Source organism: Sphingomonas corticis (assembly GCF_012035195.1).
In the GTDB taxonomy this organism is placed as follows: Bacteria; Pseudomonadota; Alphaproteobacteria; order Sphingomonadales; family Sphingomonadaceae; genus Sphingomonas; species Sphingomonas corticis.
In genome coordinates, this window is the sequence record NZ_JAAVJH010000001.1 from 109,765 (window position 1) to 166,171 (window position 56,407).

55 protein-coding genes (2 of these 55 running past the window's edge) are annotated in these 56,407 nt (G+C 71.3%); 21 read left to right on the top strand and 34 right to left on the bottom strand.

Going from position 1 to position 56,407, the window contains the following annotated elements:
• The 15 genes from HBH26_RS00595 to HBH26_RS00665 all read right to left on the bottom strand — a co-directional run.
• On the bottom strand, positions 1–331 hold the 5' end (the start) of the coding sequence (locus HBH26_RS00595; protein WP_168132621.1) for a helix-turn-helix domain-containing protein. Its footprint begins 530 nt before the window's first position; 331 of the gene's 861 nt are visible here — the first part of the coding sequence; it begins with the start codon at positions 329–331; its stop codon lies beyond the left edge, outside the window.
• A gap of 47 nt (positions 332–378) precedes the next feature.
• A complete protein-coding gene (locus HBH26_RS00600; protein WP_168132622.1) occupies positions 379–1,011 on the bottom strand; it encodes a response regulator transcription factor in 633 nt (210 codons plus the stop codon).
• Positions 998–2,533, bottom strand: a complete 1,536-nt coding sequence (locus HBH26_RS00605) for a PAS domain S-box protein (protein WP_168132623.1) — start codon at positions 2,531–2,533, stop codon at positions 998–1,000. Before HBH26_RS00605 ends, HBH26_RS00600 begins: the two co-directional genes overlap by 14 nt.
• Before the next feature lie 5 nt (positions 2,534–2,538).
• Positions 2,539–4,242 carry a glycogen debranching enzyme gene (locus tag HBH26_RS00610; protein ID WP_168132624.1) on the bottom strand — a complete coding sequence of 568 codons (1,704 nt, stop codon included), beginning with the start codon at positions 4,240–4,242 and terminating at the stop codon, positions 2,539–2,541.
• A complete protein-coding gene (locus HBH26_RS00615) occupies positions 4,239–5,858 on the bottom strand; it encodes an alpha-D-glucose phosphate-specific phosphoglucomutase (protein WP_168132625.1) in 1,620 nt (539 codons plus the stop codon). The genes HBH26_RS00610 and HBH26_RS00615 overlap by 4 nt, the downstream gene beginning before the upstream one ends.
• Complete coding sequence (glgA, locus tag HBH26_RS00620) at positions 5,855–7,291, bottom strand: glycogen synthase GlgA (protein ID WP_338057196.1); 1,437 nt, start codon at positions 7,289–7,291, stop codon at positions 5,855–5,857. Before glgA ends, HBH26_RS00615 begins: the two co-directional genes overlap by 4 nt.
• Positions 7,292–7,293: 2 nt before the next feature.
• A complete protein-coding gene (gene glgC / locus HBH26_RS00625; protein ID WP_168132626.1) occupies positions 7,294–8,577 on the bottom strand; it encodes a glucose-1-phosphate adenylyltransferase in 1,284 nt (427 codons plus the stop codon).
• Positions 8,578–8,760: 183 nt separating this feature from the next.
• Complete coding sequence (gene glgB, locus HBH26_RS00630; RefSeq protein WP_168132627.1) at positions 8,761–10,926, bottom strand: 1,4-alpha-glucan branching protein GlgB; 2,166 nt, start codon at positions 10,924–10,926, stop codon at positions 8,761–8,763.
• The gene (locus tag HBH26_RS00635; RefSeq protein ID WP_338057216.1) at positions 10,923–13,337 is read right to left on the bottom strand and encodes a glycogen/starch/alpha-glucan phosphorylase; all 2,415 of its coding nucleotides are present in this window, start codon (positions 13,335–13,337) and stop codon (positions 10,923–10,925) included. The genes glgB and HBH26_RS00635 overlap by 4 nt, the downstream gene beginning before the upstream one ends.
• Positions 13,338–13,486: 149 nt before the next feature.
• Entirely contained in the window at positions 13,487–15,280 is a 1,794-nt protein-coding gene (locus tag HBH26_RS00640; RefSeq protein ID WP_168132629.1) for an acyl-CoA dehydrogenase C-terminal domain-containing protein, read from the bottom strand.
• A 1-nt stretch (position 15,281) separates the two neighbouring features.
• Positions 15,282–15,746 (bottom strand): MerR family transcriptional regulator, encoded by a 465-nt coding sequence (locus tag HBH26_RS00645; RefSeq protein ID WP_168132630.1) that lies wholly within the window; start codon positions 15,744–15,746, stop codon positions 15,282–15,284.
• A gap of 30 nt (positions 15,747–15,776) precedes the next feature.
• Entirely contained in the window at positions 15,777–16,262 is a 486-nt protein-coding gene (locus HBH26_RS00650; RefSeq protein WP_168132631.1) for a hypothetical protein, read from the bottom strand.
• A complete protein-coding gene (gene hisI, locus HBH26_RS00655) occupies positions 16,259–16,618 on the bottom strand; it encodes a phosphoribosyl-AMP cyclohydrolase (protein WP_168132632.1) in 360 nt (119 codons plus the stop codon). Before hisI ends, HBH26_RS00650 begins: the two co-directional genes overlap by 4 nt.
• Positions 16,619–16,659: 41 nt before the next feature.
• Positions 16,660–17,364, bottom strand: coding sequence for a hypothetical protein (locus tag HBH26_RS00660; RefSeq protein ID WP_168132633.1), 705 nt, complete (start codon positions 17,362–17,364; stop codon positions 16,660–16,662).
• Positions 17,365–17,383: 19 nt separating this feature from the next.
• Entirely contained in the window at positions 17,384–17,635 is a 252-nt protein-coding gene (locus HBH26_RS00665) for a DUF7218 family protein (RefSeq protein ID WP_168132634.1), read from the bottom strand.
• A 111-nt stretch (positions 17,636–17,746) separates the two neighbouring features.
• Between HBH26_RS00665 and purF the strand changes: the two genes are divergently transcribed.
• Together purF and HBH26_RS00675 are read left to right on the top strand one after the other, a co-directional pair.
• Positions 17,747–19,213, top strand: coding sequence for an amidophosphoribosyltransferase (gene purF, locus HBH26_RS00670; protein ID WP_168132635.1), 1,467 nt, complete (start codon positions 17,747–17,749; stop codon positions 19,211–19,213).
• Positions 19,214–19,221: 8 nt separating this feature from the next.
• Positions 19,222–19,941, top strand: a complete 720-nt coding sequence (locus HBH26_RS00675; protein ID WP_168132636.1) for an SDR family NAD(P)-dependent oxidoreductase — start codon at positions 19,222–19,224, stop codon at positions 19,939–19,941.
• Between the two features lie 15 nt (positions 19,942–19,956).
• On the opposite strand, the gene HBH26_RS00680 is transcribed toward HBH26_RS00675, so the two are convergent.
• The 4 genes from HBH26_RS00680 to HBH26_RS00695 form a co-directional block, all read right to left on the bottom strand.
• On the bottom strand, positions 19,957–20,472 hold the full coding sequence (locus HBH26_RS00680; RefSeq protein WP_168132637.1) for a GNAT family N-acetyltransferase: 516 nt from the start codon (positions 20,470–20,472) through the stop codon (positions 19,957–19,959).
• Position 20,473: 1 nt separating this feature from the next.
• Positions 20,474–20,896 (bottom strand): nucleoside-diphosphate kinase, encoded by a 423-nt coding sequence (gene ndk, locus HBH26_RS00685; protein WP_168132638.1) that lies wholly within the window; start codon positions 20,894–20,896, stop codon positions 20,474–20,476.
• Positions 20,897–20,990: 94 nt separating this feature from the next.
• Positions 20,991–21,431: a DNA polymerase III subunit chi gene (locus HBH26_RS00690; RefSeq protein WP_168133033.1), complete on the bottom strand. Its 441-nt coding sequence runs from the start codon at positions 21,429–21,431 to the stop codon at positions 20,991–20,993.
• Between the two features lie 97 nt (positions 21,432–21,528).
• A complete protein-coding gene (locus HBH26_RS00695; protein ID WP_168132639.1) occupies positions 21,529–22,965 on the bottom strand; it encodes a leucyl aminopeptidase in 1,437 nt (478 codons plus the stop codon).
• 148 nt (positions 22,966–23,113) lie between these two features.
• On the opposite strand from HBH26_RS00695, the gene HBH26_RS00700 reads away from it, so the two are divergent.
• The 4 genes from HBH26_RS00700 to rsmA all read left to right on the top strand — a co-directional run bounded on the left by HBH26_RS00700 (position 23,114) and on the right by rsmA (position 28,654).
• Positions 23,114–25,336, top strand: a complete 2,223-nt coding sequence (locus HBH26_RS00700) for an LPS-assembly protein LptD (protein ID WP_338057197.1) — start codon at positions 23,114–23,116, stop codon at positions 25,334–25,336.
• A 117-nt stretch (positions 25,337–25,453) separates the two neighbouring features.
• Complete coding sequence (locus HBH26_RS00705; RefSeq protein ID WP_168132640.1) at positions 25,454–26,812, top strand: peptidylprolyl isomerase; 1,359 nt, start codon at positions 25,454–25,456, stop codon at positions 26,810–26,812.
• A 7-nt stretch (positions 26,813–26,819) separates the two neighbouring features.
• Positions 26,820–27,818, top strand: a complete 999-nt coding sequence (gene pdxA, locus HBH26_RS00710) for a 4-hydroxythreonine-4-phosphate dehydrogenase PdxA (protein ID WP_168132641.1) — start codon at positions 26,820–26,822, stop codon at positions 27,816–27,818.
• Positions 27,815–28,654, top strand: coding sequence for a 16S rRNA (adenine(1518)-N(6)/adenine(1519)-N(6))-dimethyltransferase RsmA (gene rsmA / locus HBH26_RS00715; protein WP_168132642.1), 840 nt, complete (start codon positions 27,815–27,817; stop codon positions 28,652–28,654). The genes pdxA and rsmA overlap by 4 nt, the downstream gene beginning before the upstream one ends.
• Here the strand turns inward: rsmA and HBH26_RS00720 are convergent.
• Positions 28,651–29,154 carry a tetratricopeptide repeat protein gene (locus tag HBH26_RS00720; RefSeq protein WP_168132643.1) on the bottom strand — a complete coding sequence of 168 codons (504 nt, stop codon included), beginning with the start codon at positions 29,152–29,154 and terminating at the stop codon, positions 28,651–28,653. The two genes, rsmA and HBH26_RS00720, sit on opposite strands and share 4 nt — an antisense overlap.
• Positions 29,155–29,187: 33 nt before the next feature.
• Positions 29,188–30,342, bottom strand: a complete 1,155-nt coding sequence (locus HBH26_RS00725) for an RsmB/NOP family class I SAM-dependent RNA methyltransferase (protein WP_168132644.1) — start codon at positions 30,340–30,342, stop codon at positions 29,188–29,190.
• A 111-nt stretch (positions 30,343–30,453) separates the two neighbouring features.
• Here HBH26_RS00725 and HBH26_RS00730 point away from each other — a divergent pair, with 111 nt between their 5' ends.
• Complete coding sequence (locus HBH26_RS00730; RefSeq protein ID WP_239024490.1) at positions 30,454–31,026, top strand: hemerythrin domain-containing protein; 573 nt, start codon at positions 30,454–30,456, stop codon at positions 31,024–31,026.
• A 55-nt stretch (positions 31,027–31,081) separates the two neighbouring features.
• Here HBH26_RS00730 and guaB read toward each other — a convergent pair whose 3' ends face one another.
• Positions 31,082–32,539 (bottom strand): IMP dehydrogenase, encoded by a 1,458-nt coding sequence (guaB, locus tag HBH26_RS00735; protein ID WP_168132646.1) that lies wholly within the window; start codon positions 32,537–32,539, stop codon positions 31,082–31,084.
• Between the two features lie 253 nt (positions 32,540–32,792).
• Between guaB and HBH26_RS00740 the strand changes: the two genes are divergently transcribed.
• From HBH26_RS00740 to HBH26_RS00765, 6 genes are all read left to right on the top strand, one after another.
• The gene (locus tag HBH26_RS00740; protein WP_168132647.1) at positions 32,793–33,425 is read left to right on the top strand and encodes a phosphoribosylanthranilate isomerase; all 633 of its coding nucleotides are present in this window, start codon (positions 32,793–32,795) and stop codon (positions 33,423–33,425) included.
• Positions 33,422–34,630 (top strand): tryptophan synthase subunit beta, encoded by a 1,209-nt coding sequence (gene trpB, locus HBH26_RS00745; RefSeq protein WP_168132648.1) that lies wholly within the window; start codon positions 33,422–33,424, stop codon positions 34,628–34,630. The genes HBH26_RS00740 and trpB overlap by 4 nt, the downstream gene beginning before the upstream one ends.
• Positions 34,627–35,415 (top strand): tryptophan synthase subunit alpha, encoded by a 789-nt coding sequence (trpA, locus tag HBH26_RS00750; RefSeq protein ID WP_168132649.1) that lies wholly within the window; start codon positions 34,627–34,629, stop codon positions 35,413–35,415. Before trpB ends, trpA begins: the two co-directional genes overlap by 4 nt.
• Complete coding sequence (gene accD, locus HBH26_RS00755) at positions 35,412–36,272, top strand: acetyl-CoA carboxylase, carboxyltransferase subunit beta (protein ID WP_168132650.1); 861 nt, start codon at positions 35,412–35,414, stop codon at positions 36,270–36,272. The genes trpA and accD overlap by 4 nt, the downstream gene beginning before the upstream one ends.
• A gap of 41 nt (positions 36,273–36,313) precedes the next feature.
• Positions 36,314–37,648 carry a bifunctional folylpolyglutamate synthase/dihydrofolate synthase gene (locus HBH26_RS00760; protein WP_168132651.1) on the top strand — a complete coding sequence of 445 codons (1,335 nt, stop codon included), beginning with the start codon at positions 36,314–36,316 and terminating at the stop codon, positions 37,646–37,648.
• Positions 37,649–37,715: 67 nt separating this feature from the next.
• A complete protein-coding gene (locus HBH26_RS00765; RefSeq protein WP_168132652.1) occupies positions 37,716–38,147 on the top strand; it encodes a DUF6628 family protein in 432 nt (143 codons plus the stop codon).
• Here the strand turns inward: HBH26_RS00765 and HBH26_RS00770 are convergent.
• A complete protein-coding gene (locus HBH26_RS00770; protein WP_239024491.1) occupies positions 38,144–39,478 on the bottom strand; it encodes an AmpG family muropeptide MFS transporter in 1,335 nt (444 codons plus the stop codon). The genes HBH26_RS00765 and HBH26_RS00770 overlap by 4 nt on opposite strands.
• Before the next feature lie 63 nt (positions 39,479–39,541).
• On the opposite strand from HBH26_RS00770, the gene HBH26_RS00775 reads away from it, so the two are divergent.
• Positions 39,542–40,681: an aromatic ring-hydroxylating oxygenase subunit alpha gene (locus HBH26_RS00775; protein WP_168132654.1), complete on the top strand. Its 1,140-nt coding sequence runs from the start codon at positions 39,542–39,544 to the stop codon at positions 40,679–40,681.
• Positions 40,682–40,695: 14 nt separating this feature from the next.
• Here the strand turns inward: HBH26_RS00775 and HBH26_RS00780 are convergent, their stop codons facing one another.
• Positions 40,696–41,133, bottom strand: coding sequence for a response regulator (locus tag HBH26_RS00780; protein WP_168132655.1), 438 nt, complete (start codon positions 41,131–41,133; stop codon positions 40,696–40,698).
• Positions 41,134–41,229: 96 nt separating this feature from the next.
• Here HBH26_RS00780 and HBH26_RS00785 point away from each other — a divergent pair, with 96 nt between their 5' ends.
• Both HBH26_RS00785 and rsmD read left to right on the top strand, forming a co-directional pair.
• Complete coding sequence (locus tag HBH26_RS00785) at positions 41,230–42,309, top strand: pseudouridine synthase (RefSeq protein WP_168132656.1); 1,080 nt, start codon at positions 41,230–41,232, stop codon at positions 42,307–42,309.
• Positions 42,306–42,845: a 16S rRNA (guanine(966)-N(2))-methyltransferase RsmD gene (gene rsmD / locus HBH26_RS00790; RefSeq protein ID WP_168132657.1), complete on the top strand. Its 540-nt coding sequence runs from the start codon at positions 42,306–42,308 to the stop codon at positions 42,843–42,845. Before HBH26_RS00785 ends, rsmD begins: the two co-directional genes overlap by 4 nt.
• A gap of 4 nt (positions 42,846–42,849) precedes the next feature.
• Here rsmD and HBH26_RS00795 read toward each other — a convergent pair whose 3' ends face one another.
• Positions 42,850–44,145, bottom strand: a complete 1,296-nt coding sequence (locus tag HBH26_RS00795; RefSeq protein ID WP_168132658.1) for an MFS transporter — start codon at positions 44,143–44,145, stop codon at positions 42,850–42,852.
• A gap of 261 nt (positions 44,146–44,406) precedes the next feature.
• Here HBH26_RS00795 and HBH26_RS00800 point away from each other — a divergent pair, with 261 nt between their 5' ends.
• A complete protein-coding gene (locus HBH26_RS00800) occupies positions 44,407–44,991 on the top strand; it encodes a hypothetical protein (RefSeq protein WP_168132659.1) in 585 nt (194 codons plus the stop codon).
• Here HBH26_RS00800 and HBH26_RS00805 read toward each other — a convergent pair.
• On the bottom strand, positions 44,988–45,377 hold the full coding sequence (locus HBH26_RS00805; RefSeq protein ID WP_168132660.1) for a nuclear transport factor 2 family protein: 390 nt from the start codon (positions 45,375–45,377) through the stop codon (positions 44,988–44,990). The genes HBH26_RS00800 and HBH26_RS00805 overlap by 4 nt on opposite strands.
• Entirely contained in the window at positions 45,374–45,778 is a 405-nt protein-coding gene (locus HBH26_RS00810) for a GFA family protein (protein ID WP_168132661.1), read from the bottom strand. The genes HBH26_RS00805 and HBH26_RS00810 overlap by 4 nt, the downstream gene beginning before the upstream one ends.
• A gap of 80 nt (positions 45,779–45,858) precedes the next feature.
• On the opposite strand from HBH26_RS00810, the gene HBH26_RS00815 reads away from it, so the two are divergent.
• Both HBH26_RS00815 and HBH26_RS00820 read left to right on the top strand, forming a co-directional pair.
• Positions 45,859–48,165 (top strand): UvrD-helicase domain-containing protein, encoded by a 2,307-nt coding sequence (locus HBH26_RS00815; RefSeq protein WP_168132662.1) that lies wholly within the window; start codon positions 45,859–45,861, stop codon positions 48,163–48,165.
• Positions 48,166–48,223: 58 nt separating this feature from the next.
• The gene (locus HBH26_RS00820) at positions 48,224–48,718 is read left to right on the top strand and encodes a DUF5872 domain-containing protein (protein ID WP_168132663.1); all 495 of its coding nucleotides are present in this window, start codon (positions 48,224–48,226) and stop codon (positions 48,716–48,718) included.
• A 4-nt stretch (positions 48,719–48,722) separates the two neighbouring features.
• Here the strand turns inward: HBH26_RS00820 and HBH26_RS00825 are convergent, their stop codons facing one another.
• From HBH26_RS00825 to HBH26_RS00835, 3 genes are all read right to left on the bottom strand, one after another.
• Entirely contained in the window at positions 48,723–49,097 is a 375-nt protein-coding gene (locus tag HBH26_RS00825; protein ID WP_239024492.1) for a DoxX family protein, read from the bottom strand.
• 35 nt (positions 49,098–49,132) lie between these two features.
• Positions 49,133–49,465, bottom strand: a complete 333-nt coding sequence (locus HBH26_RS00830) for a WYL domain-containing protein (RefSeq protein ID WP_168132664.1) — start codon at positions 49,463–49,465, stop codon at positions 49,133–49,135.
• Positions 49,466–49,558: 93 nt separating this feature from the next.
• Positions 49,559–51,652 carry a prolyl oligopeptidase family serine peptidase gene (locus tag HBH26_RS00835; RefSeq protein ID WP_168132665.1) on the bottom strand — a complete coding sequence of 698 codons (2,094 nt, stop codon included), beginning with the start codon at positions 51,650–51,652 and terminating at the stop codon, positions 49,559–49,561.
• Between the two features lie 45 nt (positions 51,653–51,697).
• On the opposite strand from HBH26_RS00835, the gene HBH26_RS00840 reads away from it, so the two are divergent.
• Positions 51,698–53,119 (top strand): MFS transporter, encoded by a 1,422-nt coding sequence (locus HBH26_RS00840; RefSeq protein ID WP_168132666.1) that lies wholly within the window; start codon positions 51,698–51,700, stop codon positions 53,117–53,119.
• 10 nt (positions 53,120–53,129) lie between these two features.
• Here the strand turns inward: HBH26_RS00840 and HBH26_RS00845 are convergent, their stop codons facing one another.
• From HBH26_RS00845 to HBH26_RS00860, 4 genes are read right to left on the bottom strand one after another with little or no spacing between them, the layout of a single operon-like run.
• Complete coding sequence (locus HBH26_RS00845; RefSeq protein ID WP_168132667.1) at positions 53,130–53,462, bottom strand: DUF423 domain-containing protein; 333 nt, start codon at positions 53,460–53,462, stop codon at positions 53,130–53,132.
• A complete protein-coding gene (locus HBH26_RS00850) occupies positions 53,459–55,210 on the bottom strand; it encodes a cation:proton antiporter domain-containing protein (RefSeq protein WP_168132668.1) in 1,752 nt (583 codons plus the stop codon). The genes HBH26_RS00845 and HBH26_RS00850 overlap by 4 nt, the downstream gene beginning before the upstream one ends.
• Before the next feature lie 13 nt (positions 55,211–55,223).
• A complete protein-coding gene (locus HBH26_RS00855) occupies positions 55,224–55,676 on the bottom strand; it encodes an iron-sulfur cluster assembly scaffold protein (protein ID WP_168132669.1) in 453 nt (150 codons plus the stop codon).
• Positions 55,673–56,227 (bottom strand): CvpA family protein, encoded by a 555-nt coding sequence (locus HBH26_RS00860; protein WP_168132670.1) that lies wholly within the window; start codon positions 56,225–56,227, stop codon positions 55,673–55,675. The genes HBH26_RS00855 and HBH26_RS00860 overlap by 4 nt, the downstream gene beginning before the upstream one ends.
• A 123-nt stretch (positions 56,228–56,350) precedes the next feature.
• Between HBH26_RS00860 and HBH26_RS00865 the strand changes: the two genes are divergently transcribed.
• On the top strand, positions 56,351–56,407 hold the start of the coding sequence (locus HBH26_RS00865; protein ID WP_168132671.1) for a LysM peptidoglycan-binding domain-containing protein. 1,659 nt of this gene lie beyond the right edge of the window; only the first 57 of its 1,716 coding nucleotides appear in the window; its start codon is at positions 56,351–56,353; its stop codon lies off the right edge, out of view.

Here is a 56,407-nt window from a genome sequence, read left to right on the forward strand (position 1 = left end):
GCGAGGTGACGGCGTTCACGTTCCGCCCGTCGATCGGCGGGACGACGACGCGGCGATCGAGGGGCAGCATCCGCGCGGTCCAGCCGGTCGCGCCGGCGAGGGTGACGGAGGAAGCGAAATCAACCAGCGCCAGATCGTCCGCGCGCATCGTCGCGATGTGATCGCCATGGGTGACGCGGAGCTCGGCGAGCGGCCACAGGAGAGCGATGCCGCGGTCCGCCGCGGGCACCGCGTCCGACGCCAGCGTCCGCTCCCGCCAGCGCGCCAGCTCCGGGCGCTCGCCGGGCGAGGCGCCCGCCGTCCCTCTCCTTACGCCATCGCAACGATCCATTCACCCGGCATAGAACATGGCCGTACCGGCACTATCCGTAGAAACCCCTAGTCTGTCGGCTCCATCCCGCCCAACCCCGCGACGAAGGCGATGCGCAGCGCATGGGACAGACTCTGCACCTCCAGCCGCGCCATCACGTTGGCGCGGTGGATCTCGACCGTGCGCGGCGAGATGCCGAGCCGCTGCGCGATGCTCTTGTTCGACAGGCCGTCGGCCAGGCCGGTCAGCACCTCGCGTTCCCGCGCGGTCAGCATCGCCACCGCCGAGCGCGCGCGCTGTGCGGCGGCGGAACGGTCGCGGGCGCCGGCAAGCTTGTCCAGCGCATCGGAGAGCGCGGCGAGCAGCACCGCCTTCTCGGCCGGTTTCTCGAGGAAATCGACGGCGCCCGCCTTCATCGCGCGGATCGCGGCGGCCATGTCGCCATGGCCCGTCATCATCACCGCCGGCATCCCCACTCCGGCGCGGGCCAGCCGGTCGAGCACGGCCATGCCGTCCATCTCCGGCATCCGCAGGTCAAGCAGGATGCAGCCGGGCTGCATCCCGTCCAGCGCCTCGACGAAAGCGAGTCCGGAAGCCCACTGGTCGGTCGTGAAGCCATTGAGGCGCAGCAGCACGGCGGTCGACCGGCGCACCGCGCCGTCGTCGTCCACGATGTGGACGTGGCGGCTAGGCGCGGTCATGCGCCGGGTGCGCGATCGGGAGGGTGAAGCCGACACGCGTTTTTCCGTCCCGGCGGGTTGCCGCGATCGCGCCGCCGTGCACCTCCACGATCGTGCGGCAGATCGACAGCCCGATGCCCATGCCGTCCGCCTTCCCGGTGGTGAAGGGGAGGAACAGGGTGTCGGCGACGTCCGCGGCGATGCCCGGGCCGGTATCCTCAACGCGCACCTCCACCATCGCGCCCTGCCGGCGGGTGGCGATCGACAGGACGCGCGGCTCGGCGTCGGCCATCGCTTCCACGGCGTTGCGCATCAGGTTGACGAGGACCTGATGGATCTGGATCCGCTCGATCAGCACCGCCTCCCCGCCGTGGCCCAGGTCGAGCCGCAGCGTCACGCCGCGCTGTTCCAGCATGTCGGCCAGCATCCGGCAGGATTCGCCGACGACAGCGGCGAGGTCGCAGGGCAGGCGGTCCAGTTCCCCACGGGCGACGAAGTTGCGCAGCTGGCGCACGATGCCGCCGGCGCGCAGCGTCTCCTGCACCACGCCTGCGAGCGCCTCGTCGATAGGCCCGGCGCCGGCCTGTCGCGCGAGCAGGTCGCGCGACGCCTCGGCGTAGTTGATCGCCGCCGCGATCGGCTGGTTCAGCTCGTGCGCCAGCGCCGATCCCATCACGCCCAGCACGCTGGCGCGTGCCGCCTGCGCGAGCTTCGAGCGCAGGTCGTCGAGTTCGCCGAGGGTCCGCTCGCGCTCGGTCAGGTCGCGCATGAAGATGATGAAGCTGCTCGCCCCGCCCGTCCCCATCCGATCGATGGCAAGTTCGCAGGCGAAGGTCGCGCCGTCGCTGCGCCGCCCCAGCACGCGCCGCCCCACCAGCGGCGGCGTGGCCGCCTCGAACAAGTCCGTGCCGGCTTCGGGTTGCAGCAGCACGCCGACGTGTCGCCCGACGACATCGCCCTCCGCATGGCCGAACAGCCGCTCCGCCGTGCGGCTGAAGGAAGCGATCCGCCATGCGGCGTCGACGAGGATCATGGCGTCCGGCACGGTGGCGAGCACGGCGGCGAGCTGGCTCTCGCGCTGCTCGATCGCGGCCTGCGCCACCCGTTGCTCGGTGATGTCGCGCACCACCTTGCCGAACCCGCGCAGCTCGCCGCCCGGTCCGCGCAGCGCGGTGATGGTGACGTTGGCGAGGAAGCTGGACCCGTCCTTGCGCATCCGCCAGGTCTCTTCCTCGAACCTGCCCAGCGCGGTCGCGCGCGCGAGGTCGCGCGCGGGCTTTCCCGCGGCAACATCCTGCGGCAGGTAGAACAGGTCGCTCGAGCGGCCGACGATCTCGCGCTCGCACCAGCCCTTGATCCGCTGCGCCCCGCGGTTCCAGATCGCCACCCGGCCCGCGGGATCGAGCATGTAGATGGCGTAGTTCATCGCGCCGTCGATCAGCAGCGTCAGCGCCTCGTCCGTCGGCAATTCGGCGCCGGTCGGCGCGGGCGCGCGATCGGCCTGCGGCAGCGGCGATCGCACCCGTTGGAGCAGGCGTCGCAACGGCGTCACTCCGGCGCCGCGGCGCGGGGCATCGCCTCATCGCTGTCAATCGCGACGGAGCGCGCCGCGCGATCGATGCGGACGCGCGTGCCGGGCAGGCGCATCTCGAAGCCGTCGGTGCCCGCCCAATCCTCGTCGCGCATCGGCTGCCCGTCCAGCCGGAACCAGCGCGCGTCGTGGCGGATCGCCGGGTCTGCGAGGGTCGCCGTGCGCCGGCGCGCGAGATCGGCGACGAACGCCTCCAGCGCGCGGTCGCGCCCGTCCCAGTCGAGCCAGGTCGTCGCGTTCTGCTGCGCATAGGCGTTGTTGTTGCCGCCCTGCGTGCGGCCGAACTCGTCCCCGGCAGTCAGCATGATCGTGCCGCGGGTGGCGTAGAGCGTCGCCAGCAGCGCGCGCGCGTCCGCCGGATCCCCCTGCCCCTCGGTGCCGGCATTCCACGACACCTCGCCGTGGTGGCCGTCGCGGTTGTCCTCGCCGTTGGCGTGGTTGTGCCGACCGGCGTAGGCGGTGACGTCGGCGAGCGTGAAGCCGTCGTGCGCGGCGACGAAGCTGACCGAGCGCGTCCGTTCCGCGCCGAAGAGGTCGCTCGACCCAGCCAGCCGCGTGGCGAGGGCGCCCGCGGAGCCGTCGCCGCGCCAGAAGCGGCGCACGTCGTCGCGGTAGCGGTCGTTCCACTCCAGCCAGGCCGGCGGAAAGGCGCCGAGGAAATAGCCGGCGCAGTCCCACGGCTCGGCGATCATCACCCGCCGCGACAGCAGCGGGTCCGCCGCGACCGCCGCCAGGAACGGGCCGTGCGGCGAGAAGTCCGGTCCGCGCGCCAGCACGGGGGCAAGATCGAAGCGGAAGCCGTCCACCCCCGCCTGCGCGACGAAGTGCCGCAGCGTGTCGAGCGCGAGGTCGCGCACCGCGGCCTGGCCGAAATCGAGCGTGTTGCCGGTGCCGGCCACGTTCGCGAGCGAGCCGTCGGCGTGGGTTGCGTAGGCGGCGGGATCGAGCCCGCGCAACGACAGCGTCGGACCGTCGAGATCGCTCTCGCCGGTGTGGTTGAGCACCAGGTCGAGGATCACGCCGATCCCCTCGCGCCGCAGCGCCGCCACGGTCCCGCGCAGTTCGGCGATGCCGCCGGGGGCGAGGCGCGGATCGAGCGCCATCGGCACGACGGGATTGTAGCCCCAGGCATTGGCAAGGCCGAGCGGCGGCAGGTGGCGCTCGTCGATCCAGGCGGTGATCGGCATCAGCTCCACCGCCGCCACGCCGATCCGCCTCAGGTGCGCGACGACGGCGGGATGCGCCAGCGCGGCGACCGTGCCGCGCTGCGCGGCGGGCACGTCCGGATGCCGCTGCGTGAAGCCGCGGACGTTCACCTCGTAGATGAGGCCGCCGGGGCGGAAGACGACGGGCTCATCGAGCGGCGGCAGCGGGGCGGAGACGATCGCGCGCGGCACGAGGTCCGCGGTGTCCGCGCCCGCGTCGGACAGGCGCGGGTCGTAGCGGAACGGCCGGTCCAGCCGCGTCGCGCGCGGGTCGACCAGAAGCTTGCCGGGCGCGAGATCGGTGCGCAGGCCGTAGCGGGCACCCTCCGGCGCCGGCACCTCCACGACCCAAACCTCCCCGGCGCGCGCCATCGGCACGCGGGTCTCCGCGCCATCGTCGAACAGGCACAGCCACACCGCCCCCGCGGTGGGGGCGCGCACGGTGAAGCGTGTCACGTGATGACGTCGGGCCGATCGCGCCCGGTGTGGCGACGGATGCCGGCAAGCTCCTCCGCGGCGGCGACGATGTCCGCCAGCCGCTCGGTGGTGTCGCCGTCGAGGTCGCCGCCGGCCGGCTCGTAGCGTTCAAGGTAGACGCGCAGCGTGGCCCCGCTGGTGCCGGTGCCCGACAGGCGGAAGACGACGCGGCTGCCGCCCGCGAACAGGATGCGGATGCCCTGCCGCTCGCTGACCGAGCCGTCGGTCGGGTCGTGATAGGCGAAATCGTCCGCGGTCTCGACGGTCAGCCCCGCCACCGTCGTGCCCGGCAGCTGCGCCAGCCGTGCGCGCAGCCCGGCGACCAGGGCATCCGCGCCCTCCTGCGCCACGCCCTCATAATCGTGGCGCGCGTAATAGTTGCGGCCGAAGCGCGCCCAATGGTCGCGCGCGATCGCGTCCACGCTCTTGCCCGTGGCGGCGAGGATGTTGAGCCACAGCAGCACCGCCCACAGCCCGTCCTTCTCGCGCACGTGGTCGCTGCCGGTGCCGGCGCTCTCCTCTCCGCAGATCGTCGCCATGCCGGCGTCGAGGAGGTTGCCGAAGAACTTCCACCCGGTCGGCGTCTCGTAGGCGGCGATGCCGAGCGCGTCTGCCACCCGGTCCGCCGCCGCGCTGGTGGGCATGGAGCGCGCGATCCCCTTCAGCCCGGCGGCATAGCCCGGCGCGAGATGCGCGTTGGCCGCCAGCATCGCCAGGCTGTCCGACGGCGTCACGAAGCGACCCCGGCCGATGATGAGGTTGCGGTCGCCGTCCCCGTCCGACGCGGCGCCGAAATCGGGCGCGTCGGGCGCCATCATCGCGTCGTAGAGCGCGCGGGCGTGGACCAGGTTGGGATCGGGATGATGCCCGCCGAAATCCTCCAGCGGCTCCCCGTTCATGATCGAGTCCGCGGCGAAGCCGAGGCGGTTGACGAGGATCTCGCGCGCGTAGGGGCCCGTCACCGCGCTCATCGCGTCAAAGCGGATCGAGAGGCCCGCGGCGCGGATCGCCGCGAAGTCGAACAGCCGCTCCATCAGGTCGGCATAGGCGGCGACGGGATCGACCACCTCCACGGGCATCCCGCCCACCATGGTCTCGCCGACCGCGTCGAGATCGACGTCGGCATCGTCGGTCGTCAGGTAGCGGTCGATCGTCCGCGTGCGCGCGTGGATCGCCTCCGTCACCTTCTCCGGCGCGGGGCCGCCGTTGGCGATGTTGTACTTGATGCCGAAATCCTCGTCCGGCCCGCCGGGATTGTGGCTGGCCGACAGCACCAGGCCGCCGATGGCGCCGCGGGTCCGGATCAGGTTCGAGGCGGCCGGGGTGGACAGGATGCCGCCCTGCCCCACCAGCACCCGGCCGAAGCCGTTCGCCGCGGCCATGCGGATCGCGCGCTGGATCACCGAGCGGTTGAGGTAGCGCCCGTCCCCGCCGATCACCAGCGTGGCGCCCGCCTTCCCGTCCACCGCGTCGAACACCGCCTGGACGAAGTTCTCCGCGTAGTTCGGCTGCTCGAACACGCGCACCTTCTTGCGCAGCCCGGAGGTGCCGGGCTTCTGGTCGTCGTAGGGCGTCGTCTCGACGGTCCGTGTCACATTAATCCCCCGTAGAGCCGGGCGTAAGCGAGGCCGCTCGCCGCCCAGGAAAAGTCCATCCTCATGCCACGCCGCTGGATCGCGGCCCAGCGTTCCGGCTGGCGATACAGTGCCACGGCACGCTGGATCGCCCCCGTCAGGCACGGCGCCGAGACAGGAGCGAACATGACGCCCGTCGCCACTTCCGCGGCCAGCGCCGCGACATTGGCGTCGATGATCGTGTCCGCCAACCCGCCGGTCCGCGCCACCACCGGCACGCAGCCATAGGCCAGGCCATAGAGCTGTGTCAGCCCGCACGGTTCGAAGCGCGACGGGATCAGGATCGCGTCGCTGCCGCCCTGCAACAGGTGCGAGAGCGGCTCGTCGTAGCCGATGCGCACGCCGACGCGGCCGGGGTGCCGCTCCCCGGCGAGATAGAAGGCCTGCTCCAGCCCGAGATCGCCCGAGCCGAGCACCGCCAGTCGCCCGCCCATGCCGACCAGCGCATCGATGCACTCGGCCAGCACGTCCATGCCCTTCTGCCACGTCAGGCGGCTGATGACGCAAAAGACGGGTCCGTCGCCCGGGTCGAGCGCGAAGGCCGCCTCCACCGCGCGCTTGTTGGCCGTGCGGCGGGCGAGCGTGCGGACCGAGTAGCGTTGCGCCAGCGCGCCGTCCGCTTCCGGACTCCACACCGCGGGATCGATGCCGTTGACGATGCCGCTGACGCGGTCGGCGCGTGCCGCGATCAGGCCTTCCAGCCCCATGCCGAACTCCGCCGAGCGGATCTCCTGCGCGTAGCTGGGGCTGACCGTGGTGATCGCGTCGGCGCTCTCCAGCCCGCCCTTCAGGAAGCCGACCCCGCCGTAATATTCGACCCCGTCGATCGCGAAGGCGGCGTCGGGCAGGCCCAGGTGCGGGAAGACGCCGGCGTCGAAGCGGCCCTGGAAGGCGATGTTGTGCACCGTCACCACGCTCCTGGCGACCGCGTCGGTGGCGGGGGCGTAGCGCAGGTAGGCGGGGGCGAGGCCGGCCTGCCAGTCGTGCGCGTGGAGCACGTCGTACGACCGGCCGGACACCCCACCCGAGGCGAGGTCCGCCGCCGCCCGCGCCAGGGCGGCGAAGCGGCGCCAATTGTCGTCGAAGTCGCGGCCCGACGGCGCGGCATACGGTCCACCGTCGCGAGTGAACAGCTCCGGCGCCTCCAGCACCAGCAGCGGGTGGCCGGACAGCTTGCCCGCCAGCAGCCGCGCCGGCGTGCCGAGCAGGTCCGGCCAGCGATGGACCACCTTCGCGCGCCCCAGCGCCTTGAGCACCGCGGGATAGCCCGGCAGCAGCGTGGTCACCTCCACGCCGTGCGGCGCCACCGCCGCGGGAAGCGCGCCCGCGACATCGGCCAGCCCGCCGGTCTTCACCAGCGGGTAGGCCTCCGACGCGACGGACAGGACGCGCACGGCTACAGCCGGTCGATCATCGGCTGGGTGATGAGGCAGATGCCCTTGTCCGTCCGGCGGAACCGGCGCGAATCCAGCTCGGGATCGTCGCCCACCACCAGCCCGTCCGGGATGACGACGCCGCGGTCGATCACCACCCGCCGCAACCGCGAGCCGCGGCCGATGTGGCAGTGCGGCAGCACGACCGCCTCGTCCAGCATCGCGAAGCTGTGCGCCCGAACGCCGGTGGACAGGAGCGAGCGGTGGATCGACGCGCCGGAGACGATGCAGTCGCCCGACACGAGGCTGGCCACCGCGGAGCCGCGGCGGCCGTCCACGTCGTGGACGAACTTGGCGGGCGGCGTGATTTCCGAATAGGTCCACAGCGGCCAGGTGCGGTCGTAGAGGTCGAGCTGCGGCACCACGTCGGTCAGGTCGATGTTCGCCTCCCAATAGGCGTCCACCGTGCCCACGTCGCGCCAATAGCTGCCGGGCTCGCCCTCCGCACGGACGCAGGACGCGCCGAAGCGGTGCGCCTGCGCCCTGCCGTGCTTCACCAGATGCGGGATGATGTCCTTGCCGAAATCGCGGCTCGACCCTTCCGTGTCGGCGTCGCGGCGCAGTTCGTCGAATAGGAATCGGGTGTTGAAGACGTAGATGCCGAGGCTGGCCAGCGCGATGTCCGGATTGCCGGGGATGGCGGGCGGATCGGCGGGCTTCTCGACGAAATCGACGATGCGATCGGCCTCGTCCACGTGCATCACGCCGAAGCCCACCGCCTCCATCCGCGGCACCTCCATGCAGGCGACGGTAACGTCGGCGCCGCTGTCGACATGCTGCTGGAGCATGATCTCGTAATCCATCTTGTAGATGTGGTCGCCCGCCAGGATGACCATGAATTCCGGCGCGTAGCTCTCGATGATGTCGATGTTCTGGAAGACGGCGTCGGCAGTGCCTTCGTACCATTGGAACTCGCTGACACGCTGCGACGCGGGCAGGATGTCGAAGCTCTCGTTGCGTTCGGGCCGCAGGAAGTTCCAGCCGCGCTGAAGATGCCGGATCAGCGAGTGCGCCTTGTACTGCGTCGCCACGCCGATGCGGCGGATGCCCGAATTGATCGCGTTGGACAGCGCAAAGTCGATGATCCGGCTCTTTCCGCCGAAATAGACCGCCGGCTTCGCGCGCGTATCGGTCATCTCGTGCAGGCGGCTGCCGCGCCCGCCGGCGAGTACGTAGGCCATGGCGTCGCGTGCCAGCGGCTGTCCTCTGCGATGATCCACTCGTCTTTCCTCTCCGTGCCGCACCATTGTCGATGGCGCCGTCGCTACCTATCTATTCGTCCCATTCGATGGGAGAAAACGCCATGACCGCCGATCCGCGGTCGATCGAGACCGCCGCCGTGTTCCGCGGCCTGATGGTCGCCGTGCTGCCTTCGCTGGCGCTGTGGAGCGCCATCGCGCTGCTGCTGCGCGAGGTGTTCTGACGCGCCGTCACGCGCGATATTCCAGCATGATCGTCGCCAGCGGCGGCAGCGACACCTCCGCCGCACCGTCGCGCGCCACCACGCCGCCCAGGTTGCCCAGGCCCGATCCCCAGTAATCGTGCGCGTCCGAGTTCAGGATCTCGCACCAGCGCCCGTCGTGCGGCAACGGCACGCGGTAGGGCACGCGTGCGACCGGGGTCATGTTGCAGATGACGGCGACCGGCGCGGCGCCGGGCGCCTTGCGCAGCCACACGAAGACCGAGTTGGCGGCGTCGTCTGCCACCAGCCACTCGAACCCCTCCGGCTCGCAATCGCGCGCGTGGAGCGCGGGGCAGTCGCGGTAGAGGCGGTTCAGGTCGCGCACCAGCTTGCGCACGCCGTCGTGCGCGGCCGATTGCAGCAGGTGCCAGTCGAGCGCGCGCTCCTCGCTCCACTCCCGCCGCTGTGCGAACTCCTGCCCCATGAACAGCAGCTTCTTGCCGGGATAGCCCCACATCATCGCCAGGAAGGCGCGCAGGTTGGCGAACTGCTGCCAGTCGTCGCCCGACATCTTCGTCAGCAGCGAGCCTTTTCCGTGCACCACCTCGTCGTGGCTGAGCGGCAGCACGAAATTCTCGCTGAAGGCGTACATCAGGCCGAAGGTGACGGCATCGTGGTGGTGCCGGCGATGCACCGCGTCGCGCGCCATGTACTGGAGCAGGTCGTGCATCCAGCCCATGTTCCACTTGAAGCCGAAGCCCAGGTTCGTCCGCGGCGCCTCCTTGAGCGCGGGCTGGCTGACGCCGGGCCAGGCGGTCGATTCCTCCGCGATCGTGAACACGCCGGGATGCGCGCCGTACAGCGCGCGGTTCACCTCGCGCAGGAAGTCGACGGCTTCCCAATTCTCCCGCCCGCCCTCGCGATTGGGGATCCACTCGCCCGCCTTCCGGCTGTAGTCGCGGTAGAGCATCGAGGCGACCGCATCGACGCGCAGCGCGTCCACGTGGTAGCGCTCCGCCCAGAACAGCGCGTTGGCTACGAGAAAGGACGCCACCTCGCGCCGGCCGAAATTGTAGATCGCGGTGTTCCAGTCGGGATGGAAGCCGAGCCGCGGGTCCTCGTGCTCGTATAGCGCGGTGCCGTCGAACCGGGCGAGGCCATGCGCGTCCGTGGGGAAATGCGCGGGCACCCAGTCGAGGATCACGCCCACGCCCGCGCGATGCGCCCCGTCGACGAAGCGCGCGAACCCCTCGTGATCGCCGAAGCGCGCCGATGGCGCGTAGAGCCCGGTCGTCTGATAACCCCACGACGGATCGTAGGGATGCTCGCTGATCGGCAGGAACTCGATGTGCGTGAAGCCCATCGCGACGACATAGGGGATCAGCCGGTCCGCCAGCGCGTCCCAGGTGAGGAACCAGCCGTTCTCGTCGCGGTCCCACGATCCGGCATGGACCTCGTAGATCGAGAGGGGAACGCGTCGCGGGTCCACCGCGGCCCAGGCCGCGCGATGGTCTTGGTCGCCCCATTCGTGGTGGGGCGGGCCGGTGACGAGGGAGGCGGTGGCGGGGCGCAGCTCGGCGGCGAAGGCGAAGGGATCGGCCTTCAGCGGCTGCTCCACCCCGTCTGCGCCGATCAGATGGTATTTGTACGCCACACCCGGTGCGATGTCGGGCAGGAAGATCTCGAACACGCCCGTGTCGCCGCGCCGTCGCATCGCGTGGCGGCGCGGATCCCAGTCGTTGAAGTCGCCGACCACCGCGACGCGTCGCGCATTGGGGGCCCACACGGCGAAATGCGTGCCGCGCACGCCGTCGTGCTCGATCGGGTGCGCGCCCAGCTTGTCGTGCAGCCGCCGGTGCGTACCCTCCGCCATCAACACGTCGTCGATGGGACCGAGGACCGGACCGAAGCTGTACGGGTCGGTCACCCACCACTCGGCACCGCGACCGCGCGCGCGGTAGCGCAGCGGCTGCGGTGCGCCCGCGATCGTGCCCTCGAACAGTCCCGCCGGGTCGACCAGCGCGAGCGTGCCCAGCATGCGGCCGTCCAGCGCCTGCGCCTCCACCGTCTCCGCCCCCGGGATCCACGTCCGCGCGAAGGTGCCGCCCGGGCCCGAATGCGCCCCCAGCAGCGCGAAGGGATCGGCGTTGCGCCCCTCCAGCAGCGCGGCGATCGCGGCGGCGGGGGGCTTCACATCACGCCCCAGATCTCGCGTGCATAATCGGCGATGGTGCGGTCGGAAGAGAACCAGCCGACGTTCGCGGTGTTGAGGATCGCCGAGCGGCCCCACCCCGCACGGTCCGCCCAGCGCCCGTCGACCTGACGCTGGGCCGCGGCATAGGCGTCGAAATCGGCGGCGACCATGAACCAATCATGGTCGTACAGGCCCTGCACGAGCCCCTTGTAGCGGTCGGGATCGTCGGGCGAGAAGACGCCGCTGGCGATCGCGTCCAGCGCCTGCGCCAGGTCGCGCGAGCGCTCGATCGCCTCGCGCGGGACGTAGCCGCCGGCGCGCTTGGCCGCCACCTCCTCGGCGGTCAGGCCGAAGATGACGATGTTCTCGTCGCCGACGTGATCCCTGATCTCGACGTTGGCGCCGTCGAGCGTGCCGATCGTCAGCGCGCCGTTCAGCGCGAACTTCATGTTGCCGGTGCCCGACGCCTCCATCCCGGCGGTGCTGATCTGCTCGCTGAGGTCCGCCGCGGGCACCATCTTCTCCGCCAGGCTGACGTTGTAATTGGGCACGAAGGCGACCTTCAGCAGCCCGCCGATCGCCGGGTCGGCGTTGACGCGGCGCGCGACGTCGTTGGCCAGTTTGATGACCAGCTTGGCATTGTGATAGCTCGACGCCGCCTTTCCGGCGAACAGCTTCACCCGCGGCGTCCAGTCGCGCTCGGGATGGTTGCGGATCTGGTCGTAGAGGACGACGGTCTCGATCAGGTTGAGCAGCTGGCGCTTGTACTCGTGGATGCGCTTGATCTGCACGTCGAAGATCGCGTCGGGATCGAGGCGCACGCCCATCGCCTCGCGCAGATGCTGCGCGAGTGCGACCTTGTTCGCGCGCTTCACCGCGGCGAAGCGGTCGCGGAAGCCGGCGTCCTCGGCCAGCGGCGCCAGCGCGGACAGCGCCTGCGCGTCGTCCATGAACGCCTCCCCGATCCCGTCCCGCACCAGCGCGCAGAGGCCAGGGTTGCACTCGTGGAACCAGCGGCGCGGGGTGATGCCGTTGGTCTTGTTGTTGATGCGGTCGGGATACAGGCGATGCAGGTCGGCGAACACCGTCTGCTTCATCAGGTCGGTGTGCAGCGCCGCGACGCCGTTCACCGAATGCGCGCCGGCGAAGGCGAGGTTGGCCATGCGCACGCGCCGCTCTCCCGCCTCGTCGATCAGGCTGATGGCGGCGATGGCGCGATCGTCGATGCCTTCCCGCCGGCGCGCCTCCTTCAGCAGCTTGGCGTTGATCGCGTAGACCAGCTGCATGTGGCGCGGCAGCAGCCGCTCGAACAGCGGCAGCGGCCAGCTCTCGAGCGCCTCGGGCAGCAGGGTGTGGTTGGTGTAGCCGAACGTCGCCTTGGTGATCTCCCACGCCTCGTCGAAGCCCAGGTCGTGGTGGTCGAGCAGCAGCCGCATCAGCTCCGCGACGGACACCGCCGGATGGGTGTCGTTCAGCTGGATCGCGGCCTTGTCGGGCAGGGTGCGGATGTCGCCGAAATACTGGACGTGGCGGCGCACGATGTCCTGGATCGAGGCGGAGCTGAAGAAATATTCCTGCCGCAGCCGCAGCTCCTGCCCCGCGGCGTTTGAATCCGCGGGGTAGAGGACGCGCACCAGCGTCTCCGCGCGCGTCTGCGCCGCCAGCGCGCCGACGTGGTCGCCGGCGTTGAACTTGTCGAGCTTGATCGGATCGAACGCACGCGCGCTCCACAGCCGCAGCGTGTTGACCCGCCTGCCGCGCCAGCCGACGACGGGCGTGTCATAGGCGACCGCCTCCACCGCCTCGGCGGGTTTCCAGTGGACCTGGCCGTTCTCGTTGCCCGTCACCTCGCCGCCGAAGCCGACGAAATAGGCGCTCTCGCGGCGCTCGAACTCCCACGGGTTGCCGTGCGCCAGCCACGTTTCCGGCAGCTCCACCTGCCAGCCGTCGTCGATCCGCTGGCGGAACATGCCGTTCACGTAGCGGATGCCGTAGCCGTAGGCGGGCAGGTCCAGCGTCGCCAGGCTCTCCATGAAACAGGCGGCAAGCCGGCCGAGCCCGCCGTTGCCCAGCGCCGCGTCGGGCTCGATCTCCTCGATCTCCGCCAGATCGACGCCGAGTTCGGCGAGCGCGGCGGCGATCTCCCCGGTCTTCTGCAGGTTCGACAGCGTGTCGCGCAGCAGCCGGCCGATCAGGAATTCGAGGCTGAGATAATAGACCCGCTTCGCCCCCGCGGCGTGCGCCGCCTTGGTCGATTCCATCCAGCGCTCGATGATCTCGTTGCGCACGGTCAGGATCGTCGCCGCCAGCCAGTCGTGCGGACGCGCCGCCTGCTCGTCCTTGCCGATGCGGTGGACCAGCGTGTCGACGATGGCATTGGCCAGGCTGCCGCGTTCGCTGATCGGCCTGATGGTGACGGGAGCGTGCAAGCGAGGATTCTCCGATACGGTCGAAGAACGAACGTAGCGGGCGCGGAAAGGTTGTCACCTGCGGATACGTATGCGGAGATTTCCGCACCTGTCGGCAGCGCCGGGCGATCCGGCGCTGCCGACGCGGAACGTCAGAACATCTCCACCGGCAGCGCCATGATCGCGTCCACGCCGCCCTCGATCTGGCGGCGCAGCGCGCCCGCCTCGGGCAGCACGCGCTCGGCGAAGAAGCGCGCGGTCATCAGCTTCGCGTCGAGGAACGCGGCATCGCCCTCCCCCGCCGCCTTCAGCCGCGCCGCGGCGCTGGCCATGCGCAGCCACATCAGGCCCACGGCGACCACGCCGACCAGGTGCATGAACGGCACCGCGCCCGCGCCGACGTTGTTGGGATCCTTCATGCCGTTCGCCATGAACCACATCGCCGAGGCCTGCAGCTCGCCCGCCGCCTTCTCCAGCCGGGCGGCGAAGTCCGCGGTGGCGGCCTCGCCCTTCGCCGCGGCGATCTCCTCGCCGACCAGCTTCGCGAAGGCCATCACCGCGCGTCCGCCGTTCTGCGCCAGCTTGCGCCCGGCGAGGTCCATCGCCTGCACGCCGTTCGTGCCCTCGTAGATCATCGCGATCCGCGCGTCGCGCACGTATTGCTCCATCCCCCATTCCTGGATGTAGCCGTGCCCGCCGTAGACCTGCTGCGCGTCCGTGGCGATCTGATAGCCCTTGTCGGTGCCCACGCCCTTGATGACGGGGGTGAGCAGGCCGAGCAGGTCGCCCGCCAGCTGGCGTTCCTCCTCACCCTCGGCATGATGCTCGAGGTCGGCCTGCAACGCCCCCCACAGGCACAGCGCGCGCAGCCCCTCGGTCCACGCCTTCGCGTTCATCAGCATCCGGCGCACGTCGGGATGGACGAACAGCGTGTCCGCCTTTTCCTCCGGCTCGGCCGGGCCGGTCAGCGCGCGGCCCTGGCGGCGGTCCTTCGCGTACTGGACCGCGTTCTGGTACGCCGTCTCGGCGACGCCCAGCCCCTGCAGGCCGACGCCCAGCCGCGCCGCGTTCATCATGATGAACATGGCGGCCAGCCCCTTCATCTCCTCGCCGACCAGCCAGCCGGTCGCCCCGTCGTAGTTCATGACGCAGGTGGCGTTGCCGTGGATGCCCATCTTGTGCTCGATCGAGCCGCACGACACCGCGTTGCGTGTCCCCAGCGAGCCGTCCGCGTTAACCATCACCTTGGGCACCACGAACAGGCTGATGCCCTTCGAGCTGTCCGGCGCGCCCGGCGTCTTCGCGAGGACCAGGTGGATGATGTTGTCGGTCAGGTCGTGCTCGCCCGCGGAGATGAAGATCTTCGTGCCGGTGATCGCGTAGCTGCCGTCGCCCTGCGGCTCCGCGCGGGTGCGGATGAGGCCCAGGTCGGTGCCGCACTGCGGCTCCGTCAGGTTCATCGTGCCGCCCCACTCGCCCGAGACCATCTTGGGCAGGTAGGTCGCCTGCTGCTCGGGCGAGCCCTTCACCACCAGCGCGGCGATGGCACCATGGGCGAGGCCGGGGTACATGGCGAAGGCCATGTTCGCGGAAATCATGTACTCCTGGAACGCGGTGGAGACGACGTGCGGCATCCCCTGGCCGCCGAACGCCTCCGGCGCACCCAGCGTGCCCCAGCCCGATTCGACGAAGCGGGCATACGCTTCCTTGAAGCCGTCGGGCGTCGTCACGCGGCCGTCGGCATGGCGGGTGCAGCCCTGCTGGTCGCCCGACTGGTTCAGCGGGAACAGCACCTCCGCGACGAAGCGCCCGCCCTCCTCCAGCACCGCGTCGATCGTGTCGGGCGTGGCGGCGGAGAAGCCGGCGAGGTTGGCGTGACGGTCCAGCCCGAGGACATGGTCGAGCACGAAGCGCGTGTCGCGGATCGGCGGGGTGTATTGCGGCATGTCAGCGGTCCTCTTGCATCTCTTCCAGCAGCGTCACGAAGTCTTCCAGCTCCGCGATCGCCGCATCGATATCCTTCTTCTGCTGGTGCAGCGTGACGATGCGGTCGCGACAGCGCTCCGCCGTCACCGCGCGCTGCGCCGCGCGCCCGTCGCCCAGGTCGTACAGGTCGATCATCTCGCGGATCTCGCCCAGGCTGAAGCCCACGCGCTTGCCGCGCAGGATCCAGGCGAGCCGCGCGCGATCACGGTGCGAGTAGACGCGGGCGACGCCGCGCCGCTCGGGCGCGATCAGCCCCTCGTCCTCATAGAAGCGCAGCGCGCGAGGCGTCACGCCGAACTCGGTGGCGAGATCGGTGATGGTGAAGGCCTCGCGATCGGCGCGCGGCGTGACGCTCGCGTAGGCCGAGGAGGCGGCCGAGGCGGCGGCCGAGGTCGCGGTGGGGGCGGGGCCGGCAGAAGCGCTCATGCCTCCGCTTAGCTTCCGCTTACGTGAACGTCAATCTCCGCAAAGCAGCCTGCCGTCGGCGCCGCGGACCTGCCGCGCCTCCGCCGACGCGTCGCTCAGCCGCTCCGCGGTGAGTGCCGTGAGCGAGGCGCGACCGGTGCAGGCAGCGTCGCACGCCGCGGGCAGGACCGCGGGAAAGGTGACGCGATCCGCATCGACCTGAACGTCGAACCGGCATCCCTCGCCGGCGTCGACGGACAGCGGCGCGCGCCCGCTGGCGCTCCCGCGTGCGACGCAGCGCTGCCCCTCGCCATAGTCGACGCTGGCGCCGACGCGGTAGCCGCCGCCGGCGGGCACGACGCAGACCTGATCGCCGCCGTTGCGATAGACGCCGACCGGCGTCGCCTGCCCGTCCGCGGCCACCAGCCCGCGCGCGCGCGCCGCCTGCTCCAGCGCCGCGCCGCCGGAGCGGTCGGCCTGCGGCTCGGGCGATCCGCATCCGGCCAGCAGCAGCAGCCCCGCGAGCGCGCGGGTCAATCCGCCCGCTCCAGCCCGTCCGGCGTCAGCCGGCGATAGAAGCAGCTTGCCGCCCCGGTGTGGCAGGCGGGCCCCGCCGGATCGCAGATCAGCCACAGCGCATCCTGATCGCAGTCGACGCGCATCTCGACCACGCGCATGACGTGGCCGGAAGTCTCGCCCTTCTTCCACAGCCGTGCCCGGCTGCGCGACCAGAAGGTGGCCTCGCCCGTCGCGCGGGTTGCCGCGATCGCCTCCGCATTCATGTGCGCTACCATCAGCAGCGCACCGGAGCGGTCGGTGACGACGGCGGTGAGGAGGCCGGCGGCGTCGAATTTGGGCAAAAACGCCGTGCCGGTCTCGCGGGGGTCGGTCATCCGGGTCGCTTACTCCACCGGGCGGCACGCGCAAGCGAGCATCAGAACGGCGGCGGGATCTCCGCCTTGATCCAAACCCGCGTGATGCGTCCGCGCTCGCGCGTGATGATGCCGGTCGTGTAATTGCCAGCGACGAAGCCGACATTGTCGATCCCCTCCCCTGAGGGAAGCGCCCGTCGCACGGCGTCGGGGATGCTACCGAGCCGGGCAGCATCGAGCGCAAGGGTGATCCGATCCAGCGGCAGGTTTTTGGCGGCTTCCTCGCCTGAGGCGAAGCGCTCGCTTGTGAAATCCGCTGGCAGCCGGTCGATGAACGTCACCGCGTAAGACGCGCGCCGCGCGCGCCGGGCACGATCGAAATCGCGAATGACGCTGCGGGTCACGGCGCTCTGATACGCGCCGTAGCGCGCGTCGCCGCCGACGCAATCGTTGCCGAAGCGATGATGCTGGGCGGTCGAATCAAGCACGACGGTTGCGGCTGCGCCGGGATTGACGATCCGCATCTCGATGCTGGTGCGTTGGCAGAAACCGGGCTCCCCGGGTTCTGGCGTCGTCTCGAGCCGGACGTGAAGCTGCGGTGAAAAGCCCGGAGGCAGCGGTACCCTCCCCTGCGAGCCGATGCGGACATGATCGACCGGCGGGTGGCCAGGCTTAAGCATCGTATCCGCCACAATGGGGGGCGGCATGGACGCTGCGAGGCTCCCGATTTCGACCGGCCCCTCTCGCGCGGCGATCACCTGCGCCACGAACAACCAGCCCGACACCTCAACGATGCCCCCGTATCGCCTTCACCAACGCGGCCTTGTCCATCTTCGACCGCCCCTCGATGCCGATCTCACGCGCTTCGTCCATCAGCGCCTTCTTCGTGCGGTCCTCCAGCCGGGTCGACTTGTGGTCGAGCGTACCCGCGGCCTTCGCATTGGCGATGCGCGCCGCCTTCTCCTTCGATTCGCCCTGCTTCCTCAGGTCCTCGTAGAGCTTGTCGTCCTTGATCTGCGGTCCGTGATCCTTCGCCATCGCCTGTCTCCCTCACGCGCACGAACCGGCGAGCGCCTTCTTCGCTCCGGATGACATTCGCGCGACAGTCGCTATATGCGGCCCTGCCCCGCCGCCACGCGAGCCTTCCCGATGCTGACCACTCATCCGTTCGAGCCCGAAGACGGCGACCATCTGCGCGAGGAGTGCGGCGTCTTCGGCGTTTCCGGCAGCGAGGGCGCCGCGGCGCTGGTCGCGCTCGGCCTCCACGCGCTGCAGCATCGCGGGCAGGAGGCGGCCGGGATCACGACCTGGGACGGGCACGACTTCCACACGCACCGTGCGATGGGCCATGTTGCTGGCAATTTCGACCGCGACGAGGTGATCCGCGCGCTGCCCGGCGCCGTCGCGTGCGGGCACGTCCGCTACTCGACCACCGGCGAGACCGCATTGCGCAACGTCCAGCCGCTCTACGCCGAACTGGCGAGCGGCGGCTTCGCGGTGGCGCACAACGGCAACCTGTCCAATGCGATGCGGCTGCGGCGCGAGCTCGTCCGCCGCGGCTCGATCTTCCAGTCGACCAGCGACACCGAGGTCATCATCCACCTCGTCGCGACCAGCCAGTACCGCACCCTGCTCGACAAGTTCATCGACGCGCTGAAGCAGGTCGAGGGCGCCTACGCCCTGATCGTGATGACGCCCGACGGCATGATCGCCTGCCGCGATCCGCTGGGCATCCGCCCGCTGGTGATGGGCAAGCTGGGCGAGACGATCATCTTCGCCAGCGAGACGGTGGCGCTGGACGTCGTCGGTGCGGAGTTCGTCCGCTCGGTGGAGCCGGGCGAGCTGGTGATCGTGCAGGGCACGCAGACGCGCTCGATCCGCCCGTTCGGCGAACAGGCGGCGCGGCCGTGCATCTTCGAGTGGGTGTATTTCAGCCGTCCCGACTCGATCGTCGACGATCACTCGGTCTACTCGGTCCGCAAGGAGATCGGCGCGCAGCTGGCGATCGAGGCGCCGGTGGAGGCGGACCTCGTCATCCCCGTGCCCGATTCGGGCGTGCCCGCCGCGATCGGCTACGCGCAGCAATCGGGCATCCCGTTCGAGCTCGGCATCATCCGCTCGCACTACGTGGGCCGCACCTTCATCCAGCCGGGCGACAAGGTCCGCCACCTGGGCGTGAAGTTGAAGCACAATGCCAATCGCGCGCTGATCCAGGGGAAGCGCATCGTCCTGATCGACGATTCGATCGTGCGCGGCACCACCTCGCTGAAGATCGTGCAGATGATGCGCGAGGCCGGCGCGGCGGAAGTGCACATGCGGATCGCCAGCCCGCCGACGCGGCATTCCTGCTTCTACGGCGTCGACACGCCGGAGCGCGCCAAGCTGCTCGCCGCCAAGCTGGACGTGGGCGGGATGACCGACTTCATCCACGCGGACAGCCTCGCCTTCGTGTCGATCGACGGCCTGTACAAGGCGCTGGGCGAGAGCCACCGGGCGGACATCCGTCCGAAATACTGCGACGCCTGCTTCACCGGCGACTATCCGACGACGCTGACCGACCACGACGAAGTCGCGACCGAGGACCAGTTCGCGCTGCTGGCGGAACGGGTGAACTGAAGCCCGGGATGACCGACGTGACCAAGCCCCTCGCCGACAAACTCGCCCTCGTCACCGGCGCGAGCCGCGGGATCGGAGCCGCCACCGCGATCGCGCTGGGCGCCGCGGGCGCGCACGTCGTCCTGACCGCGCGCACCGCGAGCGGGCTGGAGGAGGTGGAGCAGGCGATCTTCGACGCCGGCGGCTCCGCCACGATCGCGCCGCTGGACCTGACGCAGACCGATTCGATCGCGCGGCTGGCGACGGCGATCGGCGAGCGGTGGAACGCGCTGGACGTGTTGGTGCTGAACGCGGGGATGCTCGGCACGCTGGCGGCGGTGCCGGCGATCGATGCCAAGGAGCTGGCGCAGGTGCTGACGCTGAACGTCTCCGCGCCCGCGGCGCTGATCCAGGCGTTCGATCCCATGCTGCGCCGCTCCGCCGGGGCGCGGGTGATCGGCGTCACCTCCTCGGTCGGGCGCACGCCGCGGGCCTATTGGGGCGCGTACGGCGCGTCGAAGGCGGCGTTCGAGACGCTGCTGGGTGCCTATGGCGACGAGATGGCGGAGATCAGCAAGGTGCGCATCGCGGTGCTCGACCCCGGCGCCACGCGCACGAAGATGCGCGCGCGTGCCTATCCCGGCGAGGACCCGGCCTCGGTGAAGCCGCCGGAGACGGTGGCGGAGCGGATCGTGGCGCTGGCGATGGACGGTTTCGAGGCGAACCATCGGGAGCGGGTGGAGGCGTAAGGCGCCGCCGGACGCTCAGAGGTCGCGCGCGAAGATCAGGTCATCGTGCCATGTCGCGCCGACGAGGAAGCGGCGCGTGCCGACGACGGCAAATCCCTGCTTCGCGTAGAAGCGCTGCGCCCGCGCGTTGCCGCCGTACACGCCGAGCAGCAGCCGCCGATGCCCCGCACCACGCGAGTCGTCGATCGCGCGGGCCATCAGCGCCGGGCCGAGCCCGCTGCCGTGCAGCGGGGCGAGCACGTAGATGCGCTTCAGCTCGATGTCGCCGTCACGGGGCTCGACCGGCAGGTCCGGTGTCGTCAGCAGGGTGTAGCCGACCGGCGCGCCGCCCGACACCGCCTCGGCAAGCGTCGCGATCGCACCGGCGGCGAGGTAGCGCAGGAACGCGGGCGGGCCGCTCTGCTCGCGGACATGGACGACAATGTCCTGCCCGTCGAGGACGCCCGCGAACGCCTCGAGAAAGGTCGCGCCCGCGACGAGCGACAGGCGGGCGCCATCGCCCTCCCCCGCGCGTCGCAGGCGCCAGTCCATGTCAGCCGACGATCTCTTCCGGCTGGAAGAAGTACGCGATCTCGATCGCGGCATTCTCGTCGGAGTCCGAGCCGTGCACCGAATTCGCCTCGATCGATTCGGCCAGCTCCTTGCGGATCGTGCCGGCATCGGCGTTGGCGGGATTGGTCGCGCCCATGATGTCGCGGTTGCGCTGCACGGCGTTCTCGCCCTCCAGCACCTGCACCACGACCGGGCCGGAGATCATGAACGAGACGAGGTCGTTGAAGAACGGCCGCTCCTTGTGGACGGCATAGAAGCCCTCGGCCTGCTCCTTGGTCATCTGGATGCGCTTGGACGCGACGACGCGCAGCCCCGCCTCCTCCAGCATCTTCGTGACCGCACCCGTCAGGTTGCGGCGGGTGGCGTCGGGCTTGATGATCGAGAAGGTACGGTTCGCGGCCATGACGGTCACGGTGCTCCTGATGATGAGGATTGCGGAAAAGTGGCGCTGCCCTAGGCGGGCGGCGTCGGAGAGGCAAGCGGCGCGAGGCCGATCGCTAGGCCGCCTGCTCCCAGCGGCCCGCCTCGTTCTGCTTCCAGTAGCGCCGCTCCACGCCGTCGCGGGCGGCCAGCGCCTTCCACGCCGCGCGCGCCCCGCCGATCCGCTCCTCGTCGAAGAAGTGGAAGGCGCGATCGAAGTCGAGGGCGTCGTCGCGCCACTCGCCGTCCACCAGGGCGATGTTGCGTGCGCCGTTGGCCGCGTTCACCTCGCCCGCGATCAGCACCGGCTGGCGTGCGTCGTCGGGGCCGCCCGCCCGCGCGTGCGGCAGGAAGCTGTCGGCGGCATAGGTCCACAACAGCCGGTCGACGCCGGCGCGCTGCACCTCGTCCGCCGCGACGATCAGCAGGCGACCGCCGCCCGCCACTACCTTCGCCGCGATCTGGGGCAGCGCGCGGTCCAGCGGCATGGCGGTCAGGTGGTAGAAGTCGACTTGCATCATCCCTCCGCCACCGTTCGGCCTGAGCGAAGTCGAAGGCTACGCGCTGGCCAGCGCGACTGTGCTTCGACGTCGCTCAGCCGAACGGCGGTTGCATTCACCCCTCGCAGTGATCCGCCACGAACCGGTCGAGCACGCGCACGCCGTAGCCGGTCGCGCCCTTCGCCCAGGTCGCGCCGTCCTTGTCCGACCAGACCATGCCGGCGATGTCGAGGTGCGCCCAGGCGACGCCCTCGTCGACGAAGCGCTGGAGGAACTGCGCCGCGGTGATCGAGCCCGCGCCGCGCGGCCCGACATTCTTCATGTCGGCGATCGGCGAATCGATCAGCTTGTCGTACGCCTCCGACAGCGGAAAGCGCCACAATTGGTCGCCCGACGCCTTGCCGGCGGCGAGCAGCCTGTCCGCCAGCGCGTCGTCGTTGGAGAACAGGCCGCCATATTCGTTGCCCAGGCTGACGATCATCGCGCCGGTCAGCGTGGCCAGGTCGACGATCGTGGCGGGTGCGTGCGTCTTCTGCACCCAGGTGATCGCGTCGCACAGCACCAGCCGCCCCTCGGCATCGGTGTTGATGACCTCCACCGTCTGCCCCGACATGGTCCTCACCACGTCGCCCGGGCGCTGCGCGTTGCCGTCGGGCATGTTCTCGACCAGGCCCATGACGCCGATGACGTTGGCCTTGGCCTTGCGCTTCGCCAGCGCCAGCATCGCGCCCGCCACCGCGCCGGCGCCGCCCATGTCCCACTTCATGTCTTCCATGTTCGCGGCGGGCTTGATCGAGATGCCACCGGTGTCGAACGTCACGCCCTTCCCGACCAGCGCGGTCAGCGGCGCCGCGCCGCCCCCGTTCCACTTGAGCGCCAGCACGCGCGCCTCGCGCCGCGACCCCTGGCTGACGCCCAGCAGCGCGCCCATGCCCAGATCGCGCATCGCCGGCTCGTCCAGCACCGTCACCTCCAGGCCGAGCCCGTCGACCGCGGCGGTCACGCGCTCCACGAAGCTTTCCGGGTAGAGGACGTTCGGCGGCAGCGCCGCCAGCGTGCGCGCGAGCGCCAAGCCCTCCGTCACCGCGGCGCGCGGCGCCCAGGCGGCGTCGCTGCCGACGATCGTCAGCGTGGCCAGCGTCGGCTTCTGCTTCTCCGGCAACTTTGTGCGATATTCGTCGAAGCGCCACGCTCGCTGCGCCGCCCCCGCGGCGAAACGCGCGGCGGCCACGTCGGACGCATCGGCGAGGTCCGCCACCGCCGCGGTCGCGCCGGACGTCAGCAGCCGCGCGGTCAGCGCGCCGCCGGCGCGCTCGTACGCCGCGTCGTCGCCGGTGCCGACACCGAGAAGCAGCAGCCGCGTCGCGCGGCCCGCGCCCGGCAGGTACAGTTCGGCGACGCTGCCCGCCTCGCCCTCGAACCGCTGCGCGGCGGCGGCCGCCTCCACCAGCGCGCGGTCGCCATCGGCGACCGCGGGCGTGGCACCCTTGCGGACGGGGAGGGCCAGCACCGCGGCGTCGGCGGGGCGGGCGGCGGCGAACGAGATCTGCATGGGCAGTGTACTTCCTTGAGTCATGCCCCCTCCCTACGCCCCCCGCCCCGCACTGGCAAAGCGTTGCAGCCGCGGCGCGGGGGTGCGATAGGCGGCGAAATGCGGCCGTTCGCGACGGAACCGCGGGTTCAGGTCAAACGGGGTCGACGTGACGCGCTGCTATCTCCTCGCGGGCGCCGCCCTCTTCCTCTCCGCGCCCGCCGCCGCGCAGAACCTGGCCGAGCGCGGGCCGCCCCCAGCCGCACCCGAAGGCACCGCGCCGGTGGCGGACGATCAGGTCCAGTTCAGCGCGAGGACGCTGGAATACGAGTACGAGGCCGACGTCGTCACCGCCACGGGCGACGTGCGGATGGCGCGTCGCGGCGACCGGCTGCGCGCCGACAAGGTGACGTGGAACCGCAAGACCGGACGCGTGCTGGCGACTGGCAACGTCGCGGTGACCAACCCGCAGGGCGACGTCGCCTACGGCGATTCGATCGACCTCACCGATTCGCTGCGCGACGGTGTGGTGGCGAACATGCTGGTGGTGCTGGAGCGCGGCGGGCGGCTCGCCGCGGTGAAGGGCACGCGCGAGGAGGACGGGACCGTCCGGCTCGACCGCGCCGCCTACACCCCCTGCCCGGTCGAGGAGGGCGGCTGCCCGAAGGAACCGACGTGGAAGATCACGTCGGTGCGCGTCACCTATCGGCCCGACAAGGAGCGCGTCTATTTCGAGCGGCCGCGCGTCCACCTGTTCGGCCTGGCAAGCCCCGCGCTGCCCTCGTTCAGCGTGGCGACCACCGCCAGCAACGACACCGGCCTGCTCGCGCCCAGCTTCGGCATCTCGCGGCTGAACGGGCTGGAGCTGGTGCTGCCGATCAACATCGCGCTGTCGCCCGACCGCTCGCTGATCGTCGCACCGCACCTGTTCTCCGGCGAGCTGCCGATGCTGGAGACGCGCTACAGCCAGCGTACCGAGCTGGGCGCGCTGGCGGTCACCGCCTATGCCACGTCCAGCCGGCGCAGCGAGGACCTGTCGTCGCGATTCACCTCCGACACCAAGCGCGCGTTCCGCGGCTACATCGACGGGGTCGGCAAGTTCCAGCTCGACCCGAACTGGAGCCTCTCCGGCTCGCTGCGCCTCGTCACCGACCGCACCTTCCTGCGCCGCTACGACATCTCGCGCGAGGACCGGCTGCGCACCACGCTGGCGCTGGAGCGGATCGATCGCGACAGCTACCTGTCCGTGGCCGGCTGGGCGGTGCAGACGATGCGGGTGGGCGAGCGGCAGGGCCTGCAACCCGTCGCCCTGCCGGAGATCGACTATCGCCGCCGCGTGGAGGACAGCGTGCTGGGCGGCACGCTGAACCTCCAGCTCAACAGCCTGGCCATCGGGCGCAAGGCCGGACAGGACACGCAGCGCGCCTTCGCCAGCGGCCGGTGGGACCTGCGCGGCATCACCAACGGCGGGCAGGAGATCGTGCTGACCGCGTTCGCCCGCGCCGACGCCTACAATGCGGAGGGCGTCGCCGCGACCAGCATCGTCAGCTATCGCGGGCTGGAAGGCTTCCACACCCGGGCGATCGGCGCGGTGGCCGCCGACGTGCGCTGGCCGCTGGCGGGCGAGCTGTTCGGCGGGGTGCAGCGCTTCACCCCGCGGGTGCAGGTGGTCGCCGCGCCGCACATCGCGAACCTGCGCGTCCCCAACGAGGACGCGCGCGCCGTTGATCTGGAGGATTCGAACCTCTTCGCGCTCAACCGCTTCGCCGGATACGACCGGTTCGAGGATTCGAGCCGCGTCACCTACGGCGCGGACTGGGCGCTGGACCTGCCCGGCACGTCGATCACCGCCAACATCGGGCAGAGCTACCGGCTGGACAGCCGCCCGTCGATCCTGCCCAACGGCACGGGGCTGTCCGACAGCTTCTCCGACATCGTCGGCCGCACCACGGTGCGGCTGGGCGACACGGTGTCGTTCATCCACCGCTACCGACTGGACAAGGACGACCTGGCGATCCGCCGCAACGAGGTCGACGCGACGGTCGGCTCGCGCGCGACCTACGCGACGATCGGCTACCTGCGGCTCAACCGCGACATCGACGAGCTGGAGGATCTGCAGGATCGCGAGGAGATCCGCGCCGGCGGGCGCGTGGCGTTCAAGCGCTACTGGTCGGTATGGGGATCGGCGATCGTCGACCTGACGAGCAAGTCGGAGGACCAGCTGTCCACGTCCGACGGCTTCACGCCGATCCGCCACCGGCTGGGCGTCGCCTATCAGGACGATTGCATCGACCTCGGCCTCACGTGGCGGCGCGACTACCGCTCCACCGGCGACGCGCGGCGCGGCAACGCCTATCTCTTCACCTTCGCGCTGAAAAACGTCGGGCGATAGCGCGGGAACGCGGGTCTCGATTTCGCCGCGATTGGACGCTAAGCCGCCATTCAGGCGCGATGGGGCACGGATCGCCGCCTGTTCCTCCATCGGCGCGAAGGTTTCGGAAAGCACGTGATGACGACGACGAAGGTTCGTTCAATGGGCCGCCGCGCGGTGGCGTCGCTCCTGATGCTGGGCGCCGCGGGAGCAGCGCTGGCGCAGCAGACGGTGGAGGACCAGTCGCTGCCGGGCAACACCGGGCTGGACATCCCCGCCAACCTGCAGATCTTCGGCAAGGTGGATCCCAACGTCCGCAAGGCGACCGCGATCGTCAACGAGTCGGTCATCACCGGCACGGACGTCGACCAGCGGGTGGCGATGATCGCCGCGGCGAACAACGTGAAGCTGTCGAACGAGGACCGCGACCGCCTGCGCCTGCAGGTGCTGCGCCAGTTGATCGACGAGACGCTGCAGATCCAGCAGGCGAAGACTGCCGACGTCACGATCACCAAGGACGAGATCGACCAGAGCTTCGCCCGCATCGCGCGCAGCTTCCAGCGCTCGCCCGAGCAGTTCGCGCTGTTTTTGCGGCAGAACAATTCCTCCGACCGGTCGATGCGCCGGCAGATCGAGGGCGAACTGGCTTGGAACCGCTACCTGCGCCGCAAGGTGGAGCCGTACGTGAACGTCGGCGAGGAGGAGGTGAAGGCGATCATCGACCGCCTGGAAGCCGCCAAGGGCACGGAGGAATATCACCTCAACGAGATCTACATCTCCGCCGGCGCCAACGAGCAGCAGGCGTTCGCCAACGCGCGCAAGGTGATCGAGGAGATCCAGAAGGGGCAGGCGCCCTTCAGCTATTTCGCGCGCAACTTCTCCGAGGCGTCGACCCGCGGCGTCGGCGGCGACCTTGGCTGGGTGCGCGCGGCGCAGCTGCCGGCGGAACTGGCCGAGGCGTCGCAGACGATGCAGGTCGGCCAGGTGGCCGGCCCGATCGCGGTGCCGGGCGGCTTCTCCGTCCTGTACCTGGTCGACAAGCGGCAGGTGCTGACCGCCGACCCGCGCGACGCCAAGCTGTCGCTGAAGCAGCTGACCATCAAGTTCCCCGCCGGCACCACGCAGGCGCAGGCGACGCAGCGCACCGGCGCCTTCGCCACCGCCATCCAGAAGCTGCAGGGCTGCGGCTCGGTGGACAAGGTCGCGCGGACGCTGGACGCCGAGGTGGTGGACAACGACGCGATCCGCGTGCGCGACCTGCCCGCCCCGCTCCAGGCGATCATGCTGAAGCTGAACGTGGGCGAGGCGACGCCGCCGTTCGGCTCCCCCACCGACGGGGTGCGCACGCTGGTGCTGTGCGGCCGCGACGAGGTGTCGTCGGGCCAGCTGCCGGGCGCGGAGCAGATCCAGACGCAGCTGGAGCAGCAGCGCGTCAACCTGCGCGCGCAGCAGGCGCTGCGCGACCTGCGCCGCGACGCGGTGATCGAGTATCGCTGAGGCCGGCATGACGACCAACGATCGCCCGATCGTCGTCTCGATGGGCGATCCCGCGGGGATCGGGCCGGAAGTGATCGCCAGGGCATGGGACGCGCGGGCGGCGCACGCCTTGCCTCCCTTCGTCGTCGTCGGCGATCCGCGCGCGATCGCGGCGGCATGGCGCGGCCCGGTCGCGCGCGTCGCCAGCCCCGCGGAGGCGGTCGCCGCCTTTCCCTCCGCCCTGCCCGTCCTGGCAATCGAGGCCGGTGGGGCGATCGTGCCCGGCGCCCCCGACGCGGACGGCGCGCGCATGGCACTCGACGCGCTGGGACTGGCGGTGGGGCTCGCGCGATCGGCCGCGGCGCGCGCGCTGGTGACCGGCCCGGTCGCCAAGGCGCAGCTCTACGCGATCGGCTTCACCCAGCCGGGGCAGACCGAGTTCGTCGCCGACCGCTGCGGCATCGCGCGCGAGAATGCGGTGATGATGCTGGCGGGACCGGGGCTGCGGGTCGTGCCGCTGACCGTTCACGTGCCGCTGGCGGACGTGCCGCGGCTGCTGACGACCGAGCTGATCGTGGCGCGCGCGCGCGTCACCGCGCGGGCGCTGCGCCGCGACTTCGGCATCGCCGCGCCGCGGCTGGCGATCGCCGGGCTGAACCCGCACGCGGGGGAGAATGGCGCGCTGGGTCGCGAGGAGATCGACGTGATCGCCCCCGCGGTGGCGCAACTGCTTGACGAGGGGCTGGACGTCGTCGGCCCGCTCGCCGCGGACACCATGTTCCACGCCCGCGCCCGCGCCGGCTACGATGCCGCGCTCTGCGCCTACCACGACCAGGCGCTGGTGCCGCTGAAGGCGCTGCACTTCGACGAGGGCGTCAACATGACCCTCGGGCTGCCGATCGTGCGCACCTCGCCCGACCACGGCACCGCCTTCGCGCTGGCAGGGCGGGGCGAGGCGGAGGCGGGGCCGACGATCGCCGCCATCGCCATGGCCCATGCCGCCGCCACCGCGCGGGAAACGGGATGACGCCGCCCGACGCCGCCCCCTCCCTCCCCCCGCTGCGCGAGGTGATCGCCCGCCACGGCCTGTCGGCGTCCAGGGCGCTGGGACAGAACTTCCTGTTTGACGCGCAGCTGCTCGCCCGCATCGCGCGCATTCCCGGCGACCTCGCCGATGCCGAGGTGCTGGAGGTCGGCCCCGGCCCGGGCGGGCTCACCCGGGCATTGCTGGCGGCGGGTGCGCGCGTGACGGCGATCGAGATGGATCGCCGCTGCCTTCCCGCGCTGGCCGAGCTGGAGGCGGCCTTTCCCGGCCGCCTGCGCGTGATCGAGGGCGACGCGACGCGCATCGCCATGCCGCCGCTGTTCGACGGCGCGCCGCACATCGTGTCCAACCTGCCGTACAATGTCGGCACGCCGCTCCTGGTCGGCTGGCTGTCGGCGGAGTGGCGGCCGTGGTGGCGGTCGCTGACGCTGATGTTCCAGCGGGAGGTGGCGGAGCGGATCGTCGCGCCGGTGGGCGGCGACCATTACGGCCGCCTCGCGGTACTCAGCCAGTGGCGCAGCACCGCGCGCATCGCCATGCCGGTGCACCGCTCCGCCTTCACGCCGCCGCCCAAGGTGATGTCCGCGGTGGTCCACCTGGAGCCGACCGACGCGCCCGCCAGCGTGCGGCTCGCCACGCTGGAGCAGCTCACCGCCGCCGCCTTCGGCCAGCGCCGCAAGATGCTACGGCAGAGCCTGAAGGGCGTACCGGGCGCGCTGGAGGTGCTCGACGCGATCGGCATCGACCCGACGCGCCGCGCGGAGACGGTGAGCGTGGCGGAATTCGTCGCGCTCGCCCGCGTCCTCGACGCCCGTTAGTCCTTCGCCGTCGTCGTCGTGTTGACGCCCACCTGCGCGGTCGTCACCGGTGGGCCCTTGGCGATCGTCGCGGCCAGCGCGCTCGCCTGCGGGCAGGACGTCTTGCACAGCGTCTTCACACGGGCCAGGTTCTCGCGCGCACGCGCCACCGCGCCCTTGGCCACCATCGCCTCGCCCTGTCCGGCCAGCGCTGTGACGTCGTTGGGTTCGAGCAGCAGCGCCTCGCGATACAGGCGGATCGCCTTGCCCGGCAGGCCGCGCGTCTCCGCGATCTCGGCCATGGCGATGAACGACTGGCGATTGCGCGGGTCGACCGCGACGGAGGTTTCCAGCAGGTCGACGGCGCGGTCGAGATCACCGGCCGCGCGCGCCGCCTTGCCCTGCTCCAGCAGCGCGACCGAGCGCGCGTCGATCTGGTCGTCGGGCCGCTGGCCGTGCAGCGAGGTGGACAGCGACACCAGCGCCAGCGAGGCGGCGACGGCGACGGACGTGAAACGCATGATCGGCTCCAGCTTCGGCACGATGCCCCGCGACTAGCATGGCGCACGAAGGCGCGCGACGAAAAATCCGTCGCTGCCGTCGTGCGCGGGGGTGAGGCGCCAGCCGGTCCCGTGCGCGCGCCCGAGCGGCAGGTCCGCGGGCTCCGCGGCCCAGCCCCCGCGCCGCGCGAGGAAGCCGGCGACCTGCGCCGACCCTTCCGCGTCGAGCAGCGAGCAGACGATGTAGGTCAGCGCGCCGCCGGGGCGAACGCGATCGGCGGCAATGTCCAGCAGCCTCGCCTGCGTCGCCACCAGCCGGTCGAGCCGCGCGGGCGTCAGCCGCCATCGCGCCTCCGGATTGCGCCGCCACGTGCCCGTGCCGGAACAGGGCGCGTCGACCAGCACGACGTCGGCGGCCACGTCCGCCAGCGCCGCCGCCTCGCGGCCGGGATCGAGCAGCCGCGTCTCGGCGATCGTCACGCCGGCCGCCTCCGCGCGCGGCGCGAGCCGCGACAGCCGCGCGCGATCGACATCCGCGGCGACGATGCGCCCCTCGTTCTGCATGGCCGCCGCCAGCGCCAGCGTCTTGCCTCCCGCGCCCGCGCACAGGTCCAGCACCGTCATGCCCGCCCGCGCCGCGGCGGCGAGCGTCACCGCCTGGCTGCCCGCGTCCTGCGCTTCGACCGCGCCGGCGAAGGGGGCGAGGTCGAACCCGGCGGGCAGGCGCCGTGCGTCGGGCAGGCCCGCGATCGGTTGTGCGCCGACGAGTTCGGGCGCGGGACGCAGCGGGTTCAGCCGCACGTCGAGCGGGGCGCGATCGACCAGCGCCGCGCGCTCGTCCTCGTCCAGGCCGGCGTCGGCGAGCGCCTGCTCCAGCCAGGCCGGCGCCACGCCGCGGCTCGCCACGGGCTCGTCCGGGGCGACCGGCGCGGGCGCGTGGCGGCCGCCGTCGAAAGTGGCGGCGAGGTCCGCGTCATCCGCGGCCAGCGCCAGCATCGCGGCGCGCCCCGACGCGGGCCGCTCGCCGAGCGCGCGGATCGCGGCGTAGACCCGCTCGCGCACCGCGCGTCGATCCTTCGACCCGGCGTAGCGCCGCGCCGCGAAGTAGCGAGCGATCAGCGTGTCGGCCGCCGCGCCCTCGTCGCGGGCGGCGGCGATCACCGTGTCGAGCAGCTCGATCGCGGCCTGGGTACGGGCACCGGGTGTCATGGCGGCAGGCCTTGGCAGAAAGCGGAGAGGTGAAACAGCCCCGCGATTTTATCGCGTCGGAACAGTGGCTTCGTGCGCTCGTTGCGGAGAGATCGGATGAGGAGAAGCGTGATGGCGACGGCAGTGCGTGAGGCGCGATCGCAGGGAATCGGCCGTACCGTGGCGATCGGTGCGGCGGCGGGCGTGGCGACCGGGTTGCTCGCCAATCTGGTCCGCAAGGCGGTGGTGCAGGCGCCGACCGCCCTGGCCGGCAGCTGGGACCAGGCGCTGGCGGCGGAGCACGCCGCGGCGCTGAAGATCTTCGACCTGATCGAGAAGACCGACGACGATGCGACGGCACGCCGCTCCTTCCTGCTGATGCAGCTGAAGCATGCGGTGGGGAAGCACGCCTTCCAGGAGGAGAACGTGGTCTACGCGATGATGCGCGACCAGGGGCTGACCGAGGCCGCGGACCACCTGAATCACGATCACGGCTACGTGAAACAATATTTCTTCGACCTGACGGAAATGCCGAAGGACGATCCCGCCTGGCTGCCCAAGGTGCGCGAGTTCCGCGGCATGATCGAGACGCACATGCGCGAGGAGGAGGACGAGCTGTTCCCGCGCCTGCGCTCGCAACTGTCGGAGAAACAGAACCGCCACGTCACCGCGGCGATGAACAAGGAAGGGCTGAAACTGGCCTGACCGCCCGCGCGACCACCGTCACCCCGGGCTCGTCCCGGCATGACGAAGAAGCGTATCACCGCGTCGGGTAATTGGGCGCCTCGCGCGTGATCGTCACGTCGTGGACGTGGCTCTCCTTCAGCCCGGCGCCGGTGATGCGCACGAAGCTGGCGCGGCGCTGCAGGTCGTCGATCGTGGCGGAGCCGGTGTAGCCCATCGCCGCCTTGATGCCGCCGACCAGCTGGTGGATCACGTCCTTGGCCGGGCCCTTGTACGGCACCTGCCCCTCGATGCCCTCGGGCACCAGCTTCAGCTGGTCGCGCACCTCGCCCTGGAAGTAGCGGTCGGCGGAGCCGCGGCCCATCGCGCCGACGCTGCCCATGCCGCGATAGGATTTGTAGGCGCGGCCCTGGTACAGGAAGGTCTCGCCCGGCGCCTCTTCCGTGCCCGCCAGCAGCGATCCGACCATGCACGTCGCCGCGCCCGCGGCCAGCGCCTTGGCCAGGTCGCCCGACGTGCGCAGGCCGCCGTCGGCGATCACCGGCACGCCATGCTTTACCGCTTCCTCGGCGCAGTCCATCACCGCGGTCAGCTGCGGCACGCCCACCCCGGCGACGACACGGGTGGTGCAGATCGAGCCGGGGCCGATGCCCACCTTGATCCCGTCCGCCCCCGCGTCGATCAGCGCGCGGGTCGCGGCGGCGGTGGCGACGTTGCCCGCGACGACCTGGACCGAATTGCTCAGCTTCTTCACACGCTCCACCGCGCGCGCCACGTCGGCGTTGTGGCCGTGCGCGGTGTCGATGACGATCAGGTCGCACTCGGCGTCCACCAGCGCCTCGGTCCGTGCGAAGCCCTTGTCGCCCACCGTCGTCGCGGCGGCGACGCGCAGGCGGCCGGCGGCGTCCTTGGTCGCGTCGGGATAGGTGACGGCCTTCTCGATGTCCTTGACGGTGATGAGGCCGACGCAGCGATAACCGTCGTCGACGACCAGCAGCTTCTCGATACGGCGCTGGTGGAGCAGCCGGCGCGCCTCCTCCTGCCCCACGCCCGCGCCGACGGTGGCGAGATTGTCGCGCGTCATCAGCTCGGCGACGGGCTGGGCCGGGTTCTCCGCGAAGCGGACGTCGCGGTTGGTGAGGATGCCGACCAGCTTGCCGTCCGCCTCCACGACGGGGATGCCGCTGATCCGGTTCGCCGCCATCAGCGCCTGCGCCTGCGCCAGCGTGGCGGACGGCGCGATGGTGATCGGGTTGACCACCATCCCGCTCTCGAACCGCTTGACCTGGCGCACGGCGGCGACCTGCTCGTCCACCGTCAGGTTGCGATGGAGCACGCCCAGCCCGCCCAGCTGCGCCATGACGATCGCCATGTTGCCTTCCGTCACCGTGTCCATCGCGGAGGACAGCACGGGGATGTTGAGCGCGATCCCCTTGGTCACGCGGGTGCGCGTGTCGGCGTCGGTCGGCAGCACCTCGGAGGCACCCGGGACCAGCAGCACGTCGTCGAAGGTGAGGCCGAGGCGAATGTCCATGGGGTGCCGATTCCTGTGCGGGCGCGGGGAAGTGGCGGGCCATGTAATCGCATCGCGGCGATTGGGCTAGGGGCGGGTTGGCAAGCGGCGTCGCGAAGCGCCGTGCCGACGATCTGTTCACGCAAAGGCGCGAAGACGCGAAGCAGGTCGACCTTCGGTGGCCTGCCAGGACGCGTCGATAGCATGCAGCGAGCGCGGCACCTTCGCGTCTTCGCGTCTTCGCGCGAACCACTTTCTTCATTAAGGGCGCGCCATGCCTGTCAACGCCAAGATATGCGGTCTCTCGACGCCCGATACGCTGGACGCCGCCATCGGCCATGGCGCGAGCCACGTCGGATTCGTCTTCTTCCCGCCCTCCCCGCGCGACGTCGCGTTCGAGCAGGCCGCCGGGCTGGCGGCGCGGGTGCCGGAGGGGGTACGCCGCGTGGGCGTCTTCGTCGACCCCGAGGATGCCTTGGTCGCCGAGGCGGTGCGCGTCGCCCGGCTCGACGCGATCCAGCTCCACCGCACCGCCCCCGCTCGGGTCGCCGCGCTGCGGCGCCCGGGGGTCGAGAGCTGGGCCGCCATCGCGGTGAAGACGCGTGCCGACCTCGACGCCGCCCGCGGGTTCGTCGGTGCGGCGGACCGGATCCTCTACGACGCGAAGACGCCGGAGGGCGCCGCGCTGCCGGGCGGGATGGGGCTGCGGTTCGACTGGGCGCTGCTCGTCGGCTTCGCGCATCCGCTGCCCTGGGCGCTGTCGGGCGGGCTGGACGCTGGCAACGTCCGCGAGGCGATCCGGCGCACCGGCGCCACCCTGGTCGACGTGTCGAGCGGCGTCGAGCGCGCGCCCGGCGTCAAGGATGTGGACAAGATCGCCGCCTTCCTTCAGGCGGCGCACGCATGAACGCCCCCAATTCCTTCCGCGCCCAACCCGACGACCGCGGGCATTTCGGCGCCTATGGCGGCCGCTACGTGGCGGAAACGCTGATGCCGCTCGTCCTCGACCTGGAACGCGAATATCGCGCGGCGAAGGCGGATCCCGCCTTCCAGGCGCAGTTCGACGACCTGCTGGAACATTACGTCGGCCGTCCCTCTCCGCTCTACCACGCCGAGCGGCTGACCGAAGCGGTCGGCGGCGCGCAGATCTGGTTCAAGCGCGACGAGCTGAACCATACCGGCGCGCACAAGATCAACAATTGCATCGGCCAGATCCTGCTGGCCATCCGCATGGGCAAGACGCGGATCATCGCGGAAACGGGTGCAGGCCAGCACGGCGTCGCGACCGCGACCGTGTGCGCGCGCTTCGGCCTGCCCTGCGTCATCTACATGGGCGCCAAGGACGTGGAGCGGCAGGCGCCCAACGTGTTCCGCATGAAGCTGCTGGGCGCGGAGGTGCGCGCGGTCACGTCCGGCGCGAACACCCTGAAGGACGCGATGAACGAGGCGCTGCGCGACTGGGTCGCGAATGTCCACGACACCTTCTACATCATCGGCACCGCCGCCGGGCCGCATCCCTATCCGGAGCTGGTCCGCGATTTTCAGAGCGTGATCGGACGCGAGGCGCGCGAGCAGATGCTGGCGCGGACCGGCCGCCTGCCCGACCTGCTGGTCGCCGCGATCGGCGGCGGATCGAACGCGATCGGCCTGTTCCACCCCTTTCTCGACGACGGCGACGTCGCGATGCTGGGCGTCGAGGCGGCGGGCGAAGGCCTGGATGCCAAACACGCGGCGAGCCTGGCCGGCGGCTTCCCCGGTGTGCTCCACGGCAACAGGACGTACCTGCTGCAGGACGACGACGGACAGATCGCGGAGGCGCACTCGATCTCCGCCGGCCTCGACTATCCCGGCATCGGGCCGGAGCATGCCTGGCTGAAGGATGTCGGCCGGGTCGAGTATACGTCGGTCACCGATACCGAGGCGCTGGATGCCTTCCAGCTGCTGTGCCGGACGGAGGGGATCATCCCCGCGCTCGAACCCAGCCACGCCATCGCCGCGGTGGCGCGGCGGGCGAAGCAGATGCAACCGGACCAGGTGATCCTCGCCAATCTGTGCGGGCGCGGGGACAAGGACATCTTCACGGTCGCCGAGGCGCTGGGAGTGGCGATTTGACGCGATTGTCGGGAGCCTTCGCGCTTGGGCCGGCGCTGGTCTGCTTCGTCACCGCCGGCGACGGCCCGACGCCTGCGATCCTCGACGCGCTGGTCGACGGCGGGGCGGACGTGATCGAGCTGGGGATGCCGTTCACCGATCCGATGGCGGACGGCCCGGCGATCCAGGCGGCGAACATTCGCAGCCTCGCCGCGGGCACCACCACGGCGGACATCCTGCGGATCGCCGCCGACTTCCGCGAGCGCCATCCGCAGGTGCCGCTGGTACTGATGGGCTACGGCAACCCGATGCTGCGCCGCGGACCCGAATGGTTCGCCGCCGCGGCGCGGGACGCTGGCGTCGACGGCGTCATCTGCGTCGACGTGCCGCCGGAGGAGGACGAGGCGCTGGGCCCGGCGCTGCGCGCCGCGGCGATTGACCCGATCCGCCTCGCGACGCCGACCACCGACGCCGCGCGGCTGCCGCGCGTGCTCGATGGCGCGTCGGGCTTCCTCTACTACGTTTCGGTCGCGGGGATCACCGGCAAGCAACAGGCGGACACCGCATCGATCGAGGCCGCGGTCGCGCGGTTGAAGGCGGCGACCGACCTGCCCGTCGCGGTCGGCTTCGGCGTGCGCACCCCCGCGCAGGCCGCCGCCATCGCGCGCGTGGCGGACGGGGTGGTCGTAGGCTCCGCCATCGTTGAGATCGTCGCCGCGCATGGGGCGGATGCACCCGCGCCCGTCGCCGCCTATATCAAGACGCTGAAGGACGCGGTCGCGTCCGCGAGGAAGGTTTCCGCATGAGCTGGCTCAGCAGCGTCCGCAACGCCCTTTCCGGCATCGTCCCCGGCGCCAAGCAGCAGGCGCCCGACAATCTGTGGCACAAGTGCAAGGGCTGCGGCACCATGGTCTTCACCAAGGAGCTGGAGGAGAACGGCTTCGTCTGCCCGACGTGCGACCATCACGAGCGGATCGGGCCGCAGGAGCGGTTCCGGCAATTGCTGGACGAGGGCAGCGCGGAGGTGCTGACGCCCCCGCGCGCGGCCGAGGACCCGCTGAAGTTCCGCGATTCGAAGCGCTATCCCGACCGGCTGAAGGCGGCGCGCGCCGCCACCGGCGAGCAGGACGCGTTCGTGAACGCACGCGGCACGATCGACGGGCGCCGCGTCGTCCTGGGCGTGCAGGACTTCGCCTTCATGGGCGGGTCGATGGGCCAGGCCGTGGGCGAGGCGTTCATCCAGGGCGTGGAGACGGCGATCGCCGACCGCGCGCCCTTCATCGTCTTCACCGCCAGCGGCGGCGCGCGGATGCAGGAGGGCATTCTGTCGCTGATGCAGATGCCGCGCAGCACCGCGGCGATCCAGATGCTCCACGACGCCGGCCTGCCCTATATCGTCGTGCTGACCGATCCGACGTCGGGCGGCGTGATGGCCGCCTATGCCATGCTGGGCGACGTGCACATCGCCGAGCCCAAGGCGACGCTCGCCTTCACCGGCCGCCGCGTGATCGAGAACACGATCCGCGAGAAGCTGCCGGAGGATTTCCAGACCAGCGAATATTATCTGGAGCACGGGCTGATCGACATGGTCGTCCACCGCCACGCGCTGAAGGAGCGGCTGGGGACGGTAGTCGCGTATCTGTGCGGCGAGCGGGCGCATTGACATGACGCGCTCTCCCCGGGACGGGAGAGGGAGCAGCGCCGATGCCTGACCACGCCACGTCCACCGACCCCGCCGTGCAGGCGCAGCTCGACCGGCTGTGGTCGCTGTCGCCCGGCGCGGACGTGCTCGGCCTTGGCCGCATCACGCGATTGCTCGCGCGGCTGGGTGATCCGCACGTGTCGCTGCCGCCGGTCTTCCACGTCGCCGGCACCAACGGCAAGGGATCGACCTGCGCGTTCCTGCGCGCCGCGCTGGAGGCCGCGGGGCATCGCGTCCACGTCTACACCAGCCCGCACCTCGTCCGCTTCAACGAGAGGATCCGCCTCGCCGGGCGGCTGATCGACGACGCCGCGCTGGCGCCGCTCCTGGCCGAGGTGCTCGACGCGGGCGGCGACATCGGTGCGAGCTTCTTCGAGGTGACGACCGCCGCCGCCTTCCTCGCCTTCGCCCGCACGCCCGCGGACGCCTGCGTGATCGAGGTGGGGCTCGGCGGGCGGCTCGACGCGACCAACGTGGTGCGGCCGGTCGCCACCGGCATCGCGGCGCTGGGGATCGACCATCAGGCGTTCCTGGGCGAGACGATCGAGGCGATCGCCGCAGAAAAGGCGGGCATCGCGAAGCCGGGCGTACCGCTCGCCACGCTGGACTATCCCGCCGGGATCGAGGAGGTGATCGCGCAGGTCGCCGCGACGGCGGGGGCGCAGCTGCTGCGCGCGCGGCGCGAGTGGCGCCACGGCCTCGACGCGACCGGCGACACCCTCACCTATCGCGACGCGCAGGGCCTGCTCACGCTGCCCGCCCCCCGGCTGGCGGGGCGGCACCAGGCGGACAATCTCGCGCTGGCCGTGGCGATGCTGCGCCACCAGCAGGCGGTCCACGTCCCCCCGCTCGCGATCGAGGCCGGGCCCGCCGCCGCGACCTGGCCCGCGCGGCTGCAGCGGCTGGGCGACGGGCCGTTGGTCGCGCTGCTGCCCGCGCGTACGCCGGTGTGGCTCGACGGCGGGCACAACCCGTCCGCCGGCGCGGCCATCGCGGCGTCCTTGCCCGCGTTGCGCGGTGCCGCCGCCGGGGGGGATCGCCCGCTGACGCTGGTGCTCGGGATGCTCGCGAACAAGGACCTTGCCGGCTTCCTCGCGCCGTTCGCACCGATGGTGGGGACGGTGGTCGCGGTGCCGGTCCCGGGGCACGAGCATCACGCGCCCGACGCGATCCTGGCCGCCGCTCGCGGGCTCGGCATCGCGGCCGGCCGGGTCGCCGCCGACGTTCCCGCCGCGCTGCGTGCCATTGCGCAGGACGCGCCGGCGGGCGTGCTGATGGCCGGGTCGCTGTATCTCGCCGGCGAGGTGCTCGCCGCCAACGACGAGCAGCCGCGCTGAGCAGTATTTGCGATTGACTATCAATAGCGGAGTGGCGACCATGCGCGCGACCAACGGAGTCGCGTCGATGAATGAGACCGCCACCAGCACCCTGGCCGCCTTGCCCTACTCCCTGCCCGCCTGCCCCAATGCGCGCACCGCGCTGTTCGCGATGCGGCGCATGGGGGCGCACGGCCTGTCCGACGCGCGCGCCGCCCATGCGATGATGACCGCGTTCGGCGGGGGCTTCCGCCGTCCGCTGACGCTGATGCGCGGGCTGATGGCGGACCTCGCCGCCCATTCCTCGGTCCCGATCGCCATCGCACCGTGCTGCTGCGCGCGCATGACGCCGGGCGAGCGCGCGCTGCTGACGGTGCTGGCCCGCGTGGAGGTGCAGAGCGACACCGCCGCGCTGCTGCTGTCCGACCTGATCGGCCAGCGCCGGTGCGACGGCGTGCTGGCAAGCGCGGCGGCGGTGGCGATGGCCTTCGCCGACGAGGGCCGGCCGGTCTGCGTCTAGGCGGCGCCGCCCTCCCGCGCGTCGCCCGGACCCTCCGTTCCCGCCGTGCCGACCGAGCGGTCGACCAGGCCGGAGCGCGCCATCCACCAGAACAGCGCCACACCGGGCAGCGCGACGACGGTAGTCAGCAGGTAGAAGTTCACGAACCCCATCGATTCCACCAGCGCGCCCGCGGTCGTGCCGGTCAGCACGCGCCCGACGATGCTGGCCGCGGCGGAGATCAGCGCATATTGCGCCGCGGTGAAGCGCAGGTCGCACAGTGCGGAGAAATAGGCGACGATCGTCACCCCGCCGATACCCGAGGCGATGTTCTCGAACAGCATTGCGCCCGCCAGTCCCGCGTTGCTGTGCCCCGCGGCGGCGAGCATCGCGAACGCGGCGTTCGACACCGCCATCAGCACCAGGCTGAGCAGCACCGACCGCTTCATGCCCAGCCGCGCGTACAGCCATCCGCCGAGGAAGATGCCGATCAGATACGCCCAGAACCCGATGCCGACGTCGTAGAGTGCGATCTCGTCGTTGCTGAACTTCAGGTCGTCCAGCAGCAGCCGCAGCACCAGCTGGCTCAGCGTGTCGCCGATCTTGTGGATCAGGATGAAGACCAGCACCACGATCGCGCCCGGCCGCTGGAAAAATTCGACGAACGGCCGCCAGATCGCCGCCGCCGCCTGTCCGACGCCGCGGCGTTCGGCGGGGGCGCGGTGGCGGCGCGGCTCGCCCACCACCAATGCCGCGACCATCGCGGGCAACGCCAGCAGCGCGCACGAGAGATACGCCGCCTCCCACCCCGCCCGCGCCGCGACGACCAGCGCCAGCGAGGCGGCACCCGCCGAGCCGATGCGCCAGCCGTACTGGCTCATGCCCGATCCCACACCCAGCTGGCGCGGCTCCAGGATCTCGATGCGATAGGCGTCGATGACGATGTCGAACGTCGCGCCGGCGACGCCCACCAGCACCGCCGCCGTCGCCGTCGCGCCGATGCTCGCCACCGGATCGGCGAGCGCGAGGTTGGCGACCGCCGCGATCACCAGCACGCCGGCGAGCAGCACCCACGATACGCGCTGGCCCAGCCGTCCCAGCACCGGCAGCCGCACGCCGTCGACCAGCCACGCCCACAGGAACTTCAGGTTGTAGACGAGGAAGGCGAGGCTGAAGGCGGTCACCGTCTTCTTGTCGATGCCGTCCTGCGCCAGCCGCGTCGTCAGCGTCGCCGCGATCATCGCGAACGGGAAGCCGGAGGACACGCCGAGCGCGAAGGCGGCCAGCGGCCCCCGCTCGACATAGGGGCGCACCCCGTCGATCCACGTCCGGTCCGTTCCGCGCGATGCCAACAACCCACTTGCTCCTTTCCCGTCGGTGGCGGAAACTAGCGGAAAAGACGCGAGAGGATAGCCATGAACGCGATCACCGGCCCGCTCCGGCCGACCGAGGGACAGCTGGCGCTGGCCCGCATCCTGGCAGACGGGGGGCGCGCGCGCGAACCCGGCATCACCCACGTCGATGCCGACGCCTATATCTCGCCTGCGCGGCACGCGGCGGAGCAGGAGCGCATTTTCGCCAAGACGCCGCTGGTCGTCGCGCCCTCCGCGCTGCTGCCGGAGCCGAACATGGCGGTGCCGCACGACGGCTTCGGCAGGCCGCTGCTGGTGACGCGCGACAAGGCGGGACAGGCGCACGTCTTCCTGAACGTCTGCCGCCATCGCGGCACCCGGCTGGTGGAGGGGCAGGCGGCGGTGTGCACGCCGCGCCTGGTCTGCCCCTATCACGCGTGGAGCTACGCCACCGACGGGCGGCTCGTCGGCCTGCCGCGCGGCGACGCCTTCCCGGGCCTCGACAAGGCCGATTACGCGCTGAAGCGGCTGCCCACGCGCGAGGCGGGCGGGCTGATCTGGTTCTCGTTCGACGACGAGGCCGATTTCGCCGAGGCGGAGGCGCTGGGGCTCGACTTCGACGCCTTCGGCCTCGCCGGCATGCACCTGTTCCGCCGCCGCACCCACGACGTGGCGGCGAACTGGAAGCTCATCATGGACGCGTTCCTCGAGAGCTATCACGTCCTGCGGCTCCACGCCGAAACGATCGGGTCGTTCTTCAAGGACGGGGTGGCCAGCGCCGACACGATCGGCCCGCACCAGCGCTCCGCCGTGGGACGCGACGTGGATGCGGAGACGGTGCGCGCGCAGGACTGGCCGACGCTGCGCCGCGCGATCACCTACACCTATCAGATGTTCCCCGGCACCGTGCTGATCGTCAGTCCCGACTACGTGAACCTGATGGTGCTGATGCCGCAGGCGCACGACCGCGTGCTGGTGGAGGATTTCATGCTGATACCGGAGCCGCCGTCGACGGAGAAGGCGCTGCGGCACTGGGAGAAGAGCTGGAACCTGCTGGACGGCGGCGTCTTCGCCAGCGAGGATTTCCGCGCCGCGGCGCTGGGACAGCAGGGCCTGGCGTCCGGTTCACTGGACCGGGTGACGCTGGGCACGATGGAGGCGGGCATCCGCCTGTTCCACGACGCGGTGGAAGCGCGGCTCTAGCCCGCCACGGCCAGCTACGCCCCGCCGCTTACCGGGAACAGGCGGAAGCCACCGGGCAGGCGCCGCGGCGGCTTGCCCGCGACCTGCGCCTCCACCGCGCCGATCGCGGCGAGCAGCGTGCGCTGCGGATAGGGCTTGGCGAGGCAGCCGATCGCCAGCGCCTCCGCCTCCGCCGGGCACTGGCCGGTGACGAACATGACGGGGATGCCGCGCGCCTGCGCCGCACGCGCCACGTCCACGCCGTTGCCGTCGGCCAGGTTCACGTCGGCGAGCACCAGGTCGATCGCCTGCCCGTCGCCGATGATCGCGACCGCGTCCGCCACCCGGTCCACCGTGGCGACGATCTCATATCCCTGGTCGGTCAGCAGATGCTCGGCGTCGAACGCCACCAGCGGCTCGTCCTCGACGAGCAGGAGGCGCACCAGCGTCGGCTTCTTCTTCGCGAACAGCATGAATTTCCCCGTTCGTTACGGGACCATAACGCGAACGGCGCAGTTCGGTCGCAAATTTTTCGGCGTGCCGGCGGCGATTTGCGATAGGGCAGCGCGATGGCCGACAGCTCCCGTCCCCAACATCGCATCGCCAAGCTGCTCGCGCGCGCCGGCGTCGCCTCCCGGCGCGAGGTGGAGCGCATGATCGCCGAAGGCCGCGTCGCGAAGGACGGCGTCGTGCTGGACACGCCCGCCACGCTGCTCCCCTCGCTCCACGGCGTCACCGTCGACGGGCAGGAAGTGGCCGCGCCCGCGCCCGCGCGGCTGTTCCTCTTCCACAAGCCCGCCGGCGTACTGACGACCGAGCGCGATCCCGGCGGTCGCCCGACGATCTACGACCGGCTGCCGAAGGACCTGCCGCGGCTGGTGCCGGTGGGGCGGCTGGACCTCAATACCGAGGGGCTGCTGCTGATGACGACCGACGGCGCGCTGAAGCGTCAGCTGGAGCTGCCGTCGACCGGGATCGAGCGCGCGTATCGCGCCCGCGCCTACGGCCGCGTATCGCAGGAACAGCTGGAAGACCTGATCGACGGGGTGGAGATCGACGGCATCCGCTACGGCCCGATCGATGCCAATCTGGAGCGGCGCACCGGCGCCAACGTGTGGATCGAGATGATCCTGACGGAGGGCAAGAACCGGGAGGTGCGCCGCGTGCTGGAACATCTCGACCTGCAGGTCGGGCGGCTGATCCGCATCCGCTACGGCCCCTTCGTGCTCGGCGACCTGCCGGTGGGCGAGGTGGGCGAAGTGCGCGCGGCCGATCTCGCCGCCTTCCGGCAGACGCTGGCGCGCGATGGCGCGAAGGCCGCGAGCCGGGCCGAGCCGGTCACTGCGCCGCGCCCGGTCCGCCGGGCACCGCCCGGAGCGCCGCGTGCCGATGCGCCGCGGGCGCAGCCCGCCCGCCCGCCCGCCACGCGCGCGTCGCCGTCCCGCGCGCCGACGCCCGGCGCGTCGCCACGCCCGGCGCGACCGGCACCGAAGCCGGCGAGCGCGCGACCTGCGCGGGCGGCGTCGAAGCCGTTGGAGCCGCCGGTGGTGGAGGCCACCGCCCCCGCGCGCCCGGCGCGGATCAAGCGCAAGGCCGGCTGGGCCACGCCCAAGCCGAAGACCGGGCCCAAGCGGCCGCGCCGCTCATGAGGGTCATCGCCGGACAGTGGCGCGGCCGCCCGCTGGTCGCGCCCAAGGGTGAGGCCACCCGCCCCACCGCGGACCGCACGCGCGAGGCGCTGTTCTCCATGCTGGCCAGCCGCGTCGGCAGCTTCGACGGACTGGCGGTGGCGGACCTGTTCGCGGGATCGGGCGCGCTGGGGCTGGAGGCGCTGTCGCGCGGTGCGGCCTCGTGCCTGTTCGTCGAGCAGGACCGGGCCGCGATCGACGCGCTGCGCGCCAACGTGGCGAAGCTGGGCGCCACGGGCGCGGAAGTGCGCGCCGCCTCCGTCCTCGCGCTGGGGCTCGCGCGCGCGCCGCTCGACATCGTCATGATGGACCCGCCCTACGGCTCCGGCGCGGGCGCGGTGGCGGCGGACAAGCTGGCGCGGCTCGGCTGGATCGGCGCGCACACGTGGGTGTCGGTGGAGACCGCCAAGGCGGAGCCGCTCGACCTAAACGGTTATGCGGTGGAGGCGGAGCGGGTGTACGGCAAGGCGCGGGTGACGTTGCTGCGGCTCGACTGAGCGGTCAGAATCCCTCCACCGGCACCGGCTCCGCCGCGCCGCGCGCCGGCATCGCCAGCAGCGCGCCCAGGCTCAGCAGCGACAGGACTGCCAGGTAGGCGCCGACGGGCAGCAGCCCGCCCCGCTCCGCCAGCGCCTGTGCCGCGACCGGGGTCAGCCCGCCGCCGATGATCCCGGCCATGTTGAACGCGAGGCTGACGCCGGTGTAGCGCACGCGCGCCGGGTAAAGCGACGGCAGCCACGCGCCGAGCGGGCCGTAGACGAACCCCATCACGAACAGGGCGAAAGCGAGGCTGGCGAACATCGACGGAAGCGATCCCGAGCCCAGCCCCGGCACCAGCACGAAGCCGGCCACCACCGCGCCGACGCATCCCCATTTCAGCACGGTGGCGGGCGAGCTGCGGTCCGACCAGATGCCCGACAGTGCGATGCCCACCGCCATGAACAGGATCGCGCCCAGCTGCACGCCGAGGAAGGCCTGCCGGTCGACACCCAGCGTCGTGGTGGCGTAGCCGAGCGCGAAGGCGGTGGCGATGTAGTAGACGGCGAAGCACGCCACCGCACCCAGCGTGCCGCCGAGCGCGCGGCGCCAATGGAGGCGCAGCAGCTCGCCCATCGGCACCGCGGGGGGCGGCCCCTCCTCCAGCACGCGCGCGAAAGCAGGGGTCTCGGCGATCTTCAGTCGTACCCACAACCCGAGGCCGACGAGGACCACCGACAGCAGGAACGGCACGCGCCATCCCCAGGCGAGGAAATCGGCCGGGGTCATGACGAGGCCGAGCAGCAGGAACAGCCCGTTGGCGGCGATGAAGCCGACCGGCGCGCCCAGTTGCGGCACCATGCCGTAGCGACCCCGCCGGCCGGGCGGCGCATTCTCCACCGCCAGCAGCGCCGCCCCGCCCCACTCCCCGCCGAGGCCGAAGCCCTGGCCGAAGCGCAGCAGGCACAGCAGCACCGGCGCCCACACGCCCGCGGTGGCATAGGTGGGCAGGAACGCGATCAGCAGCGTCGACCCGCCCATCAGCATCAGGCTGGCCACCAGCGTCGACTTTCGCCCGATGCGGTCCCCGTAATGGCCGAACACCCACGCGCCGACGGGCCGCGCGAAGAAGGCGACGGCCAGGCTGGCGTAGGAGGCGAGCAGCGCGGTGGACGGGTTGGAGGCGGGGAAGAACAGCGGCCCGAACACCAGCGATGCGGCGGTGGCGTAGATGTAGAAGTCGTAGAATTCCACCGACGTGCCGACCAGGCTGGCGAGCAGGATGCGGCGGTGCGAGGCCGGCGTGCGGGAAGCGTCCATCGCGGCCTCATCGGATGCGCGGGGGCGGCGCGTCAACGTGGAAACATTGCCGCCTCGTCACGAAAGAGTGGTCGCGCGACACATTGGAGCAACATGCCGCGCCTAGATGAACGTCACCGGCGTCCTTCCCCCCTGTGACGTCGGTATCGGCCGGGCACCTTCCCTCGCCCGGCCCCTTCCCTGAACTACGGGGCGGTCCGATCGGGCCGCCCCGGCTTTTCCCACCTTGCGGCCCGGGACGAACCGGGTAGCCTGCGTCGCGTGATCCGCGCGCGCGCCCTTGCCCCGCTGCTCCTCCTCGTCGCCGGCTGCGACGATTACGACGCGCGCGCCGCATGGCGGGAGATGCGCGCCGCGGAAGGCGCGCTGGCGCTGGGACGCGACGGGCGTGCCGCCGAGATCGACATGGGCGGGGACAGCGCGGTGACGCCGCCCGGCGGGATCCGCGACGGCGAGTGGCAGCGCTGGGCGCGCACCGCGTGGCCGGCGGCGTGCCGGCGGTTGCAGACGGTCGAACGTGTCGGCCGCGTCGCGCGCGCCGGCCGAACCTGCGCCAGCGTCGCCGTCTCCGGCATCGTTCCCGCCGCCCGGGTGATCGCCACCGGCACGCTGGTCGCGGGCGGGGCGCGCTTTCCGGTGGGCTGGCGATGGACCACCGGCGACGTCCGTCGCGCCTGCGCCACCGATCCGCTGGACGAGGCACCGCACCGCTTTCGCCTCAGCCGCTCCCGACGGGAGCAGCACTGGCACGCGACGCCGCTGCCAGTCGCGCCGCCGTTCGAGGCGGACGGGGTGCAGGAGACCTGCGCCGGCCTGCCGCGCTTCCTCGACGACGGTCCGGCCTAGCCGGCCGCGAGCGCGGCACCCATCAGCGGCACGACCGCGTTCAGCGCCTTCACCGGACGCACCATCACCTTGAAACGGACGATCCGCCCGTCCTCTCCCCACTCGATGATGTCGACGCCGTTGACGCTGATCCCGCCGGGCAGCTCGCACTCGAACTCCAGCACGGCGGAGCGCTCCGCGGTCCACTCGCCGACGTAGCGGAAGCTGGGATTGCCCAGCACCTCTGCCGCGGCGGTCAGATATTTCGTCGTCACCGCCTTGCCGTGCTGCGGCGTGTGCACCGCCGGGCTCTGAAAGACGACGTCCTCCGCCAGCAGCGCGTCCAGACCGGCGGCGGTCGGCGCGCGCATATAGGCGTGCCAACGCTCGATCGTCGGCGCCGTCATCCGTCCATCCCGGGATAGGTCCGGAACTCGGGCAGGTCCGTCATCTCGCGCGTCCAGGGCAGCCGGTCCTTCACCATGATCTGCGCGCCCGGCGGCTGCGCGGCGGGATCGTCCAGCGTGCCGGACTGGATGTCGATGATGCCCGGCAGCGCCTCGGCATTGCGATAGAAGAGGCCGGTGCCGCACGCGGCGCAGAAGTCGCGCTCGCCGTGAGTCGACGATCGGTAGGTGGCGGGCTCTCCGGCGACCGTCACCCGGTCCTGCTTCCACGCGATCCAGCCGACCGCCGGCGCACCCGACCAGCGGCGGCAATCGTCGCAGTGGCACAGGGCGTGATGTTCCGGCGGCCCCTCCGCCGTGTAGCTCACCGCGCCGCAATGGCACCGGCCCGTCGTCGCCATCACCATCCTCCCTCGCTTCGTCGTTGCGCCTTTGTTCTCATGGATTGCGTCGCCGTGCAAGCCTGCCTACGTGGGTCGGCGTGACCGACAGCCAACTCGCCGATCCGCCGTATCTCAAGGGCCTGAACCCGCCGCAGCGCGAGGCGGTGCTGACGACTGACGGCCCCGTGCTGGTCCTCGCCGGCGCGGGCACGGGCAAGACCGCGGCGTTGACGGCGCGACTGGCGCACCTGCTGTGGACACGGCGCGCCTATCCGTCCGAGATCCTCAGCGTCACCTTCACCAACAAGGCCGCGCGCGAGATGCGCGAGCGGGTCGGGCGGCTGGTCGGCGAGGCGGTGGAGGGGATGCCGTGGCTGGGCACCTTCCACGCGATCGGCGCGAAGATGCTGCGCCGCCACGCCGAGCTGGTCGGGTTGCAGAGCAACTTCACCATCCTCGACACCGACGACCAGCTGCGCCTGCTGAAGCAGCTGATCGTCGCCGCCGACATCGACGAGAAGCGCTTTCCCGCGCGCGGGCTCGCCGGCCTGATCGACGAGTGGAAGAACAAGGGCCTGACCCCGCGCGAGATCGACGCGGGCGAGAGCGAGCGCTACGCCAACGGCCGCGGCGGCGAATTGTACCAGCAGTACCAGGACCGGCTCAGGTCAGTGAACGCCTGCGACTTCGGCGACCTGCTGCTCCACGTGCTCACGATATTGAAGACCGAGCGCGCGGTGCTGGAGCATTACCAGCAGCGCTTCCGCTACATCATGGTGGACGAATATCAGGACACGAATTCGGTTCAGTATCTGTGGCTCCGCCTGCTGGCGCAGGAGCGACGCAACATCTGCTGCGTGGGCGACGACGACCAGTCGATCTACTCCTGGCGCGGCGCACAGGTGGAGAATATCCTGAAGTTCGAGAAGGACTTTCCCGGCGCCAAGGTGATCCGGCTGGAGCAGAACTACCGCTCCACCCCGCACATCCTGGGTGCCGCCTCGGGCGTGATCGCCAACAATGGCGGCCGGCTGGGCAAGGAATTGTGGACCGAGCTGGACGCGGGCGAGAAGGTACGCGTGGTCGGCGTGTGGGACGGACCGGAGGAAGCGCGTCGGGTCGGCGAGGAGATCGAGGCGGCGCAACGCGACGGCACCTCGCTGGACCATGTCGCCATCCTCGTGCGCGCACAGCACCAGACGCGCGAATTCGAGGACCGCTTCATCGCGATCGGCCTGCCCTACCGCATCGTCGGCGGCTTCCGTTTCTACGAGCGCGCCGAGATCCGCGACGCGCTCGCCTACCTGCGGGTCGTCAACCAGCCCGCGGACGACCTGGCCTTCGAGCGGATCGTCAACGTGCCCAAGCGCGGGCTCGGCGACAAGGCGATCGCCAAGCTGCACATGCTCGCGCGCGCCGAAGGGCTGCCGCTGACCCACGCCGCCGCGCGCATCCTCGACACCGACGAGCTGACCCCGCAGGCGCGCCGCGCGCTCGGCAACCTCGTCGGCGACATCGCCCGCTGGCGCGACATGGCGACGCAGCTGCCCCACGCGGAACTCGCACGCCAGCTGCTGGACGAGAGCGGCTACACCGCCATGTGGCAGGCGGAGAAGACCGCCGAGGCGGCGGGGCGGCTGGAGAATCTGGCCGAGCTGGTCCGCGCGATGGAGGAATATGAGTCGCTCGGCGCCTTCCTCGAACATGTCAGCCTCGTCATGGACAACGAGGCGACGCGCGAGGACCCCAAGGTGACGATCATGACGATCCACGCCGCCAAGGGGCTGGAATACGACACCGTATTCCTCGTCGGATGGGAAGAGGGGCTGTTCCCGTCGCAGCGCGCGATCGACGAGGGCGGCACGCGCAGCCTGGAGGAGGAGCGCCGGCTCGCCTATGTCGCAATCACGCGGGCGCGACGGCGCGCGACCATCCTCCACGCCGCCAACCGCCGCATCTACGGCCAGTGGACCAGCTCCATTCCGTCCCGCTTCGTCGGCGAGCTGCCCGACGTGCACGTCGAGAGCGAGACGACGATGACGGGCGGCGCCAGCCTGTGGCAGGCGAACTGGTCCGAGCGGGCGGATCCGTTCGCCGACCTGGCGCGCGGCACCGGACGCGGGCCGGGGTGGCAGCGCGCGGCGGGAACGCTGGGGGCGAAGCCGGGCGGCGACTGGACCAGCCGCACGTTCACGCGCGAGCCGGCCCGGGTGGTCGAGAGCCGCGCGTCGGCCGTATCGCTGGGCAACAAGGGTCGGGGCGACCTTTCGGTCGGGCAGCGCGTGTTCCACCAGAAGTTCGGCTATGGCGCGATCGCCGAGATCGAGGGCAACAAGCTGGAGATCGACTTCGAGCAAGCGGGCCGCAAGCGCGTGATGGACAGCTTCGTGACCATCGCCGCCTGAGCCGTTCGGCGCTTTCGCGCGTTGGGCCCGAAAGGAGCCTGCCCGAGAGGAGCGTGCGATGTCGGAGACCGCCGAGAAGACCGACCCCAAGCTCTGGGAGGCGGTGAAGGACGAGGTCACCGCCGGCGCGAAGGGCGGAAGGAAGGGCCAGTGGTCCGCGCGCAAGGCGCAGCTAGCGGTGGCCGAGTACAAGAAGCGCGGCGGCGGCTACAAGGGCGGCAAGGACGACGACAACTCGCTCCACCAGTGGACCGAGGAAGACTGGGGCACCAAGTCCGGCAAGGAGAGCGGCGAGACCGGCGAGCGCTACCTGCCCAAGGCGGCGCGCGAGGCGCTGTCCGACGAGGAATATCGCCGCACCACGGCGAAGAAGCGCGCGGACACGCGCAAGGGCCGGCAATTCTCCGCCCAGCCCGGCGACGTCGCGAAGAAGACGCGCGCGCACCGCGACCATCGCACGAAGGAGCAGCTCTACGCCGAGGCGAAGAAGCGCGACATACCCGGCCGGTCGACAATGACGAAGGCGCAGCTGCTCGACACGCTATCGTCGTGAGGGGTTACGCGCGGCGGGAAGGACGCCGCCGCCGTGCCGCCCACGCACCGCTGGCATATAGCGCCCACGCGATGATCGCGGGTTGCAGCAGCAGCCGCGGCGCGTGGTACGCCAGCGGCAGGCCGGTGCCGTGCGACAGGTCGATGATGGCGTGCTGCACGTTCGCCGGCCACACGCACAGCGCGTAGAGCGCCAGCGCCCAGCCCGCCGCAACTCGCCAGCCCGGCAGCAGCAGCGCGAGCGCACCGGCCAGCTCGCACAGGCCGGTGGCGATCACGACCGCGCGCGGCCACGGCACCCAGCCGGGAACGATCCGCACCATCGCGTCGGTGACGACGAGGTGCGCCACCCCCGCCACGCCGTAGAAGGCGACCAGCAAGGCCAGCGCGACGCGACGCGCTGGAGGCTCGTCCGTCAGGCGTCCACCGCCAGCAGCGTCACGTCGACGTACTTCTCGTCGCGCGGCATGAACAGCTCGCTCGGCGTGAAGCGGCGCGGCGTGATGCGCAATCCGGACAAGCCGGACAGCTTGAACGCGCCGATCTTCTCCTCCTTGGGCGGCTTGCCGTCGCGCTCCAGCGTGACCGCGTCGAGATAGATCTCGCCGTGCTTCGTGTAGACGATGTGCGGCGCGAGCGTCACGGCGCCGCGATTGTACGTGGCGGCGATCGCCTGCTTCTTCACCACCGCCTCGAACACGATCGGAACGGTGTCGGGCACGGCGGCAGCGGGGCGGGTGTCGGTCATGGCATTCATCCTGCGCGCATCTCTACCGTCTCTGCTGCAACGCAGCAAGAAGAGGAAACGTGCCGCCGCGGGAATGGATCACCCGCGCACGTCTCAATCCTCCAGCTTCTGGGCGAAATAGGTCATCTGCAGTGCCTGCAACCGCGCGCCCTGCTCGATATCCGCGTCGCCCGAGTGGCCGCCGGCGGTATCCTCGTAGAACAGATAGGGCAGGCCATATTCCTTCAGCCGTGCGGCGAACTTGCGCGCGTGCTGCGGGCCGACGCGGTCGTCCTTGGTCGTCGTCCACACATAAGGCTCGGGATAGGCGACGCCCTTGCGGATGTTCTGATAGGGCGAGATCTTCCGGAGGAAGGCGCGCTCCTCCGGCACCTCCACCGAGCCGTACTCGTCCACCCACGACGCGCCCGCCGCGATCTGTTCGTAGCGCATCATGTCCAGCAGCGGCACCTGGATCGTCACCGCGCGCCACAGGTCGGGCCGCTGGTTGAGCATGACGCCCATCAGCAGGCCGCCGTTCGACCCGCCGTAGATGCCGAGCCGCCGCGGGCTGGTCAGCCGGCGCGCGACCAGATCCTCGGCCACGGCAATGAAATCGTCGTAGATCACCTGCCGCTTCGTCTTGCGCCCGGCGTCGTGCCACTTGGGCCCGAACTCGCCACCGCCGCGGATGTTGGCGAGGACGAAGCTGTTGCCCCGCTCCAGCCACAGCTTGCCGTTGATGCCCGAGTAGCTGGGCGTCATCGACGCCTCGAACCCGCCATAGGCGGTCATGATCGTCGGCGTGCTGCCGTCGCGCTTCGCGCCGCGGCGGTGGACGATGAAATAGGGCACCTTCGTGCCGTCGCGCGAGCTCGCCTCGAACTGCTCGACGACCAGGCCGGTGGCGTCGAACTTGGCGGGCAGCGCCTTCACCTGGCGCGGCGCGGCCGCCGTGGCGGCGTCCAGCGTCCACAGCGTCGTCGGCGCCAGGAAGCCGGTGACGGCGACATAGGCGGTGTCGCCCGCCTCGCTGGTGCTGACCGGCACGATCGAGGCGTTGTCAGGCAGCGCGACGGGGCGCTGCGACCACGTGCCGCCGGCGTGCGAGAACACGACGGCGCGCCCGCGCACATTGTCGTAGATGCTGGCGACCACGTGGTGGCGCGTCACCGACACGTCCTCGATCGACTGGCGCGGCCCCGGCGCGATCAGCACCTGCGGCACGAAGCGCCCCTTGCGCACCTCGGCCAGCGGCGCGACGGCGATCGCGCCAGCGGGCACCGCGCCCCACGGCTCGCTGGTCTGGAACAGCACCTGCCCGTCGACCATGCCCGCGGGGAAGACGCGCGGCGGCAGGTCCAGCTTCACCAGCTTCCCGTCCACCTCGGCGAAGGTCTCGCCGCCGAAGAAGGTGGGACGACGCAGCACGAGGACGAGGCGATTGCCCGCGCCGTCGGTCATCACCGAGCCGTAGGTGCCGAGCTGGTCCGACGCCTCGCCGCGATGGACCTCCTGCGCCGCGGACAGCGGCTGGCTGCGGCGCAGCTTCTTCACGACGAAGGGATAGCCCGACGCCGTCATCGTCCCCGCGCCCCAGTCGCGCGAGACCAGCAACGTGTCCGCGTCGATCCAGTCCGCGCCTTGTTTCGACACCGGCAGCACGAAGCCGCCCTCGACGAAGCGCGCATCGACCAGGTCGAACTCGCGATAGGTGACCGCGTCCTCGCCGCCCTCGCTCAGCGCGACCAGGCAGCGGCGCTCCTCCGGCGGCAGGCAGGTCGCGCCCTTCCACACCCACTTCTTGCCCTCCGCCTTCGACAGTGCGTCGAGATCGAGCAGGGTCTTCCACGTCGGCGCGGGCGAGGCATAGTCGGCCGGGGTGGTCCAGCGCCACACGCCCTGCGGATGATCGGCATCGCGCCAGAAGTTCGTGATGCGTCCCATGCGCTGCTCCGGCATGGGGATGCGGTCGCTGGCCGAGGCGATGGCGCGCGCCTGGTCGTAGAAGCCCTTGTAGCGCGGGTCGTTCTGCAGCCGCGGCAGCGTGCGGGCGTTCTCCGCCTCCACCCAGGCGAGCGCCTTCGCGTCGTCCTTGCCCTCCAGCCAAAGATAGGGATCGTCGGTCATTCCGGCCGTCTGCGCGCGCGCGCCGCCCGCCGCAAGCGCCAAGGCGGCCAGCACGATGAACCCGATCGACTTTCCCATGCGTCCTCCCCTGCGTAGACGGCGCGCATAGCGCGGAAGGAAGCGATGGCGAAGCGACGATCTCCCCTTTCCCGCGGCGCCGCGCGGCCGGCGGCCGACGGGCTGCCCCTTCCCCGCCGCTATGCCGCCATCGCGGCTCTGTGCTGCGGCACCGCGCTGGTCATCATCGACGGCGGCGTCGCGAACGTCGCACTGCCGACGATCGCGCGCGACCTTGGCGTCGAATCGAGCTCGGTGGTGGCGGTGGTGACGGTCTACCAGCTGATCCTCGTCATGCTGATCCTGCCCTTCGCGGGCCTGGGCGAGCGGATCGGGCTGAAGCGGATGTACCAAACCGGGCAGATCGTCTTCGCCGTGGCCACGCTCCTCTGCTTCTTCGCGAAGAGCCTGCCCTTCCTGCTGGTCGTGCGCGCGGCGCAGGCTCTGGGCGCGGCAGGGGCGCTGTCCGTCGCCTCCGCGCTGATCCGGCAGACCTATCCCGCCGCACAGCTGGGCCGCGGGCTCGGCATCAATTCGGTCATCGTCGCCAGTTCCGCCGCAGCGGCGCCCACGATCGGCGGGCTGGTCCTGTCCGTCGCGCCCTGGCCGTGGGTGTTCGCCAGCGCGGTGCCCTTCGCCTTGCTGTCGCTCGCGCTCGGCCGCGCGCTGCCCGACGGCACGCCGCGCGACCGCCCATTCGACGTGCTGGGCGCGGTGATGTGCGCGACGACGTTCGGCCTCGTCATCGGCGGGGCGGAGAGCGGCGTGCACGGCGACAGCCCGGTCGTTTCCACCGCCATCGTGCTGCTCGGCCTCGCGATCGGCACCGTCTTCGTCCGGCGGGAGCGGACGCGGCCCGGCCCGATCCTGCCGGTCGATCTCCTCGCCCGGCCCGTGATCGCCCTGTCGGCGGTGGGCGCCTTCACCGCCTTCGTCGCGTCCATGACGCTGCTGCTGTCCGTCCCCTTCCGTCTGACGCACGAATTCGGCTGGACCGCCGCGGCGGTGGGCGCCGCCATCGCGCCGTGGCCGTTGACGAACATGGTGGTCGCGCCGCTCGCCGGCTGGCTGTCCGACCGCGTGCCCGCGGGGCTGCTGGGCGGGATCGGCATGGCCATCTCCATCGCGGCGCTGTCGCTGCTGGCGTTCCTGCCGGCCGACCCGACCTACCTCGACGTGGCGTGGCGGATGGCGCTGTGCGGGTCGGGCTTCGGCACCTTCCTGCCGCCCAACGCGCGGCTCATCATCGGCTCCGCGCCCAAGGAGCGCGCGGCGGCGGCGGGCGCCCTGGTCGGCACGGTGCGGCTGGCGGGGCAGACGACCGGCGCGACGCTGGTGGCGGCGCTGCTGGCGCTGGGTGTCGGCGCGGGAAGGACGCCCGCGCTGGTCGCCGCGGGGCTGGCGCTGGTGGCGGGGCTGTGCAGTCTCGCGCGGCTGCGCCCGTCGCTCCGCTCGCCGCGCGCGGAGGAGGTCGAGACGGTGCGGTAGCCGCGACGCGTCAGCTGCGCATCCCCGCCCAGGCGAGCCACAGCCAACCGGCGATCAGCAGCGTGCCGCCGATCGGCGTGATCGCGCCCAGCCAGCGCGGCAGGCCGAGCGCCATCAGGTAGAGCGTGCCGGCGAACAGCGCACCGCCGGCGACGAACAGCCACGCTGGCCCGCGCGCCTCCAGCCGCAGCGCGACCAGCGCGACGACGGCGTGGACCAGCTGATAGTGCGCGCCCGTCTTCAGCCACTCCACCGCCTGCCCGCTGGCACCGTGCGCGCCGAACGCGCCCGCGCCGACCGCCAGCGCGCCTGAGAGGGCGGCGAGGACGAGGAGCCAGTTCATCGGTCGTTCCCCCACGGCTGCTGTTCCGCCACCAGCGCGCGCGCGGCACGGATGTCGCCCGCCTCCACCTGGATGCGAAGCCGCTCCTTGTCGCGGGCGCGGTACATCTCCTCCGCGCGGCTGATCTCCGCATCGGCGACGCCCAGCCCCTTCAGCGCGAGCCGCGCCATCTTGATCGCGCTTTCCAGCACCTCGCGCACGACAAACTCCGCCGGGCCTGTCTTCAGCTGGATCAGCGAGCGGCGGTCATAGGCGCGAACGTAGATGCGGGCATCGGGAAACGCCTTGTGCACCGCATCCAGCAGTTCGCGCGTCACCTGGTCGCCGTCGATGCAGAACAGGATCAGTTCCGCCTCCGCCGCGCCGGCCTGGCGCAGCAGCTCCAGCCGGGTGCCGTCGCCGTAATAGACCTTCGCGCCGAACTCCCTGGCGATGTCGATCATCTCGATATCGGTGTCGATCAGCGTGACGGGCACGTCGCTGGCCAGCAGCATCTGCCCCACCGTCTGACCGAAACGTCCGTAACCGACGATCAGCGCATTGGCCCCGTCGGCCTTGGGTCCGTCGCGCTCCGCCTCGACCACGGGAGCCTCGCGAAGGCGGCGCGTCGCCATCATCAGGAACGGCGTGGTCGCCATCGACAGCGTGATGACCGCGCCGAAGATGCTCGCCGCCTCGGGCGCGATCAGCAGCCCCGCCTGCGCCTGCGCCAGCAGCACGAAGCCGAACTCGCCGCCCTGGCTCAGCAGGAAGCCGAGCGCCAGTGCGCGGCGCCATTCCATGCGGAAGGAAAGGCCGATGGCGACGATGATCGCCGCCTTCACCGCCACCAGCGCCAGCGCCATGGACACGACGAACAGCGGCCGGTCGTAGATCGCGTGGAGGTCCAGCATCATGCCGACGGCGAGGAAGAACAGGCCGAGCAGGATCGAGCGGAACGGCTCCACGTCCGCCTCCAGCTCGTGCCGGTAGGGGCTGTCTGCCAGCATCACGCCCGCCACGAAGGCGCCGAGCGCGGGGGAGAGGCCGAGCGACTGCATCAGCGCGGAGGAGGCGATGACGGTGAACAGCGCGGCGAAGACGAACATCTCGCGCTCGCCCATGTTGCCGATGCCGCGAAACAGCGGGCGCAGCACGAACCGGCCCGCCGCCACCAGCCCGCCCACCGCCAGCACGGTATACACCGCCAGCAGCCAGCCCGGCGGCCCGCCCGCGTCGGCGGGGTTGCGGCTCATCGCGGCGATGATCGTAATCATCGGGATGATCGACAGGTCCTGGAACAGCAGGATCGAGAAGGCACGCTCGCCGAACGGCGTACGCAGCCGCCCGGCCGATTGCAGCAGCGGCAGCACCTGCGCCGTGGACGACAGCGCCAGCGGCATGCCGATCGCCAACGCGGCCTTGGCGGAGAAGCCGACCAGCGCCAGGATGCCCGCGATGGCGAGACCGCACGCGACGACCTGGATCAGGCCGACGCCGAAAATCTCCTGCTTCATCCGCCACAGCCGCGACGGGTTCAGCTCCAGCCCGACCACGAACAGGAGCAGCGTGATGCCGAGCTCGGCGATGCCCAGCTTCTCCTGCGCGTCCCCGACGAGGCCCAGCATGTGCGGGCCCACCAGCGCGCCGGCGACGAGATAGCCCAGCGTCGCGCCCAGCCCCAGCCGGCGGAAGAGGAGGACGAAGGCGAGCGCGAACCCCAGCAGGACGACGCCGTCGCGCAGCAACGTGCTGCCGCCATGTTCCATCAGGTGCGTCCCTTCACGCCGTGGCTCGCGCGGCGCGACCCGCGGTCTCCGCCGCGGTCTCCGCCGCCTCCGCCGCCGCCTCGAAGGCCAGGCGGATCGACGGGTGTCGCGCGGTGAGCGGCAGGCCGGGCGCGAAGATGTCGATCCCCGGCCAGTGGGGCACCGCCCCCTGCCCCGCCAGCCACGCGGTCAGCGCGTCGCGCGCCGCGGCGATCTCCGCCGGGGAGCGCCCGACGGCGTGGCGGGCCAGCAGCGTGGAGGACGCCTGGCCCAGCAGGCAGGCGCGCACCAGCGTGCCCACGCGCGCGACCCGTCCCTCGCCGTCGAGCGCCACGTCGACGGTCACGCGGCTGCCGCAGATCGGCGAGCGCTTCTCCGCGGAGGCGTGCGCGTCCGTCAGGCGGTCGGGAAAGGGATTGCCCGCCGCCAGCGCGGCGATCTCGGGCGTGTAGAGGTCGAGGCTCATGCGGCATTTCCCAGTTCGGTGGCCGGCTCGCGCGGGCCGAAGACGGGCTCGCCGCGGCGGCGCCGGTCGACGAAGTCGGCGATGGCGCCGCTCGTGGCGCGCAGCAGCGGGTAGGTGCGCGCCTCGCGGATCCACGCCGGCCGCTGCGACGGTCCGCCGCCCAGCGTGTCATAGACCAGCGCCATCAGGATGAAGGCGAGGCTGGCGAGGATCAGCCCCTTCAGCGCGCCGAAGCCGAAACCCAGCGCGCGGTCGATCGGGCCGAGGACGGAGGTGCGCGTGCGCCGGCCGATCGCGTTCACCACCAGCTTGCCGAGGAAATAGGTACCGCCGGTCAGGAGGAAGAACGCCAGCATCGCCGCGCCCGAGGTGCTGCCGACCGTGTCCGCCAGCCGGGCGCTGAGCGGCAGGTGGAACAGCTTCACCGCGAACACCATCGCGACCCACGCGAACAGGGCCAGCACCTCCGCCACGAACCCGCGCTTCGCGCCGAGCAGCGCGGTGGCGCCCACGAGGACGAGGACGACGATATCGAGACCCTGGAGATTCATCTTTGGCTAGATACGGCGGCAGGGCGACGGCCGCTAGGGGGCGCACCCGCCTAGTCGATCCGCTTACAGACCCGCCGGCTGCCGGGCGCTAGCGTGGCGGCATCGGATGAGGTGGAGAGCGGCATGACCAGCGTGACCGGCGGCATCGAGACGAAGCTCAGCGGCACGACGCTGTTCGCC

Coding starts and splice junctions, on each gene's coding strand:
- HBH26_RS00600 (WP_168132622.1), bottom strand. CDS start 1,011: ATGACCGCGCCTAGCCGCCACGTCCACATCGTGGACGACGACGGCGCG.
- HBH26_RS00760 (WP_168132651.1), top strand. CDS start 36,314: ATGCCTGACCACGCCACGTCCACCGACCCCGCCGTGCAGGCGCAGCTC.
- HBH26_RS00730 (WP_239024490.1), top strand. CDS start 30,454: ATGGCGACGGCAGTGCGTGAGGCGCGATCGCAGGGAATCGGCCGTACC.
- HBH26_RS00705 (WP_168132640.1), top strand. CDS start 25,454: ATGACGACGACGAAGGTTCGTTCAATGGGCCGCCGCGCGGTGGCGTCG.
- HBH26_RS00860 (WP_168132670.1), bottom strand. CDS start 56,227: ATGAATCTCCAGGGTCTCGATATCGTCGTCCTCGTCCTCGTGGGCGCC.
- HBH26_RS00845 (WP_168132667.1), bottom strand. CDS start 53,462: ATGAACTGGCTCCTCGTCCTCGCCGCCCTCTCAGGCGCGCTGGCGGTC.
- HBH26_RS00725 (WP_168132644.1), bottom strand. CDS start 30,342: ATGACACCCGGTGCCCGTACCCAGGCCGCGATCGAGCTGCTCGACACG.
- HBH26_RS00840 (WP_168132666.1), top strand. CDS start 51,698: ATGGCGAAGCGACGATCTCCCCTTTCCCGCGGCGCCGCGCGGCCGGCG.
- HBH26_RS00690 (WP_168133033.1), bottom strand. CDS start 21,431: ATGCAAGTCGACTTCTACCACCTGACCGCCATGCCGCTGGACCGCGCG.
- HBH26_RS00830 (WP_168132664.1), bottom strand. CDS start 49,465: ATGACCGACACCCGCCCCGCTGCCGCCGTGCCCGACACCGTTCCGATC.
- pdxA (WP_168132641.1), top strand. CDS start 26,820: ATGACGACCAACGATCGCCCGATCGTCGTCTCGATGGGCGATCCCGCG.
- trpB (WP_168132648.1), top strand. CDS start 33,422: ATGAACGCCCCCAATTCCTTCCGCGCCCAACCCGACGACCGCGGGCAT.
- HBH26_RS00740 (WP_168132647.1), top strand. CDS start 32,793: ATGCCTGTCAACGCCAAGATATGCGGTCTCTCGACGCCCGATACGCTG.
- rsmA (WP_168132642.1), top strand. CDS start 27,815: ATGACGCCGCCCGACGCCGCCCCCTCCCTCCCCCCGCTGCGCGAGGTG.
- HBH26_RS00850 (WP_168132668.1), bottom strand. CDS start 55,210: ATGGAACATGGCGGCAGCACGTTGCTGCGCGACGGCGTCGTCCTGCTG.
- HBH26_RS00855 (WP_168132669.1), bottom strand. CDS start 55,676: ATGAGCCTCGACCTCTACACGCCCGAGATCGCCGCGCTGGCGGCGGGC.
- accD (WP_168132650.1), top strand. CDS start 35,412: ATGAGCTGGCTCAGCAGCGTCCGCAACGCCCTTTCCGGCATCGTCCCC.
- rsmD (WP_168132657.1), top strand. CDS start 42,306: ATGAGGGTCATCGCCGGACAGTGGCGCGGCCGCCCGCTGGTCGCGCCC.
- HBH26_RS00820 (WP_168132663.1), top strand. CDS start 48,224: ATGTCGGAGACCGCCGAGAAGACCGACCCCAAGCTCTGGGAGGCGGTG.
- HBH26_RS00835 (WP_168132665.1), bottom strand. CDS start 51,652: ATGGGAAAGTCGATCGGGTTCATCGTGCTGGCCGCCTTGGCGCTTGCG.
- guaB (WP_168132646.1), bottom strand. CDS start 32,539: ATGGACATTCGCCTCGGCCTCACCTTCGACGACGTGCTGCTGGTCCCG.
- HBH26_RS00680 (WP_168132637.1), bottom strand. CDS start 20,472: ATGGACTGGCGCCTGCGACGCGCGGGGGAGGGCGATGGCGCCCGCCTG.
- HBH26_RS00675 (WP_168132636.1), top strand. CDS start 19,222: ATGACCGACGTGACCAAGCCCCTCGCCGACAAACTCGCCCTCGTCACC.
- HBH26_RS00775 (WP_168132654.1), top strand. CDS start 39,542: ATGAACGCGATCACCGGCCCGCTCCGGCCGACCGAGGGACAGCTGGCG.
- HBH26_RS00720 (WP_168132643.1), bottom strand. CDS start 29,154: ATGCGTTTCACGTCCGTCGCCGTCGCCGCCTCGCTGGCGCTGGTGTCG.
- hisI (WP_168132632.1), bottom strand. CDS start 16,618: ATGACCGACCCCCGCGAGACCGGCACGGCGTTTTTGCCCAAATTCGAC.
- HBH26_RS00810 (WP_168132661.1), bottom strand. CDS start 45,778: ATGGCGACGACGGGCCGGTGCCATTGCGGCGCGGTGAGCTACACGGCG.
- HBH26_RS00640 (WP_168132629.1), bottom strand. CDS start 15,280: ATGCCGCAATACACCCCGCCGATCCGCGACACGCGCTTCGTGCTCGAC.
- HBH26_RS00665 (WP_168132634.1), bottom strand. CDS start 17,635: ATGGCGAAGGATCACGGACCGCAGATCAAGGACGACAAGCTCTACGAG.
- HBH26_RS00765 (WP_168132652.1), top strand. CDS start 37,716: ATGAATGAGACCGCCACCAGCACCCTGGCCGCCTTGCCCTACTCCCTG.
- glgC (WP_168132626.1), bottom strand. CDS start 8,577: ATGGTGCGGCACGGAGAGGAAAGACGAGTGGATCATCGCAGAGGACAG.
- HBH26_RS00780 (WP_168132655.1), bottom strand. CDS start 41,133: ATGCTGTTCGCGAAGAAGAAGCCGACGCTGGTGCGCCTCCTGCTCGTC.
- ndk (WP_168132638.1), bottom strand. CDS start 20,896: ATGGCCGCGAACCGTACCTTCTCGATCATCAAGCCCGACGCCACCCGC.
- HBH26_RS00645 (WP_168132630.1), bottom strand. CDS start 15,746: ATGAGCGCTTCTGCCGGCCCCGCCCCCACCGCGACCTCGGCCGCCGCC.
- purF (WP_168132635.1), top strand. CDS start 17,747: ATGCTGACCACTCATCCGTTCGAGCCCGAAGACGGCGACCATCTGCGC.
- HBH26_RS00695 (WP_168132639.1), bottom strand. CDS start 22,965: ATGCAGATCTCGTTCGCCGCCGCCCGCCCCGCCGACGCCGCGGTGCTG.
- HBH26_RS00795 (WP_168132658.1), bottom strand. CDS start 44,145: ATGGACGCTTCCCGCACGCCGGCCTCGCACCGCCGCATCCTGCTCGCC.
- HBH26_RS00805 (WP_168132660.1), bottom strand. CDS start 45,377: ATGACGGCGCCGACGATCGAGCGTTGGCACGCCTATATGCGCGCGCCG.
- HBH26_RS00785 (WP_168132656.1), top strand. CDS start 41,230: ATGGCCGACAGCTCCCGTCCCCAACATCGCATCGCCAAGCTGCTCGCG.